Source organism: uncultured Paracoccus sp., assembly GCF_947496875.1.
GTDB lineage: Bacteria > Pseudomonadota > Alphaproteobacteria > Rhodobacterales > Rhodobacteraceae > Paracoccus.
The window spans coordinates 1-57,671 of sequence record NZ_CANMEH010000002.1 but is presented as its reverse complement, the minus strand read 5'-3'; the positions used below and the strand labels follow the sequence as shown (position 1 = coordinate 57,671).

General features: G+C 66.2%; 50 protein-coding genes, 1 tRNA gene and 1 pseudogene (1 of these 52 running past the window's edge). 22 read left to right on the top strand and 30 right to left on the bottom strand.

The annotated features are described in order from the left end of the window. The 4 genes from fghA to Q0938_RS02545 form a co-directional block, all read left to right on the top strand. Positions 1-496, top strand: partial view of an S-formylglutathione hydrolase gene (gene fghA, locus Q0938_RS02560; protein ID WP_299358833.1) — the 3' portion only. It extends 341 nt beyond the left edge of the window; the window shows 496 of its 837 coding nt (coding positions 342-837); the start codon falls outside the window, past its left edge; its stop codon occupies positions 494-496. Between the two features lie 548 nt (positions 497-1,044). After that, positions 1,045-2,856 carry a methanol/ethanol family PQQ-dependent dehydrogenase gene (locus tag Q0938_RS02555; RefSeq protein ID WP_299358831.1) on the top strand — a complete coding sequence of 604 codons (1,812 nt, stop codon included), beginning with the start codon at positions 1,045-1,047 and terminating at the stop codon, positions 2,854-2,856. A gap of 167 nt (positions 2,857-3,023) precedes the next feature. Beyond that, positions 3,024-3,533 (top strand): c-type cytochrome, methanol metabolism-related, encoded by a 510-nt coding sequence (locus Q0938_RS02550; RefSeq protein ID WP_299358829.1) that lies wholly within the window; start codon positions 3,024-3,026, stop codon positions 3,531-3,533. Further along, on the top strand, positions 3,534-4,349 hold the full coding sequence (locus tag Q0938_RS02545; RefSeq protein WP_299358827.1) for a substrate-binding domain-containing protein: 816 nt from the start codon (positions 3,534-3,536) through the stop codon (positions 4,347-4,349). It begins immediately after the preceding gene. Between the two features lie 244 nt (positions 4,350-4,593). Here Q0938_RS02545 and Q0938_RS02540 read toward each other — a convergent pair whose 3' ends face one another. The 3 genes from Q0938_RS02540 to Q0938_RS02530 form a co-directional block, all read right to left on the bottom strand. After that, positions 4,594-6,237: an acyl-CoA synthetase gene (locus tag Q0938_RS02540; protein ID WP_299358825.1), complete on the bottom strand. Its 1,644-nt coding sequence runs from the start codon at positions 6,235-6,237 to the stop codon at positions 4,594-4,596. 172 nt (positions 6,238-6,409) lie between these two features. Next, positions 6,410-9,622, bottom strand: a complete 3,213-nt coding sequence (locus Q0938_RS02535; RefSeq protein ID WP_299358823.1) for an efflux RND transporter permease subunit — start codon at positions 9,620-9,622, stop codon at positions 6,410-6,412. After that, entirely contained in the window at positions 9,615-10,667 is a 1,053-nt protein-coding gene (locus tag Q0938_RS02530; RefSeq protein ID WP_299359583.1) for an efflux RND transporter periplasmic adaptor subunit, read from the bottom strand. The genes Q0938_RS02535 and Q0938_RS02530 overlap by 8 nt, the downstream gene beginning before the upstream one ends. Positions 10,668-11,128: 461 nt before the next feature. On the opposite strand from Q0938_RS02530, the gene Q0938_RS02525 reads away from it, so the two are divergent. Beyond that, positions 11,129-11,428, top strand: coding sequence for a hypothetical protein (locus Q0938_RS02525; protein WP_299358821.1), 300 nt, complete (start codon positions 11,129-11,131; stop codon positions 11,426-11,428). A gap of 88 nt (positions 11,429-11,516) precedes the next feature. On the opposite strand, the gene Q0938_RS02520 is transcribed toward Q0938_RS02525, so the two are convergent. The 3 genes from Q0938_RS02520 to Q0938_RS02510 all read right to left on the bottom strand — a co-directional run bounded on the left by Q0938_RS02520 (position 11,517) and on the right by Q0938_RS02510 (position 13,760). Continuing rightward, positions 11,517-11,891: a hexameric tyrosine-coordinated heme protein gene (locus Q0938_RS02520; RefSeq protein WP_299358819.1), complete on the bottom strand. Its 375-nt coding sequence runs from the start codon at positions 11,889-11,891 to the stop codon at positions 11,517-11,519. Between the two features lie 115 nt (positions 11,892-12,006). Beyond that, positions 12,007-13,149, bottom strand: a complete 1,143-nt coding sequence (locus tag Q0938_RS02515; RefSeq protein WP_299358817.1) for a cytochrome c3 family protein — start codon at positions 13,147-13,149, stop codon at positions 12,007-12,009. A 140-nt stretch (positions 13,150-13,289) separates the two neighbouring features. Then, a complete protein-coding gene (locus tag Q0938_RS02510) occupies positions 13,290-13,760 on the bottom strand; it encodes a hypothetical protein (RefSeq protein ID WP_299358815.1) in 471 nt (156 codons plus the stop codon). A gap of 633 nt (positions 13,761-14,393) precedes the next feature. Between Q0938_RS02510 and Q0938_RS02505 the strand changes: the two genes are divergently transcribed. Further along, positions 14,394-14,933, top strand: coding sequence for a hypothetical protein (locus Q0938_RS02505; protein WP_299358813.1), 540 nt, complete (start codon positions 14,394-14,396; stop codon positions 14,931-14,933). Between the two features lie 111 nt (positions 14,934-15,044). On the opposite strand, the gene Q0938_RS02500 is transcribed toward Q0938_RS02505, so the two are convergent. Continuing rightward, entirely contained in the window at positions 15,045-16,001 is a 957-nt protein-coding gene (locus Q0938_RS02500) for an alpha/beta hydrolase (RefSeq protein WP_299358811.1), read from the bottom strand. Between the two features lie 416 nt (positions 16,002-16,417). On the opposite strand from Q0938_RS02500, the pseudogene Q0938_RS02495 reads away from it, so the two are divergent. Continuing rightward, positions 16,418-16,681: pseudogene (locus tag Q0938_RS02495) on the top strand (acetate--CoA ligase family protein); the annotation flags it as partial. A 38-nt stretch (positions 16,682-16,719) separates the two neighbouring features. Here Q0938_RS02495 and Q0938_RS02490 read toward each other — a convergent pair. The 5 genes from Q0938_RS02490 to Q0938_RS02470 form a co-directional block, all read right to left on the bottom strand. Further along, positions 16,720-17,679, bottom strand: a complete 960-nt coding sequence (locus Q0938_RS02490; protein WP_299358809.1) for a LysR substrate-binding domain-containing protein — start codon at positions 17,677-17,679, stop codon at positions 16,720-16,722. 90 nt (positions 17,680-17,769) lie between these two features. Beyond that, positions 17,770-19,314, bottom strand: a complete 1,545-nt coding sequence (locus Q0938_RS02485) for a tripartite tricarboxylate transporter permease (RefSeq protein WP_299358807.1) — start codon at positions 19,312-19,314, stop codon at positions 17,770-17,772. Next, positions 19,311-19,802, bottom strand: a complete 492-nt coding sequence (locus tag Q0938_RS02480) for a tripartite tricarboxylate transporter TctB family protein (protein WP_299358805.1) — start codon at positions 19,800-19,802, stop codon at positions 19,311-19,313. Before Q0938_RS02480 ends, Q0938_RS02485 begins: the two co-directional genes overlap by 4 nt. 150 nt (positions 19,803-19,952) lie before the next feature. Next, positions 19,953-20,933, bottom strand: a complete 981-nt coding sequence (locus Q0938_RS02475) for a tripartite tricarboxylate transporter substrate binding protein (RefSeq protein WP_299358803.1) — start codon at positions 20,931-20,933, stop codon at positions 19,953-19,955. Positions 20,934-21,249: 316 nt separating this feature from the next. Beyond that, positions 21,250-22,935 carry a thiamine pyrophosphate-binding protein gene (locus Q0938_RS02470; protein WP_299358801.1) on the bottom strand — a complete coding sequence of 562 codons (1,686 nt, stop codon included), beginning with the start codon at positions 22,933-22,935 and terminating at the stop codon, positions 21,250-21,252. 297 nt (positions 22,936-23,232) lie between these two features. Here Q0938_RS02470 and Q0938_RS02465 point away from each other — a divergent pair, with 297 nt between their 5' ends. From Q0938_RS02465 to Q0938_RS02440, 6 genes are read left to right on the top strand one after another with little or no spacing between them, the layout of a single operon-like run. Then, a complete protein-coding gene (locus Q0938_RS02465; protein ID WP_299358799.1) occupies positions 23,233-23,946 on the top strand; it encodes a 2Fe-2S iron-sulfur cluster-binding protein in 714 nt (237 codons plus the stop codon). Then, complete coding sequence (locus Q0938_RS02460; protein ID WP_299358797.1) at positions 23,943-24,284, top strand: succinate dehydrogenase; 342 nt, start codon at positions 23,943-23,945, stop codon at positions 24,282-24,284. The genes Q0938_RS02465 and Q0938_RS02460 overlap by 4 nt, the downstream gene beginning before the upstream one ends. Continuing rightward, positions 24,281-24,622, top strand: a complete 342-nt coding sequence (gene sdhC, locus Q0938_RS02455; protein WP_299358795.1) for a succinate dehydrogenase, cytochrome b556 subunit — start codon at positions 24,281-24,283, stop codon at positions 24,620-24,622. The genes Q0938_RS02460 and sdhC overlap by 4 nt, the downstream gene beginning before the upstream one ends. A gap of 1 nt (position 24,623) precedes the next feature. After that, positions 24,624-26,387, top strand: coding sequence for an FAD-dependent oxidoreductase (locus tag Q0938_RS02450; RefSeq protein ID WP_299358793.1), 1,764 nt, complete (start codon positions 24,624-24,626; stop codon positions 26,385-26,387). Between the two features lie 49 nt (positions 26,388-26,436). After that, positions 26,437-27,393, top strand: coding sequence for a fumarate hydratase (locus tag Q0938_RS02445; RefSeq protein ID WP_299358791.1), 957 nt, complete (start codon positions 26,437-26,439; stop codon positions 27,391-27,393). After that, entirely contained in the window at positions 27,390-28,055 is a 666-nt protein-coding gene (locus Q0938_RS02440; RefSeq protein ID WP_299358789.1) for a fumarate hydratase C-terminal domain-containing protein, read from the top strand. The genes Q0938_RS02445 and Q0938_RS02440 overlap by 4 nt, the downstream gene beginning before the upstream one ends. Before the next feature lie 427 nt (positions 28,056-28,482). Here the strand turns inward: Q0938_RS02440 and Q0938_RS02435 are convergent, their stop codons facing one another. From Q0938_RS02435 to Q0938_RS02420, 4 genes are all read right to left on the bottom strand, one after another. Further along, a complete protein-coding gene (locus tag Q0938_RS02435; RefSeq protein ID WP_299358787.1) occupies positions 28,483-29,100 on the bottom strand; it encodes a glutathione S-transferase family protein in 618 nt (205 codons plus the stop codon). Between the two features lie 22 nt (positions 29,101-29,122). After that, positions 29,123-29,866, bottom strand: a complete 744-nt coding sequence (locus Q0938_RS02430) for a sulfite exporter TauE/SafE family protein (protein ID WP_299358786.1) — start codon at positions 29,864-29,866, stop codon at positions 29,123-29,125. Then, positions 29,863-30,102 carry a hypothetical protein gene (locus Q0938_RS02425; RefSeq protein ID WP_299358784.1) on the bottom strand — a complete coding sequence of 80 codons (240 nt, stop codon included), beginning with the start codon at positions 30,100-30,102 and terminating at the stop codon, positions 29,863-29,865. The genes Q0938_RS02430 and Q0938_RS02425 overlap by 4 nt, the downstream gene beginning before the upstream one ends. 1,408 nt (positions 30,103-31,510) lie before the next feature. Next, positions 31,511-32,029: a ferritin-like domain-containing protein gene (locus Q0938_RS02420; protein ID WP_299358782.1), complete on the bottom strand. Its 519-nt coding sequence runs from the start codon at positions 32,027-32,029 to the stop codon at positions 31,511-31,513. Positions 32,030-32,459: 430 nt separating this feature from the next. Here Q0938_RS02420 and Q0938_RS02415 point away from each other — a divergent pair, with 430 nt between their 5' ends. Beyond that, on the top strand, positions 32,460-33,191 hold the full coding sequence (locus tag Q0938_RS02415) for a Crp/Fnr family transcriptional regulator (RefSeq protein WP_299358780.1): 732 nt from the start codon (positions 32,460-32,462) through the stop codon (positions 33,189-33,191). A gap of 49 nt (positions 33,192-33,240) precedes the next feature. Here Q0938_RS02415 and Q0938_RS02410 read toward each other — a convergent pair whose 3' ends face one another. The 3 genes from Q0938_RS02410 to Q0938_RS02400 form a co-directional block, all read right to left on the bottom strand. Further along, positions 33,241-33,579, bottom strand: a complete 339-nt coding sequence (locus Q0938_RS02410) for a hypothetical protein (protein ID WP_299358778.1) — start codon at positions 33,577-33,579, stop codon at positions 33,241-33,243. Between the two features lie 208 nt (positions 33,580-33,787). Further along, complete coding sequence (locus Q0938_RS02405; protein ID WP_299358776.1) at positions 33,788-34,021, bottom strand: hypothetical protein; 234 nt, start codon at positions 34,019-34,021, stop codon at positions 33,788-33,790. A 26-nt stretch (positions 34,022-34,047) separates the two neighbouring features. Then, the gene (locus Q0938_RS02400; protein WP_299358774.1) at positions 34,048-34,374 is read right to left on the bottom strand and encodes a helix-turn-helix domain-containing protein; all 327 of its coding nucleotides are present in this window, start codon (positions 34,372-34,374) and stop codon (positions 34,048-34,050) included. A gap of 423 nt (positions 34,375-34,797) precedes the next feature. On the opposite strand from Q0938_RS02400, the gene Q0938_RS02395 reads away from it, so the two are divergent. Then, the gene (locus tag Q0938_RS02395) at positions 34,798-41,208 is read left to right on the top strand and encodes a fibronectin type III domain-containing protein (protein ID WP_299358772.1); all 6,411 of its coding nucleotides are present in this window, start codon (positions 34,798-34,800) and stop codon (positions 41,206-41,208) included. A 262-nt stretch (positions 41,209-41,470) separates the two neighbouring features. Here Q0938_RS02395 and Q0938_RS02390 read toward each other — a convergent pair whose 3' ends face one another. The 6 genes from Q0938_RS02390 to Q0938_RS02365 form a co-directional block, all read right to left on the bottom strand. Further along, positions 41,471-42,400 (bottom strand): TonB C-terminal domain-containing protein, encoded by a 930-nt coding sequence (locus Q0938_RS02390; protein ID WP_299358770.1) that lies wholly within the window; start codon positions 42,398-42,400, stop codon positions 41,471-41,473. Next, a complete protein-coding gene (gene exbD / locus Q0938_RS02385; RefSeq protein ID WP_299358768.1) occupies positions 42,397-42,822 on the bottom strand; it encodes a TonB system transport protein ExbD in 426 nt (141 codons plus the stop codon). The genes Q0938_RS02390 and exbD overlap by 4 nt, the downstream gene beginning before the upstream one ends. A gap of 1 nt (position 42,823) precedes the next feature. Further along, the gene (gene exbB / locus Q0938_RS02380; RefSeq protein WP_299358766.1) at positions 42,824-43,579 is read right to left on the bottom strand and encodes a tonB-system energizer ExbB; all 756 of its coding nucleotides are present in this window, start codon (positions 43,577-43,579) and stop codon (positions 42,824-42,826) included. A gap of 864 nt (positions 43,580-44,443) precedes the next feature. Continuing rightward, entirely contained in the window at positions 44,444-44,818 is a 375-nt protein-coding gene (arsC, locus tag Q0938_RS02375; protein WP_299358764.1) for an arsenate reductase (glutaredoxin), read from the bottom strand. Continuing rightward, entirely contained in the window at positions 44,815-45,870 is a 1,056-nt protein-coding gene (arsB, locus tag Q0938_RS02370) for an ACR3 family arsenite efflux transporter (RefSeq protein WP_299358762.1), read from the bottom strand. The genes arsC and arsB overlap by 4 nt, the downstream gene beginning before the upstream one ends. A 73-nt stretch (positions 45,871-45,943) precedes the next feature. Next, positions 45,944-46,273, bottom strand: a complete 330-nt coding sequence (locus Q0938_RS02365) for a metalloregulator ArsR/SmtB family transcription factor (protein WP_299358760.1) — start codon at positions 46,271-46,273, stop codon at positions 45,944-45,946. A gap of 193 nt (positions 46,274-46,466) precedes the next feature. Here Q0938_RS02365 and Q0938_RS02360 point away from each other — a divergent pair, with 193 nt between their 5' ends. The 4 genes from Q0938_RS02360 to Q0938_RS02345 all read left to right on the top strand — a co-directional run bounded on the left by Q0938_RS02360 (position 46,467) and on the right by Q0938_RS02345 (position 49,161). After that, complete coding sequence (locus Q0938_RS02360) at positions 46,467-46,721, top strand: (2Fe-2S)-binding protein (RefSeq protein WP_299358758.1); 255 nt, start codon at positions 46,467-46,469, stop codon at positions 46,719-46,721. Between the two features lie 18 nt (positions 46,722-46,739). Then, positions 46,740-47,225 (top strand): bacterioferritin, encoded by a 486-nt coding sequence (gene bfr, locus Q0938_RS02355; RefSeq protein WP_299358756.1) that lies wholly within the window; start codon positions 46,740-46,742, stop codon positions 47,223-47,225. A 599-nt stretch (positions 47,226-47,824) separates the two neighbouring features. Further along, a complete protein-coding gene (locus tag Q0938_RS02350; RefSeq protein ID WP_299359581.1) occupies positions 47,825-48,781 on the top strand; it encodes a DnaJ C-terminal domain-containing protein in 957 nt (318 codons plus the stop codon). Next, the gene (locus tag Q0938_RS02345; protein ID WP_299358754.1) at positions 48,781-49,161 is read left to right on the top strand and encodes a hypothetical protein; all 381 of its coding nucleotides are present in this window, start codon (positions 48,781-48,783) and stop codon (positions 49,159-49,161) included. Before Q0938_RS02350 ends, Q0938_RS02345 begins: the two co-directional genes overlap by 1 nt. Positions 49,162-49,181: 20 nt before the next feature. On the opposite strand, the gene Q0938_RS02340 is transcribed toward Q0938_RS02345, so the two are convergent. Then, positions 49,182-50,204, bottom strand: a complete 1,023-nt coding sequence (locus Q0938_RS02340) for a LacI family DNA-binding transcriptional regulator (RefSeq protein ID WP_299358752.1) — start codon at positions 50,202-50,204, stop codon at positions 49,182-49,184. A 101-nt stretch (positions 50,205-50,305) separates the two neighbouring features. Here Q0938_RS02340 and Q0938_RS02335 point away from each other — a divergent pair. Next, a tRNA-Arg gene (locus tag Q0938_RS02335) sits at positions 50,306-50,382 on the top strand. A 401-nt stretch (positions 50,383-50,783) separates the two neighbouring features. Here the strand turns inward: Q0938_RS02335 and Q0938_RS02330 are convergent. After that, positions 50,784-51,968, bottom strand: coding sequence for a heparan-alpha-glucosaminide N-acetyltransferase domain-containing protein (locus Q0938_RS02330; protein ID WP_299358750.1), 1,185 nt, complete (start codon positions 51,966-51,968; stop codon positions 50,784-50,786). A gap of 224 nt (positions 51,969-52,192) precedes the next feature. Here Q0938_RS02330 and Q0938_RS02325 point away from each other — a divergent pair, with 224 nt between their 5' ends. Further along, a complete protein-coding gene (locus tag Q0938_RS02325) occupies positions 52,193-53,830 on the top strand; it encodes a bifunctional UDP-sugar hydrolase/5'-nucleotidase (RefSeq protein ID WP_299358748.1) in 1,638 nt (545 codons plus the stop codon). 723 nt (positions 53,831-54,553) lie between these two features. On the opposite strand, the gene Q0938_RS02320 is transcribed toward Q0938_RS02325, so the two are convergent. Together Q0938_RS02320 and Q0938_RS02315 are read right to left on the bottom strand one after the other, a co-directional pair. Beyond that, on the bottom strand, positions 54,554-55,015 hold the full coding sequence (locus Q0938_RS02320; RefSeq protein ID WP_299358746.1) for a sulfur transferase domain-containing protein: 462 nt from the start codon (positions 55,013-55,015) through the stop codon (positions 54,554-54,556). A 10-nt stretch (positions 55,016-55,025) separates the two neighbouring features. Beyond that, on the bottom strand, positions 55,026-56,417 hold the full coding sequence (locus Q0938_RS02315; protein WP_299358744.1) for an MBL fold metallo-hydrolase: 1,392 nt from the start codon (positions 56,415-56,417) through the stop codon (positions 55,026-55,028). Between the two features lie 111 nt (positions 56,418-56,528). On the opposite strand from Q0938_RS02315, the gene Q0938_RS02310 reads away from it, so the two are divergent. Continuing rightward, positions 56,529-57,095, top strand: coding sequence for a hypothetical protein (locus Q0938_RS02310; protein WP_299358742.1), 567 nt, complete (start codon positions 56,529-56,531; stop codon positions 57,093-57,095). 127 nt (positions 57,096-57,222) lie between these two features. Here Q0938_RS02310 and Q0938_RS02305 read toward each other — a convergent pair. Next, positions 57,223-57,671: MFS transporter (locus Q0938_RS02305; RefSeq protein ID WP_299358740.1), on the bottom strand; the 449-nt coding region annotated here is incomplete at its 5' end.

Genomic DNA, 57,671 nt, shown 5'->3' with positions numbered 1-57,671 from the left:
TTTCCGGATGTGGGATTACATCGTCAACGAGCTTCCGGATCTGGTGTTCGAAACCCTTCCGCTGGACCGGACGCGGCAGGGCATTACCGGCCATTCCATGGGCGGGCACGGTGCGCTGACGATCGCGATGACCCATCCCGAGACCTATCGCTCGGTCTCCGCCATCTCGCCCATCGCGAACCCGACGAAGAGCGACTGGGGGCGCAAGCAGCTTGGCGCTTATCTGGGCACGGATGAAGGGAAATGGCAGGCCCATGACGCAAGCGTGCTGATGGCGGAACGGGGTTATCCCGGCCCGATGCTGATCGATCAGGGTGCCAGTGACCAGTTCCTGGACCTGCTGAAGCCCGAGGCCCTGGTCGCGGCGGCGGCGGCGCGCCGTCAGCCGATCGAGTTCCGGATGATCCAGTCCTACGATCACAGCTACTTCTATGTTGCGAGCGTGATGGAGGACCACATCCGCTTTCACGCGGCGCGCCTCGCCGAGGTCGGCTGAGCCGCATCAGAAGTCCGCCCAGTCGGTAGCCGCGATCAGATCTGAGAAGGTGGTCGACAGCGCGCAGGGCCCGATCACGTGAGAGTCGTAAGCGACGTCCCCGGGCTGGGCAACATACTTGCAGGCTGGCCGTATCTAGGAGCAGGCGAGGGCCCGCTTCGCGACGTCTTGCTGGCCCGGTGCGGCGATTATGCGTCCGTGCAGTCGCAAGGTTTTCGTCACCCTCGCTGACGGGACAGGCACGCCCGGCGGAGCGTGAGGGCGCATCGTAGACGCCATCGGCGGCAAGGGCCTGCTCCGCGCCCTCGCCGTGCGAGGGCTGCCCTTTATCACTGGGACCGCCCTCATCTGCCGTTCCATCCGACCCGTCCATTTCCGGCCCCGCCCGCCCTCATACTTTGGGGTGAACAGGCGGCGCGCGCGTTGACAGCGGCCTCCTCGGCTCGCTTCATAAGAATGGAATAAGAGCCGGCAGGCGTGGTGGATCCGGTGGAGCGGATCGGTACCGACGGGCTTGCCGGTGTCAGGATCGCATCAGGGAGGTGACGATGAAGAAGTGTGTGATAGGGCTCATTGCCGGGCTAATGACGACGGCGGCAGTGCCAGCGCTCGCAAACGAGTCCGTGACGGCCGGGGCCGAGGATCCCAAGCAGTGGACCATGCAGCTTAGCAACTATGCCGGCACCAGCTATTCGGAACTGGACGAGATCAACAAGGAGAACGTCGGCGATCTGCAGGTCGACTGGACCTTCTCGACAGGGGTCCTGCGCGGGCATGAAGGCTCGCCGCTGGTGATCGACGACGTGATGTATGTCCACACGCCGTTCCCGAACATGGTCTATGCGCTCGACCTGAACGACGAGGGCAGGATCCTGTGGCGCTATACCCCCGAGCAGAACCCGGACGTCATCGGGGTGATGTGCTGCGACACCGTCAATCGCGGGGTGGCCGCTGCCGATGGCATGATCTTCCTCAACCAGGCCGACACGACGCTGGTCGCGCTGGATGCCAAGACCGGCGAGGTGAAATGGTCGGTGAAGAACGGCGATCCGACCAAGGGTGAAACAGCCACCGCCACCCCTCTGGTTGTCGGCGACAAGATCTTCGTCGGTATCTCGGGCGGTGAATACGGGGTGCGCGGTCACATGACCGCCTACAACATCGCGGATGGCAGCCTGGCCTGGAGAGCCTATTCGACGGGCCCGGACGAGGACATGCTGGTCGATCCGGAAAAGACCACGGTGCTGGGCAAGCCGATCGGCGCAGACAGCTCGCTGAATTCCTGGGAAGGTGATCAGTGGCAGATCGGCGGCGGCACCACCTGGGGCTGGACCACCTACGATCCGGAGCTGAACCTGATCTATTACGGGACCGGCAACCCCTCGACCTGGAACCCGAGCCAGCGCCCGGGCGACAACAAGTGGTCGATGACCATCATGGCACGGGACCCTGACACGGGCATGGCCAAGTGGTTCTATCAGAAGACCCCGCATGACGAATGGGACTACGACGGCGTCAACGAGAACATCCTTGTCGATCAGGAGATCGACGGGGAGATGCGCAAGCTGCTCGTGAACATGGACCGGAACGGCTTCGGCTATACGCTCGACCGGGAAACGGGCGAGCTGCTGGTGGCCGAGAAGTATGACCCGAAGGTCAACTGGGCGACACATGTCGAGATGGACCCGAATTCGGACCAGTACGGACGTCCCCAGGTCGTGGCGGAGTTCTCGACCGAGCAGAACGGCGAGGACACCAACTCGACCGGCATCTGTCCCGCGGCGCTCGGCTCGAAGGACCAGCAGCCGGCAGCCTACTCGCCGAAGACCGGCCTGTTCTACGTCCCGACCAACCACGTCTGCATGGACTACGAGCCGTTCCGGGTCAGCTACACCGCGGGCCAGCCCTACGTGGGTGCCACCCTGTCGATGTTCCCCGCCCCCGACAGTCATGGCGGCATGGGCAACTTCATCGCCTGGGACGCCACGAAGGGCGAGATCAAGTGGTCGCTGCCCGAGCAGTTCTCGGTGTGGTCGGGCGCCTTGGCCACCGCGGGTGACGTGGTCTTCTACGGCACGCTCGAGGGCTACCTGAAGGCCATCGACTCGGAAACCGGGGAGGAGCTCTACAAGTTCAAGACCCCCTCGGGCATCATCGGCAACGTCTTCACCTACGAGCATGACGGCAAGCAGTATGTCGGGGTGCTCTCTGGCGTCGGCGGCTGGGCTGGCATCGGCCTCGCGGCCGGCCTGACGAATGCCAATGACGGTCTTGGCGCAGTGGGGGGCTATGCGGCGCTGTCCGACTACACCGCCCTGGGTGGCCAGCTGACTGTCTTCACGCTGCCCAGCAGCACCTGAGCGGCGGAGAAAAAGCACTGAACTGATGGGCCGTCCCCGAATACATCGGGGGCGGCCTTTCCATGCGTGCGACCTGCAAGGCGGTAATTGCGGCCAGACTAAAGGTTGATTGCCTGCGGGGCCAATCCGCTTAGGGTCGGACGAAGCTTTCTGGGAGGAGAGACAACATGAGACGAGCTGCGCCGCTTCTGGCCCTGGGCCTTTTCATTGCAGGTGCCGCGCACGCACAAACCGAGGTCAATGTCGACCCGGTGAGCGAAGACGGCGTTCGCTGGTTCAATTCCGATGAGATCCCGACGTTCAAGATCGCCGAGGACGGAACCGTGGACTGGCCGACCTTCTCGGGTTACCGCCGCTACCATGCTGAATGCCACGTCTGCCACGGCCCCGATGGCGAAGGCTCGACCTATGCACCGGCACTGAAGAAGTCCGCGCTCAACTTGGACTATTACGATTTCATCGCAGCCGTCACGGGTGGCAAGCAGGCGATCAACGCGGCGCAGAACCAGGTCATGCCCGCGTTCGGCACCAATCCGAACGTTATGTGCTATGTTGACGACATCTACACCTATCTGCGGGCTCGCGGAGTCGAGGCGTTGCCGCGTGGCCGTCCGGCAAAGCGCGCCGAGAAATCCGAGGCTTTCGCAGAGGCCGAAAAGGCCTGCATGGAGGGCTGAGTGCGCCTGCTGCTGCCGATCGTCGCCGCGACGCTGACCTGGGCCGACACCGCCACCGCACAGGTGGCCGATCTGGTCGACCGGTCGGCCTTTCGGGTCTGCGCCGATCCCGCCAACCTGCCGCTGTCGAGCCAGGACGGCAGCGGGTTCGAGAACCGCCTGGCCGAGCTGATGGCGGACAAGCTCGGGGTGCCCGTTCAGTACACGTGGTTCCCGCAGGTGATCGGGTTCGTGCGCCAGACCCTGACGGCGGGGGAGTGTGACGTCGTGATGGGCTTTGCCCAGGGTGACGAACTGGTCCTCAACACCAACCACTACTACACCTCCACCCATGTCCTGGTGGTTCGGGCCGATGGCGATTTGGCCGACGTCGACCATCTTGCCGATCCCCGGCTGGCGGGGCGCAAGCTGGGCGTGGTCGCAGGGGCGCCACCCACGACCCATGTGGCGCGGCTGGGCCTGATCAAGGATGCCAAGCCCTACAACCTGATGACCGATCGGCGGATCGAGAACCCGGCCGGCGACATGCTGCGCGACCTGGAAGCCGGCGTGATCGACGGTGCTCTGCTGTGGGGTCCCATTGGCGGGCCGCTGGCGAAGGGCAACGACAAGCTCAAGGTCATTCCGCTGGTCAAGGAAACCGAGACGCCTCGGCTGTTCTTCCGGATCACCATGGGCGTGCGGGCGGGCGAGGATGTGTGGAAACGCGAGCTCAACAGTCTGATCCGGCGCCACCAGGACGAGATCGACGCGATCTTGCGTGAGGCCGGCGTGCCGCTGGTAGACGACTACGGCAAGGTGATGAAGGGCTCCTGAGCGTCCGTCGATCTCGTGAACGGGCTGAACGAGCAGCCTTTCCAATTAATTCAGGCCGCCGTCCAGGTGGAGGGCACTTCGGGCGGCAAGTGGGGGCGGACGCCTTAAGCCGTTCCATCAGCGCGACCCGCCGGCGGCATGACAGGCGGAAGGCAAGTCGGCGTTGAGCCGTTGACATGCACGACGTCTGCCAGGGAACGCCTCGGGAGAGGGTGCCGTCCCTTTCCTGTCGCCCGCCAAGCTCTCAGCCCTGCTGGTCCAGCGCCCTCGCGCGGTCGCGAAGTGCGAATTTCTGGATCTTGCCGGTCGAGGTCTTGGGAAGCTCGCCGAACACGAACGCCTTCGGCACCTTGAACCGCGCCATGTTGTCGCGACAGAACGCCATCAGGTCGTCTTCCGTGACCGCGTGTCCCGGCTTGAGCGTGACGAAGGCGCAGGGAGTTTCACCCCATTTGCCGTCGGGACGGGCCACCACCGCGGCTTCCATCACGGCCGGGTGGCGGTAAAGAACATCCTCGACCTCGACCGACGAGATGTTCTCGCCGCCCGAGATGATGATGTCCTTGGACCGATCCTTGATCTCCACATAGCCGTCCGGGTGCATGACACCGAGGTCGCCCGAGGCGAACCAGCCCCCGTCGAAGGCCTTTTCCGTCGCCCCGGGGTTCTTGAGGTAGCCCTTCATCACGTTGTTCCCGCGCATGAAGATCTCCCCGATGGTCTTGCCGTCCGACGGCACCCGCTGCAGCGTCCCGGGCTCGGCGACCATCAGTTCGGAAAGCGCGATGTTCGGGACGCCTTGGCGCGACTTCAGCCGGGACCGAGTATCCGCGTCTTCGTCGTCCCACTTCCTCTGCCAGGCGCTCACCACCGAGGGGCCATAGGTTTCCGTCAGACCGTAGACATGGGTGACCTCGACCCCCATCGCTTCCATGTTCGCGATGACCGCCGCCGGGGGCGGGGCGCCGGCCGTCATCACCTTCACCTCGTGGGTGAAGTCCTTCAGCTCGTCGGGCGCGTTGACCAGCATGTTCAGCACGATGGGTGCGCCACAGAAATGGGTCACCTTCTCGTCGCGCAGCAGCTGGAAGATCGGCTCGGCGCGCACCGCGCGCAGGCAGACGCAGAGCCCCGCGTTGGCCGCAATCGTCCAGGGAAAGCACCAGCCGTTGCAGTGGAACATCGGCAGCGTCCACAGATACCGGGAATGGTGCGGCATGCCCCAGGTCACGATGTTCGACAGCGCGTTCAGCATCGCGCCGCGGTGGTGATAGACCACCCCCTTGGGATCGCCTGTCGTGCCCGATGTGTAGTTCAGGCTGATGGCGTCCCATTCGTTGTCGGGCAGCGACCAGGCGAAGTCTGGGTCGCCTTCGGCCAGCAGGTCCTCGTAAGTGAGGTGACCCACGCGGCTGCCGCCGTCGAAGCTGGGATCCTCGATGTCGACGACCAGTAGCTCGGGCCGGTGGGCCATCTTCACGGCGCGATCGACCACGTCGCTGAATTCGGGGTCGACGATCAGCACCTTTGCCTCGGCATGGGCGAGGATGAAGGCGATCGTCTCGGCATCAAGCCGAGTGTTGATGGTGTTCAGCACCGCGCCTGCCATCGGCACGCCGAAATGCGCCTCGAACATCTCGGGAATATTGGCGGCGACGATCGACACGGTGTCTCCCTTGCCGAAACCGCGCTTTGCCAACGCACTCGCCAGCCGGCGGGTGCGCGCATAGGTTTCCGCCCAGTTCCGGCGCACGTTGCCATAGCTGACAGCCTCCAGATCGGGGTAGACGGCCGCGGTCCGCTCGATGAAGGACAGCGGGGACAGCTGCACGAAATTCGCCGCATTCCTGTCGAGGCCAAGTTCATATGCGTTCATGGCGTGTGTCATCTCCCCACCGGCAAGGCGCGCCCGGCGGACTGTGCCCGCAGACGATCCCGTGATCATGTGTGCGGAGTTTGCGCAGTTCTCTCCCGGTCTGACAAGACGGGCCGGGGGTGCGATGCGGCCGGCTGGGAATGTTCGCCGGGAAAGAACCGCGCCAGCATGCAGGCACGAGGTCCTAGGTTCGGAAGACCCGATAGATCGCCGGGATCACCAGAACCGTCAGCAGGGTCGAGCTGAGCAGGCCGAACAGCAACGAGATCGCCAGGCCCTGGAAGATCGGATCCGTCAGGATCACCGCCGCCCCGATCATTGCCGCCAGTGCGGTCAGGGTGATGGGCTTGAAGCGGATCGCGCCCGCCTCGATCAGGATGTCCAGCTTTGTCTTGCCGGCCGGATCGGCGTGGCGGATGAAGTCGACCAGCAGGATTGAGTTGCGCACGATGATCCCCGCCAGTGCGATGAACCCGATCATCGAGGTGGCCGAGAACGGCGCCCCGAACAGCCAGTGGCCGGCCATGATCCCGAGGAACGTCAGCGGCACCGGTGTCAGGACCACCAGCGGCAGCTTGAAACTGCCGAACTGCGCGACGACCAGGATATAGATGCCCAGCAGCGCCACGCCGAAGGCGGCGCCCATGTCGCGGAAGGTGACCCAGGTCACCTCCCATTCGCCGTCCCACAGGACGACCGGGTGGCTCTCGTCCTGCGGCTGTCCGTTCAGGCGGATCTCGGGCTGGGTGCCCGGGGCCCAGTCCCGGGCCTCCAGCAGATCGCCGACGGCGAGCATTCCGTAGAGCGGCGCCTCGAACGCCCCGGCCAGTTCGCCGGTGACCATCTCGGTCTCGCGACCGTTGTGGCGGAAGACCGGAAAGCTCGCCCTGTCGGCGGTGACGTCGATCACGTCACCCAACTCGACCACGCCGCGGGCGCCGGGCAGCACGTTGGCGGGGATCGGCGTCGTCAACGCTGCCTCGTCCAGCCGGTTCGCCCCCTTCTCGCGCTCCAGCGTGATCGGGATCGGCTGGCGGCCGTCGCCGCGGTGCGAATAGCCCACCGTGGTGGTGCCGGTCAGCGTCGCCAGCGTGTCGAACACGTCGCCTTCCTGTACCTGGAAGAAATCCAGGTCCTGCGTATCAATCGTCGCCCGCAGGCGTGGGGGCTGGATGCCGAAACTGTCGTCCACGTCGACGATGAACGGGACCTCGTCGAAGGCGCGGCGGACCTCGGCCGCGACGGCGCGGCGAGTGTCGGCGTCGGGCCCGTAGACCTCCGCGAGCAGGGTCGAGATGACCGGCGGGCCGGGCGGCGGCTCGACCACCTTCAGCACCGTACCCTCAGGCAGATCGAGCGTGTCGAGCCGCCGGCGCAGGTCCAGTGCGACCTCGTGGCTTTCACGGTCGCGCTCGGCCTTGGCGGTCAGGTTCAGCTGCACGTCGCCCAGCTGCGGCTCGGCGCGCAGGTAGTAGTGGCGCACCAGGCCGTTAAAGTTGAAGGGGGCGGCCGTGCCGGCATGGGTCTGCACGGTCAGCACCTCGGGCAGCGCCATTGCCACCGCCGCCACGTCCTGGGCCACGCGGTCGGTCGCCTCGACGCTGGCACCCTCGGGCAGGTCGATCACCACCGCGAGCTCGGACTTGTTGTCGAAGGGCAGGAGCTTGACGGTCACGTCACGGGTATAAAGCAGCGCCAGCGAGCCGAAGCTGAGGACGATGGCCGCGACCAGGAACAGCCCCGCACCCCCCTTGGTCCGCAGGATCGGGCGGGCGACGGCGGCATAGAGGCGACCCAGCGTCCCGCCCTGTGCGCCCTCGTGGCCGTGGGAGGGCGCGCGGCCAGCGATCCGCGCCATCAGCCAGGGGGTGACCATGACCGCGACGAAGAACGACAGGATCATCGCCGCCGAGGCGTTCGCGGGGATCGGGCTCATGTAGGGTCCCATCAGCCCGGACACGAAGAGCATCGGCAGCAGGGCCGCGACGACCGTCAACGTGGCGACGATGGTGGGGTTGCCGACCTCGGCCACCGCATCGATGGCCGCGGTGATGCGGTTGCGGCCGTCGTGCATCGCCCAGTGGCGGGCGATGTTCTCGATCACCACGATGGCGTCGTCGACCAGGATACCGATGGAAAAGATCAGCGCGAACAGGCTGACCCGGTTCAGCGTGTAGCCCATGATCCAGCTGGCAAACAGCGTCATCAGGATCGTCACCGGGATGACGATGGCGACGACGATCGCCTCGCGCCAGCCGATCGCGAGCCAGACCAGCGCGATGATCGACAATGTGGCAAGGCCCAGGTGGAACAGCAGTTCGTTGGCCTTCTCGTTCGCCGTCTCGCCATAGTCCCGGGTGACGGTGACCTCGATCTCGTTCGGGATCAGCGTGCCCTTCAGCCGCGCAACGTCGTGCAGGATCGCCTCGGCCACGGTGACGGCGTTGGCCCCGGCGCGCTTTGCGACGGCCAGCGTCACCGCAGGGGTGCGGGTCAGTGTGCCGTCCTCCGCCCGGGCGACATGGGCGACGTGGTGGTCGGAGGCGTCCGGAACGTACGCGACATCGGCCACGTCAGCGACATAGACGGCGCGGCCGTCCCGCGCGGTCAGGAGCAGGCCGGCGATCTCGGCCGGCGCGGTCAGCGTTTCCCCGGCGACCAGTCCCACGGTTCCTTCGCCTTGCCGCACCATGCCCGTCGCGAACGCGCGGTTCGCCTGCGCGACCTTGCCGGCAAGCTGCTGCAAGGTGATGCCATAGAGCGCCAACCGCTCCGGGTCCGGCGCGATGCGGATCGTCTCGGACGCCTCGCCGACGAGATAGGTCAGGCCCACATCCGGGGTCTTGGTGATCTCGGTGCGCAATTCGCGGGCGACGCGGGTCAGGTCGGCGGCGGTCAGCGCGGCGCCTGGCCGCGCGGACAGCGTCAGCGCCACGATCGCCACGTCGTCGATGCCGCGGCCGACGACCAGCGGCTCGGGGATGCCGACGGGAATACGGTCGGCATTTGCGCGCAGCTTGTCATGCACCCGCAGCACGGCCGCGTCCGAGGACGTGCCCACGACGAAACGCGCGGTCACCATCGTCGCGTCGTCGCGGGTCTGGGAATAGACATGCTCGACATCGGCGATCGATTGCACGATCGCCTCAAGCGGTTCGGTGACCAGTTTCACCGCATCCTCGGCCTTCAGTCCCGGCGCCTGCACATGGATGTCGACCAGTGGCACGCTGATCTGCGGCTCCTCCTCGCGCGGCAGCGACACAAGGGCGAGCAGGCCTGCGGCCAGCGCCGCAAGGATGATCAGCGGCGTCAGGGGTGAGGTGATGAAGGCCCGCGTCAGCCGTCCGGCGATCCCCAAGCCGTGGCCGGGTTCCCCCTGTGCTTGCCGATCACTCATGGGGGGGCGCCGACACGACGGAGGGTTCGGGCGCAGGGGCCTGGGCGAAGTCGGGATAGACGAGGTCTCCCTCGCGCAGGCCGGAGACGACCTCGACCAGATCGCCCCCGGCGCCCGGGATGCTTTCGCCCCGCAACACCAGCCTGCGGACCGGGCCGTCATCGGTGGCGACAGTCACCATGTCCAGCCCCGAGACATTCATCACCGCCGCTTCCGGCACGGCGAGCACGCGGCGCTCGCCCACCGGCACGCGGACCAGCATCCGCGCGTCCACGAAGCGCGCGTCCAGATCCGGCACCTCGACATCGGCGACCACGCGGCCGTTCTCGATCTGCGGGTAGATCTTGGCCAGCCGCCCCTCGGCCTCGCCGTCCGCGGTCTCCAGCCGGATGGCGGCACCGGGCGTCAGCGCCCCGGCGTGCCGTTCCGGCACCGCGAGGCGCAGGAAGAACCCGCCGCCGCCGATGGTTGCCACCGGCTCGCCCGGCATCACGATGGCGCCCACGGCCTGGGGCACGGTCACGACCGTTCCGTCGACGGGCGAAAGCACCGCGCCTTCGTCGCGCTGCTGTTCGATCAGTCTGATCTGGGCCTCCTGGGCGGCGATCTGGTCCTGCAACACCTGCACCTGCGTCGCCAGCGCATCGCGCTGCTGACGCGTGGCGACGCCCCGTTCGACAAGCGCGGCATTGCGTTCCTGTTCGGTCTGGGCGTTCGCCAGCTGGCTGGCCAGCGCGGCGCGCTGCGACTGTGCCGCGGCGATCTGAATGTCGATCTTGTCATCGACGATCTGGGCGATTTCCTGGCCGACCGTGACGCGGTCACCTTCCTGCACGGTCAGTTCGGTCAGCGTGCCGCCGATCCGCGCCCGGGCGGGCAGCGACACGCGCGGCTCGACGCGGCCATACACTGCTTTCCAATCGGTCACCGATCGGGCTTCGACCGCCTGCTGCGCCGTGCTTGCCGCGGGAGGCAGAGCGATCGCGGCAATCAGCAAACCGATGCGTCCCTGATTGCACGCCCTCACGAGGAGGCTCTTCCACATCTCGCCCATTCAGCAACCCCATAGAACCTGCTGGCCATGCGCACCGACCCGGCCTTTCGACCACGGGTCACACAGCCCACGCAATCACAGATAGCCGCCTCCGCGGCCGCTGTCTTGGACAGGTTCGCCGCGGCGGCGCGTCCGCTCAAGGGACTTGCGGTATTTTCTGAATATCAGCGCACCCATATCGCCGTGCGGCAACATGTCGGGTGCCGGTCGAGTCGCGCGTTTTCTACCTCAGCACACGCGCAACCGTTGGGTGCCGGTGGGCATGGCGGTTGACGGCATGTCTCCGCCAGAACAGAAGTGCCGCCGCACCTGCGGCCGATCCGCGGGGCCGTCATCACGCTCGACGCCCGACGGACACGGGACCGGCACACAGGCCGTGCACGCGGCGGTCTGCCGTTAGCCCGGCAAAAAGCGCCGTGGCGAACTGTGTGGAACGCACCTAATCTCGGGCCATGAAGAAACTTCACGCCCTGTGGCGGGGCGAGCTTCCTCTCGCGGATGCGTTCTGGACGTGGGCCATCCTCGGCGGTCTGTTGGTCAACGTCACGACCACCGCCCTGTTCCTGGCGATGATCACGCTCGATAGGCCGTGGGCAGCGCTCGTGCTCGGCTATGTCTGCTCCATACCCTACAGTGTGGCGGCGGTCGTCGGGGTGTGGCGGTCAGCGTCACGTCATCAGGGGTCAGACAGCCATGCGGATCTTGCGCGGGCCGCAACTCTCCTCCTGATGGCCGTCCTCAGCCTGACCTGAACGCAACGGCTCGGAACGCGCCCGCAGCGCCTCGCCCTCTCGGCGGTGCGCTGGCGCCGGGCACCGCCACATCGTCAGGTTTTCCGCGTCAGTCGCGCCAGTAGTCGTTTGCGGCCGCCACGGTCCCGAACCAGTGGGCCGCTACCCCCGAGACGTCGATGAGACTGTTGGCGTCAGCCGCATAGACCGGCCGCAGTTCCTTGAGCATCGCGGTGTCCGACTGCGTGGTCTTGACCGCCCGCCGGGCCAGGGTGATGGCCAACTCGAAGCCCTGCTGCGGGGTTTCGGTCTGCAGTGTTTCCAGCCAGACCTCCTGTGTCGCCGTCTCGGCGGCCTGGCCGGTAGGCGCGGCCATTCCGGTATCGGCCATCCCGGCGTCGGGCATCTCGCCCGCGGTCTGCGCAAAGCCGGCAGCCGGCATCACGATCAGTGCCAGTGCAAGGATTGAGTTGCGTCGGAACATGACGTTTCCTTCCATGTCGAAGATTGCCTCAGGGTTCGATCGAATGCGATGCGCAGAAAAATCTTCCGTTGTCAGATCCGCCGATCTTCGCTGGGGTTGATTGCGACGTGACCACTCAGGGGCGACTGGCGCCGCCGAGGTCAGTGCCGGGCAGGTCGGTGAGCGAGTCATGCAGCAGTTGCAGGACGTACGGTGCGTTGTGGGCATAGGCGCCCGGATCCTTGGCCGCGAACTGATAGTTGTATGCCGCCCGCAACAGCCGCGGCGTCCAGGACGCGTATTTGTTCGGCACCTTCGCCTCGTCCTCTTCGGCCGTGCCGTTGCCGTTCAGGTCGATGAAGAAATACGGGTAGGCGTGGGCGTCATAGACGATCGGCGTACCGGCTATGTCGCGTCCGTAGGCCTGGATCGCGGCCAGAAGGCGCTGGTGCAGATGCTCGATCTCAGCGGCGATCCCCTCGGTGACGTCGCCGTCGCCGTCATGATCGGCCTTGCTCTTGCGGATCAGCGCGAGTGACTCGCGCCCGCTCACGCCCTCGTGGCAGGCGGCACATGGCGTCACCTTTGGCGCCACCGTGTGCAACTCGTGACACGAGATGCAGGTGTTGAAGGGGGCGGGGTGACGGCGCTGCGAGGTATAGGACTTGCTTGCGTATTCATAGCCGCCCCCGGCCAGCGTTCCCATCAGCGTCGCGCCGGCCGCGCGATAGTGGATGTTGATGAATTCGAGTTCCGGACCAACGGTATCGTCGCCGATCCCGATTGTGGCGTCGTCGACGTCGAAGGTCGAGCTGCGTCCCTGGTGGCAGGTCATGCAGCGGGCCTCGGAGCCCAAGCCCTCCACCCTCAGGCCCGACGGAAATGTCACCGCGGTGATCGCGCGGGCGGTTTCGCTGTGGCAGGCGGCGCAGGTGATCAGCGTACCGGTCGGGGCCTTTCTGTCCACGACCCCGGCCGTGCTGCCGTCAGCGCCGATATAGTCCACGAATCCGGGCGTGGAGTGGCACCGCGCACAGTCCTCCGGAATCTCACCCTCTTCGTACCAGTTGGTGAAGGCCCGCGCATCCGCCTTGGCGTGCGGCGACTGCGCCCAGTCGTGATAGAAGGGGATCTGCCCCGCCGGGATCATCTCGCCCGGTTGCAATGTGCCGTCGCCCTGTCCGGCACCGTCCTGCGCGTGTCCGGGCAGGGCGCCAACGATCAGCAGGCTCGCCAGAGCGATTGTCGTGGCTCGCAGGATGCGGAAACGTGCGCGCATGGCTTTCCTCCGCTGCATCGACGAAAACACCCGCGCCAGACTTTCGCGCAGTTCCCCGATGCTGCGCCCGATGGATGATTCCCGCAAGTGTTGGAAATCGTTGTTCTTGCGCGGGCGACAAACTGCCGCGGCGGCATGCCTCAGTCGAGCGGCTGCCAGTCCGGGTGCTGGAAGTGGTCGCCATAGGCATTGACGGCCTGCACGATCCTGACGGCGCCTTCCTCGGTCTCGCCGGCTTCAAGGAGCCCGGTGCCGTCGGTGATCTGGGCGAGTACCAGGTGGAACTGTTCGTCGACCTCGGGGGCGAGCACGCAGTTCTCGATCATGAAATCGACCTGAGATCCGACGGTTTCGGTGATCTCTCTGGCAGTGTCGTCGGACAGCGTGCCGGTGTGAATCGCGTCGAGATTTGTGGCCATAGTGTCCCGAATCGCCGTCATGCCCGCGATCATGTTCTGGTCACCTTGCCACTTGGCGCCGTCATTCAGCACCAACGCGGCCACCGCGGCGTCGTGCCCCTCGTGACTCTGTGCCGCAGCGATTTCGGGGCTCATGCCGGATCCCATGGCCAAGGTCAGGGCGAGGACGGCAAGGGGTCTGAGGGTCTGCATGGTGATCTCCTTTGGTCGGGATGAGTTGATTTCTGGCCGGGTGACCGCCGGTGGTCGCAGCCTGACCGGCTGGACCGGGCAAGTCGACGGCGCGAAGCGCAGCCGAACGGCCTCGGTCTGTCGACAGGACAAAGCAGCAGCGCGATTGCTGCGGAAGGTCCTAGAGTACCGCCCGAGCGGCTGGGCAGAAGCGGGTTGTCTCCGTGTCGAGGCGGCCTGCAGCTGACCCGGACTCTCTGCATGGCTTCCTCCCTTGTCTCGCGTTCCGGTCTGAACACAGCGCGCGAGGAGTTGATCAAACGATGATGTGCGTAGCTGACAACAACCTGAAGCAGCGGCGCCAGCATCGTCAGCGCGGCGTCAGCCATCGTGTCGGACATGCGGGCGGCCGCCGTCCCGCATCCGGCCGATCCGCACGACGGCGCGAAGAAGCCCCCGTGCTACCCCGCGGCTCGGCACCGGACGGTCAGGGGTGCAACGGAGCAAGCTGAAGCCTTGGGCAGACTCACCATCGAGTGACGCATCCCCCCGTCAACGTCAGGCAATCGTCAGCTTCGCAGCCTAAGGATCAGAGAGACACCCCTTGCGTGCTCAACTCGTGCGTGAGCGGTGCCGTAGAGAGGGAGGGTTATCATGCGATCCATTCTGCTTGCAGCCACCGCGCTCGCCGTTTCGGTGCTTGGGACCGCCGGGTTCGCCAGAGATATCGCCGGCACGCCCGACGTCGATCTGTTGCGCGGCACGCCCGATGCCGACCACATCACCGGGCTTGGCGGCCATGACGATCTCATGGGCTTCGGGGGCGACGATGTAATGGAGGGCGGCGACGGCAGCGACGAACTCTTTGGCGGCGCGGGCAACGACACGCTGCAGGGGGGCGGGGGCGACGATTATCTGGACGGACGCAGCGGCGACGACTCGTTGACCGGCGGACCCGGCCGGGACATCTTCGCCTTCTATGCGCGGGATGCCAACAGGCCGCTGGACAACGGCAGCGACACCATCACGGATTTCGCGCCCGGCGAGGATGCCATCCTGCTGGTCGGGCTCGGCGTCGACGACATCGAGATGCGGACCGAGGGCGCCGACATGGTGATCGCGGCGCCGGGGCTGGTCCTGGTCACGCTGCGCGGCGTCGCCGAGCTGAGGCCGAACGATCTGATCTTCAGGTGAGGCCGAAAGCCCGTTGTGCCGACGGGTTTTTGGTTCCGCCCGATATGGGAGAGGGTTGGTGGCGCGTCTGGTTCGGCAAGCGTCAAACATCCGACTCATGCCGCGAGCCCGTTATCCGGACATGCGTGTTTCAGTCGGGCTCATACCCCCGGCCAGCTGGCCCCGATCGCGATCCGCTGACGCAACTGCTGCGTTGATTGCATCGAGGAGCGCCGCCGTCGCGGTCTGGTGGATCATGTGGCCGGCTCCTGGAATGCGATGATAGCTGCTGTGCGGGATCTCCGCGTGAAGCCTTGCAGACTGGGCCTCCGGTTCGATCAGCCGATCGTCGGTACCGGCGATGATTGCGACAGGCATCTTGAGATCCGCGTAGCTGCCGCGAGCCTTCATGGCATCGGGGATCATCAGCGCGGACTCCGCCGCGCTGGCCCTGATCTGCGACGGGCGAAGGGCCATCGCCCGGGGAAATCCGGCGAACTTGTGCGGTACAGGTTCCGGTCCGAAGACCTTCCTCAACACCAGCGGCCAGGTGAGCCGAACCAGGATCGGTGAGATCGCGTAGCGCATGATGTCACCGACCAGGGGTACGGCAGGACCCGACAGGGCCAGGGCATCAGCGCGGCTGGTCGGGTAATAATAGCCGGACGCCAGGACCAGGCCGGCCACGACGTCGGGATACTTCAGGGCAAGTGCCACGGCGACGGAGCATCCCCAGGAATGGCCCAGAACCGCGGCACGTTCGACCCCCAGTTGCGTCAGCACGGCATGGACGAGATCCGCCTGCGCCTCGGCTGTCCAGACGGTACGTCTCGGACGGCTGCTGTGCCCGTAACCCGGTCGGTCGATGGCGATGACCCGGTACTGCCTGGCGGCCAGGTCGATCAGGCCGCTCGCCTCGAAGTCCTGGATCATGCTGCCATTGCCGTGCAGCAGCACCAGCGGGAGGCCTTCTCCGCGTTCGACGTAGTGAATCCGGGCACCCTGGACATGCACGAAGCTGCCGGCGGGCGGGTTGTCGCGCTCGGCGCGCCGCGCCAGCCGGTGGTTCACGACGGCCGACGACGCCAAGGCTGCAACTGCAACTCCGAGAGCGGCTCGTGTGGAAGGGACCCGCCGCTTCGAGCCGTTGCGCAGAGGTTCTTGTGCAGGGCGAGCAGGAACCCCGTCCATCGGAGCTGTCATCTGGTCAGCCTCGACGTACTCGCCGGTGGGCACCGCTTCCTTGTTCCGGCGTGCGCCTTCGTGGCGGAGTCCCTGGCCCGGTGCGGCGGCAGGTTTGGCGTGGTCATCGTGGGTGGCTCCATCAGTGCGTCATCCGTTGGATGCAGGGCCGCGCGGACGGCTGCTGCCGTCCAGTCGGATCCGAGACATATAAGCGCATCGAACGACAGAAAGGGATTATCAAAACATCCGACGGCCCGTACCTATAGCGGGTCACCACGAAGCTCCTAGATCTTGCGGAGCGCCGCGCGCGTGCGCCCGTCACCCCCGGGCAGGCGATGGCCATGCTGGAGCGGCTGCGCGGCCGAGCGCTGCTACGGGGTGTTCGCGGCGCGCCTCCGGTGGACCGCACCGCACTGGCCGCGCTGATCTCGTCGGTGTCAAAATTCGCTGCCGCAAACGCTAGCCGGATCGCGTCGCTCGACCTCAACCCGGTCTTGGCCGGGCCGGAGGCTGCAGTGGCGGTGGATTGGCTTCTGGTGCCGCGGCCTCCGACTGACGTCGTCAAGGAAGGCGCGCCGACGTGATCCGAAGGGGGCAGAAACCGCCGTTGCCGGAACACTCCTCAGGGCGGGCTGCGCCTGCCCTCGTTCTGGTCAGGGCGCGACCGTGGCGCCTGCGGCGTCGCGCTCAGGGGAAGCCCCCCTTGGGAAAGCAGCCCAGGATCGGCGGTGACGGCCCGCAATTCGCTTTCCAACAGGTCGCAGAAGCGTCGTCTGGGCGAAGCAGGATCGAACATCAGCCCGAGCCGCCGGATTGTGGGCGGGTCTCCAAGGATTTCGACCCGAAACCGCGAAGTTCGCAGGCCCGGGTACTCGGGCACGACCGAAGCGCCAAGTCCTGCAGCGACGAGAGCCAACACGCCGTCCTGGGTATCCACCTCCATGGACGACTGCACCCGGATGCCGTTAGCCAGCAGGGCGCGCTCGACCAGCTCCCCAACTCGGGCATGCCGGGAAAACCGCACGTAAGGGTTGCGGCGCAGGATGTCGCGAAAGTTGTCGCCCGCCGCCCCCGCGTGCGCTAGCACGACCAGCCGCTGCTCGCTGATCGTCCGAAATACATAGCCGGGGGTGAGTTCCGCCGCTGCTGTCGTCAACGCGACGTCGATCGAACCGGCGCGCAGCGCGGCGTCCAGATCGTGTGCAAGCCCGGTGGTGAGGCGCATCTCGAGATTTGGATGCGCCTCCTGCAGCCTGCGCAGTGCCGCGGGCAGAATCGACGATACAGCTGTGTGCACCGCGCCGATCCGCAGCTTCCCGGAGTTGCTGTCGCGTCGCAGGCTGTCCGAGAGGTCTTCCCAGATCGCGATGACCTCGCGGGCGCGCTGAACGAAGTCCAGTCCCTCTGGCGTGACGACCGGAGGGCGGCGGCTTCGATCGAAGAGGCGCAAGGAAACGTCGGATTCGAGACCGCGCATCTGGACGCTGACCGCCGAGGCGGACAGCTGCAGTGCTTTGGCTGCCGTGGCGAAACTTCCGTGATCGACGACGGCGATGAACGTATAAAGCGATTTCACATCCATGGTCGCCCGCTTCGTTCGCCGCCCGACCGGTAGCCAGACAAGGTCAATCGACTCAAGGCAGGGGGCCGCAGCGCGGCAAGGTCGATCCTGTCATTCCTGTCCAAGTGCTGACGCGGCCGAGGGCCCGGCTTCTGCCGCTGCAAGCTCGCGCTTCGTCCGGGCCGCGTTGAGCGTCGAGCGGATGATCAGGATGATCGAGACCACCGTCAGACACAGGAAGACGATGGTGATCGGGCCCCGGGCGAAGATATCGAAGCTGCCGCGCGACATCAGGAGGGCCTGCCGAAAGTTGTTCTCCAGCATCGGACCGAGAATGAACGCGATCAGGAAGGGGGCGGCCGGAAACTGCAACAGCAACATGGCATAGCCGATGAACCCCATCACCAGCATCACCGCGACATCGAACGTGGAGTTGTTGACGGCGAAGACGCCGAAGATGCACAGCACGAGGACGCCCGGGAAGAGCAGGTTTGGCGGGATGTCCGCGATATAGCGAAAGGCGCGAATCGCAACAGCACCGATCACGAGAAGCAGGAGCGAACTGGCGATCAGGCCGATGAACAGCGCGTAGACGATGTCCGCGTTGTTCTGGAACAGCAGCGGTCCCGGCGTCAGGTCATGGACCATGAACGCTCCGATGATGATCGCGGTGATCACATCCCCTGGAATTCCGAGGGACAGGAGGGGGATGAGAGTGGCGCCGGCGACGCCGTTGTTGCCGGCCTCTGCGGCGGCGACCCCCTCGATCTCGCCCTTGCCGAAATTGTCCCGGCGCGGAGAAGCGCGCCGCGCCTCGGAGTAGGACAGGAACGCCGAGGGCGCCGCACCGATGCCGGGGATTGCGCCCATGAAGACACCGATGGCGCTGCCGCGGAAGATCGACTTGAGGCACCGCCGAAAATCGACCCATTTGACGCCCCGGCTTCCCAGGGAGCGCACCCTGGAGTCGCGTTCTGCGGGATTGCGAATATAGGTGATGATCTCGGGAAGCGCGAAAAGCCCGATGAGGACGGCGATGAAATTCAGTCCGCCGCGCATGTTGACCGAGCCGAAGGTGAACCGCTCGGTTCCGCCGATGAAGTCCAGACCGACGGTGGCCAGAAGCAGTCCCAGCGTTGCGGCGACGACGCCCTTCAACAGGCTGTCGCCGGACACGCCCGCGATGATCGTGAGCGAGAAGACGATCAGCGTGAACATTTCGGGCGGCCCGAAATTCAACGCGAATGAGGCGAGCCAGGCCGCGAAGACTATCAGCGCGATGTTGGAAAAGAAGTCGGCGATGCAGGAGGCGTAGAGAGCCATGCTGAGCGCCTCGCCGGCGCGTCCCTGTTCGGCCATGGGATAGCCATCGAGAACGGTGGCGGAAGAGGCTGGGGTTCCGGGCGTCTTGATGAGGATCGCCGGTATGGACCCGCCGAAGATGCCGCCCTTGTAGACGCCGAGCAGAAGCAGGATGCCGAAGATCGGGGGCATTGCGAAGGTGAAGGGAAGCGTCAGGGCAACGGCCATTGTCGCCGACATCCCCGGAATCGCCCCCGCTACGACGCCGACGGTGACGCCAAGCGCCAGGAAGAACAGGCTCTCCCACTGCGCCACCAGAAGGAAGCCGGCGCTAAGAGCTTCGAAAAATGTCACGGGAGCCTCACGATCTGGCCCTGCGGGATGGCGACCCCGGCGACCTTGGCGAAGAACAGGTAGAGGAGAAGCGGCAGAAGCACGGCCGAAACGATGCCCCATCCGAGGCGTCTGCGGCCGGTCAGCAGGACCAGCAGCAGGAAAACCACCATGCTCGTCCAGACCATCCCGAAGACCGGAAGTGCGAGATAGCTCGCAAGCAGAATCAGCGCCAGCCCGCCGATGCGCAGGAGTTCGCCGCGGTCGATGTTGGGTGTGACGGCGATGGCGGCCGGCGTCGGCGGGGCCAGCACCGCCTTCAACGCCAGGCCGGCGCCGGTGATCAGCATGGTCCAGCCGATGATCTTCGGAAAGAAACTGGGGGCAAGTGCCCTGAGAGGTGGGCGCCGGGGGAGCGTCACATAAGCGGGAATGAGCCACCAGAGCACGATCGCGGCGAACGCCACAACACCGAGACCGATCAGGATTTCATGACGTCGCGAGAGCATGCGGGCTCCTTGTTGGACGATGGGGCGCCGAATGGCGCCGTGCACAGGCGGCCCGGACGGGTGTTCGCCGGCGGCGTCCCTTCGGTTCGTTGCGACGTTTTCACGGCGTGTCGCCGCCGTGAAAACGCCAGACCCTGACGGATCATGCCGTCACTGGATCTCCAGATCGAGTTCGACGACGAGCTTCCTGAAGCTTTCGTAAGCGCCCTGCACGAATGCTTCTGAATCCGCAGCCGACATCAGTTCGACGATGGACCCTCCGGCAGCCATGAACCGCTGGAACTCCTCGTCCTCGACTGCGGTCGCCAACCACTCTTCCCACTTTCCGACCGCTTCGTCTGTCAGATCCGCGGGGCCGGCGATTCCCGTCCATCCGACCAGCGCCTTGAGCTCTGGCTTGCCCAGTTCTTCGGCCGTCGGTGCGTCGAAGCCCTCGATCCGTTCGGACGAGGTGACGAGCAGAGGCCGCATCTGACCGCTTTCGATGAACGGCGCCGCCGGCGATGTGCTGCCGCAGTAGAGGTCCGAAGTGCCCTGCAGCACCGCGGTCAGCGCCTGTCCGTCGCCTTCGGTGGGGATGTGGATGACATTCTGATCGAGGTCCGTGATTCCGAAGCTGTTCAGCACCATCAATGCCCCGAAATGCGGCAGGGATCCGACGCCGGCCGAACTGAAGCTCACCTGGCCCGGGTTGTCGTTCACCTTTGTAATCAGGTCCTCGATGGTCTGGATGTCGGAATTGCTGTTGACCACGCAGGCCACGGGATTGATTTCGTAAACCGCCACAAACCGGAACTCGTCCAGCGTGTAGGGCAGGCTCGGGTTCATAGCCGGGTTCACGGTGTGTGAGCCGACGCGCGCGAAGAGCAGGGTGTGTCCGTCTCCCTCCGCATCCCGGACGGCCACAGAGCCGACGGCGCCGCCCGCGCCGGTCCGGTTGGAAACGACCACCGGCTGAGGTACGATATCCGTCAACGCGGCGGCGAGCGCTCGAGCGGACAGGTCCGTCGCGCCGCCGGGTCCGAAGGGGATGATCATCTGGATCGCGCGGTCAGGATACTCCGCCGCAACGGGCGTCGCGAGCGTTGCCGCAGCGGCCGTGATGCCTGCTGCAATTAGGGTCGTCTTCATAGTCTCTCCTCCGAGTTGAATGTGTTGGGAATCCGCCGTGCTGCCGGGGAATTCCGTGGCGTTGCGCGGCGTGCTTCGGTCGCGATATCGCGCCATGCCCCGGTCTTTCGCCGAGGTTGCGGCTCCAGGGACGATTGTCCCGGCAGCCGTGTCTCGCCGGCGCCTCCCTTCACCGGTGTCGCGGCATAGTTCGCGACTATGCTGTCTCATGCAAGACGGTGGCGCGCCAAGAATTCGGGCGCGCCGGTGCGGTCGCGCGCGACCCGGCGCGGAACGCACCGTCCGACCGTGGCAATTATCTTGCTCGACAATGGCATCAATGCGCCGCCGCAGGCGGGGGTCCGCGGCTCGGCACGACAGGAGCAGGAATCGAGCGGATTCGCACGTCGACGCAGGCAGGCTTGCCCGAGGCGAGCGCCCGGTCGAGCGCCGCATTCAGCGCGGCGGTCCCGCCATGCGGGACATGTTCGCCACTGGCGCCAAGTCCCGCGGCAGCGATATCGTAGCGGGCGACGGGGGACAGGTCACAGCTGTGCGTGCGCTCCTCGCCGAAGTCGCGGAGCTGGATCTGGTGTTCAGCGTTCCATCTGGTGTCATTGCCGATGACCGCGACAAATCTCGCTCCCGCTCGGGCTGCGGTTTCGTATTCGGCAAGAAGGAACCCGGCGGTTCCGTCGCCCATCAGGGCGAAAACCGGGACCTCGGGACGGGCCAGGCTCGCCGCGATGGCATATGCCGGTCCAGCACCGATAGCGCCGGAGACGCCATTGATGATGCGAGGTCCGTCGTGCGCGATGCTCTGCGCCCACTGCCCGAATTCCCCCCCGTCCACGACCAGCACCGAACCTTCGACCTGCCCCAGTCTCAACGACACCAGTTCGGCGACCCTTGCGGGGTGCATTCCGCGGCTCTCCCCGGTCTCGGTCTCGGTCTCGGTCTCGGTCTCGCCGATCGCGACGCGTCGGCTCAACGCGTCGGCTGCGTCCGCGAGCCACTGGTGGCGGTCCGGACCTCTCGTGCCCCTGGCAAGCAAAGCCTGCAAGGCCGACGCGACATCTGCCTGAAGCGCGATCCGCAGGCGTTCGCCGACCCGAGCCCGTGCGCGGGCGATCTCAGTGCCGTCCGGGTCGATCATCGCGAATTGTGCATCCGGGGCACCCATGTCCGGCCCCAGAAAGCCCGTGGTGAAATCGGCCGACTTGCCAAGCAGGAGGATCCGGTCGGCTTGTCGCGTGAGCTCAATGACGGCGCCGAGCGAGGGGTCCCGCAGCCCTCGCGGGCTTTCCATGCAGATCGCCGGGGCAGCGAACGCCTTGCCGATCTGGGCAAGCCTGTTGGAAATGCGCGTCGGTGATGAGGCTGGTCCTGCCAGGATCAGCGGATATCGCGCGCCGTGCAGGAACTCGGTGACGGCAGAGGCGTCCGCTGCCGACAGGGTCTGCACCTCTGGTAGCAGGTCGTTCGCATCCGGTTTCGTCACGTCGGTTCGCGGGCCGGCCAGGACATCCACCGGCAAGGCAAGATGCACCGGACCGGGACGCCCGGCACGAGCGGTGCGAATGGCTTCGGCGAGTTCGTCCCCTACGGTGTTGGACGCGGTCGCACGCCGTGCCGACTTCGCAACCGACGCCGCCATGGCGACCTGGTCGAGTTCCTGGAAAGCGCCCATGCCATCCTGCGAACGTGGCGAGTCGCCGCTCAGCAGTATCAGCGGTGTCTCGGAAGCGCGGGCCGATATCAGCGCGCCAAGAGCGTTGCCAAAACCGGCGCCGGCCGTCACCAGCGCGACGCCCGGTTCTCCTGTCAGCTGCGCCCAAGCTTCAGCCATGTAGACAGCAGCGGCTTCGTGCCGAACGTGAACGAGACGGATGCCGCTGTCCAACAGAGCATCATAGAGGGGCATGATCTGATTGCCGGACAGCGAAAAGATGCACCGGACGCCCGCCGCCTTCAGAACGTCCACAATGGCATCCGCGCCGTTCGAGATCGAGTTGTCGGCCAAGATGAATTTCCCCTGACTCGATGATGCGGTTTGAATGAAGATGTTTCAAGTTATGTTTTGGAAGCGTAAAAAAAAGTTTAGCTCTATGGCTTCCGGTGAAGCTTCTGTTGCTGTATCACCGGCTGAGCGCAGAGCATTGCTACGGCCAGTTCTGCCAAGATCTCGCATGGCTGCGTGAGTATCGCCTGTGTGGGTTGGAATTTTCTACGCTGGCGAGTGTTCGTGAGCCAATCTTGCGATCTGCCAGTAGATGCCGCGGGGAGTGGGCATTTGGCTGAGGTTCTGCAGCAAGACCCGATGAGGGTGACGGTTCTGCGCGGCGGGCCGGGGGCGCCGATGCGTCCGGAGACGTTCGAGGTGCCGCTTTACGAGAGCCAGACCGTGCTGGATGTCGTCTCCTGGATTCAGCAGAATTCAGACCCGACGCTCTCTTATCGCTTCGCCTGCCGCGTCGGCATGTGCGGATCCTGCGCGATGATGGTGAACGGCGTGCCCCGCTGGACCTGCCGGACCCATGTGCAGAAGGTGCTCGTGGGCGGCGCGATCGAGGTGGGCCCCTTGCGCAATCTGCCGGTCATCAAGGATCTGGCGGTCGACATGGACCCGTTCTTCGACAAGTGGGTCGAGGCGGAAGGACGGCACCATCCGACGCGAACCCGCGACGACGGAATCGCGCCCATCGATCCCGAGAGCGCCGACCGCCAGCAGGCGACCGCGGGGATCGAGTGCATCAACTGCTCGGTCTGCTACGCGGCCTGTGATACCGTGGCGGGAAATCCGGACTATCTTGGACCGGCTGCGCTGCAACGGGCCTGGACGCTCTACAACGACGAAAAAAATGCCGACAGGGGATCGATCCTCGATGCGGTGTCGGGGAAGGGGGGCTGTCACTTTTGTCATTCGATGGGGTCCTGCACGATCTACTGTCCCAACGAACTCAATCCGCTGGCGGCGATTGCGGGGCTGAAAAGCGCGACGGCGCGGCGCTTCTTCGGACGGCGGGACAGATGACCGAATTCCGCCTTTACATGCTTCAGAGGCTTAGCGCGCTCGTGATGGCGCCATTCGTGCTCCTGCACATCGGTGTCATGATCTATGCGATCCGGGACGGGATCTCGGCGGCTGAGATCCTGGGGCGTACGCAGGGGTCGGTTCTGTGGTTTACCTTCTACGCGACCTTCGTCGTCGCGGTGTCTATTCATGCGGCGCTGGGACTGCGGATCGTGCTGTCAGAATGGGCAGGGCTTCGCGGCCCGACGCGCGAGATCACGAGCCTGGCGATCGGGCTCGGGCTTTTCGCGCTCGGGGCGAACGCGGTCTGGTCCGTCACCGCCGGAGGGACGTCGTGAAAGCCTTCCCACGCTCACATCCGCTCTGGCTGGCCTATATCCTGCATCGACTATCCGGCATCGCCCTGGCGTTGTTCCTGCCGTTCCACTTCTGGGTCCTTTCCCTGGCGCTGACCCGCGCGGCGGCACTCGACGGGCTGCTGGGCGTTACGGAGATGCCACTGGTCAAGGCGGCGGAGTTCGGTCTCGTGTTCCTCCTTGCCGTTCACATGTTTGGTGGGCTGCGGCTCATCGCGCTGGAGTGGCTGCCCTGGTCTGCCCCACAGAAGACCTGGGCGGCTGCGGCGGCTGGCGGGGCGTTCCTGGTTTCGACAGCATTCCTTCTGCGGGCCATTTGACATGATCTCGACACAGCACATCGACCGGCACGACACTGATGTCCTGATCCTCGGCGCAGGTGGCGCCGGGCTCTTCTCGGCACTTCACGCGCTACAGGGCGCCCCCGAAGGCACCAAGGTCACGCTTGCCGTGAAGGGCCTGATCGGCAAAAGCGGCTGCACGCGCATGGTCCAGGGCGGCTACAACGTGGCGCTTGGCCCCGGTGACAGCGTCGAACGGCACTTCATGGACACGATCCTGGGCGGCAAGTGGCTGCCTGATCAGGACATGGCGTGGCGGCTGTGTGAGCAGGCCGTAGTCCGGGTCCGCGAGTTGGAAAACGAGATCGGCTGCTTCTTCGACCGCAACCCGGACGGCACGCTGCACCACAAGGCCTTCGCCGGGCAGACGGCGGATCGGACCGTGCACAAGGGAGATCTTACCGGGATCGAGATCATCAATCGCTTGATGGAGCAGGTGCTCGCCCGCCCCGTCGAGAAGCTGCAGGAACATCGTGCGATCGGACTCATCCCGACAGCCGACGGCGCAGCGCTGGCGGGCGTTCTGATGATCGACATGCGGACGGGACGCTTCCGTTTCGTGCGCGCGAAGACGGTGCTGATGGCGACGGGCGGCGGGCCGACGATGTACAAGTACCACACGCCGAGCGGCGACAAGAGCATGGACGGTCTGGCGATGGCGCTGCGCGCCGGGCTGCCGCTCCGCGATATGGAGATGGTCCAGTTCCATCCCACGGGGCTTCTGGCAGGCGATCACACGCGCATGACGGGCACGGTTCTGGAGGAGGGCCTGCGCGGCGCCGGCGGGCGGCTTCTCAACCATTCCGGCCAGCGTTTCATGTTCGATTATGATCCGAAGGGAGAGCGGGCAACTCGCGACGTGGTGAGCCGCGGCATCTATGCCGAGATGCGCAAGAACAACAATCCCGAGCAGGAGGGTGTCTTCATCTCGATGGCACATCTGGGCCCTGCAAATGTTGCGCAAAAGTTCAAAGGCATGGTCAAGCGCTGCGCGGATTGCGGGTTCGACCTGGCGGGTGGCCTCGTCGAAGTGGTGCCGACCGCGCATTACTTCATGGGCGGCGTGGTCGTCGATGTCGACACGCGGACCGCCATGGAGGGGCTCTACGTTGCCGGCGAGGATGCCGGCGGCGCGCATGGCTCGAATCGCTTGGGCGGCAACGGTGTGGCGAATTCGACCGTGTTCGGCGGCATCGCGGGAGACACGATGGCTGCTGACATCCGCGGGATGGGCGCACTGCGCGATCCGGACGAGGCGGTGCTCGAGGCGGAACTCGCGCGGGCCTGCCATCCGCTCAGCCGCCCACCGGCGCTGGTGCTACCTCTGCGCAAAGCTCTGCAGGAGGCGATGTGGGATGAGGTCGGTGTGATGCGTTCGGAAGCGGGCCTCAAGCGGGGCCTCGCGCGGATCGCCGGCATCTCGGAGGCGCTGATGGATGTCGGGGTCGCCGCCGACAATCTGGCGTTCAACTTGACTTGGCACGACTGGTTGAACCTGCGGTCGCTTTGCGAGATTTCCGACGTCATAGCCCGAGCGGCCCTGGCCCGCGACAACTCACGCGGCGCGCATTTCCGCGAGGACTTCCCCAGTGCCGGCGACCTCGCTGAAAGCTACTTCACCGTTTCGCGGCGCAGGGGCGGCGACGTGGACGTGGTGCGGGAACCGGTGCGGTTCACGATCGTCCGACCGGGCGAGACTATCCTGCCTGAAGGCGAGCCCGATACGCTGGTCGCCGCACTATGACGCCCGGGGTATCATGCCTCGACAAAGGTGAAGCGGAACGGAGTTCAACATGATCTCAATCGACCTGATCCAGCGGACCGCCGAGACCCTGATGAACAAGGCGGCAATCGAAATTCCGCAAGATTATCTCGACGGACTGAAAGAAGCGGCGAACACGGAGGACGGCGAACTGTCGTCGTTCGTCCTTCGGGCAATGCTCGAGAATTACGAGGCCGCGAAGGAGGACCGCCGTGCAATGTGCGGCGACACGGGCGTACCGCGCTGGTTCGTCAAGCTGGGTAACGGCGCCTCTGTCGAAGGGGGTATGGTGGCGCTGGAAGCCGCCCTGCGCCGGGCGACGGCGAGCGCCACGAACAGCGTGCCGCTTCGGCCAAACCGCGTGCATCCACTCTGGCGCACGGACCACAACAACAACGTGGGCATCGGCGCGCCGGAGATCGAGTACGCCTTCGAGCCCGAGGGCGACTGGATCGACCTGATCACGGTCCACAAGGGCGGACTCTTCGGCACCGACTACCGGATGCTTTTCCCCTCTGACGGCATCCAGGGGATCAAGCGGTTCTACCTGGACAGCCTCATGGCCTTCGGCAAGCGGGGTCTGGCCTGCCAGCCTGCCATCATCGGGATCGGGCTGGGCGGGTCAAAGGACATCTGCATGACGCTCGGCAAGCGGGCGTCGGTCCTGCGGGTGGTGGGCAGCAGCAATCCCGATCCGCGGATCGCCGAACTGGAGGCGGAGTTCAAGGAACTCGGCAATTCGATCGGCATGGGCGCAATGGGCTTCGTGGGAAAGAACATGGTGATCTCCTGCAACATCGAGGTCGGCTACTGTCACACCGGCGGAATGCCAATGTCGGTGCATGCCTTCTGCCTGTCGTCGCGGCGGGCCGTTGCGCGGCTCTGGCCGGACGGCCGGGTCGAGCATCGCACCGATCCTGACTGGTTCACTCCCTACCAGCGCCGCGAGACCGTCGAGTGGGAACCGGCACTGGAGGCCGCAGAATGAGCACACGCGAGATCCGGCTTTCAACGACGCCGACTCCCGAGGCCCTAGCCGAGTTGCGGCTGGGCGACATCGTCTATCTTGACGGTCTCATGTATACGGCGCGCGAGGGTGTCTACATCAGGGCGCTCGAGGACAAGGCAAACATTCCCATGGAGTTGCCGTCCGAAAGCGCGGCGAACTTCCACTGCTCGCCGGCTGCCCGGATCAATTCCGACGGCTCCTTCGACATGGGGGCGGTGACAGCAACGGCGTCGTTCCGGTTCGCCAAGTGGCTTCCGGAGTGGATGGAGAAGACCGGTGCCAAGCTGATCATCGGCAAGGGCGGCATGTCATCAAAGGATTACAAGTCCTACTTCGTCCCCAACGGGGCCATCTATCTCTCAACCGTAGGGTACGGTACCGGGGCGCTCCTTGGGCGGGGCGTGGAGAATGTCGAGGCCGTGCACTGGAACGACGAGCTTGGGCTGGCGCAGGCGATGTGGGTCATCCGGTGCAATAGGATGGGCCCGTTCATCGTCGCCTCTGACCTTAACGGCGATTGTCTTTTCGAGCGCGAGAACGCCAAGATCGCGGAGAACATTGCCCGCGCCTACGAAGGCACGAAGCCAGCTGTCCTCAAGCGCTACGGTGAGACCGACGACCGCTCGGAAGAGGTGATCTGAGCGATGCGCGGTCACGGGGTCCGGCCCAAGGTGACGGAACGGGCAACGCGGCTATTTCTTGCGGAATGAAGCCCGTCTGGACGATACTGGTCAGGATGTTTCTGCGCGGCCCGCGCCGACCTCCGCGTCGATGCCCGACCTACTCAGCCGTTCTGCCTGCCGACCCCTGGGAACCCATAGGCAGGTGATGCTTGTTGACGGCCGTTTGGCGAGCCGTTTGCTCTTAGCGTGAGCGCATCAGGTTATCCCGCCGGAGGAGCGGACCAGGACCGTCGAATGCGCCGGCGACGGGCGGTGCGGCTTCGCAGCATCCCGCTGGAGGCGGGGCATTCACGACGCGGCCTGACGAGCCAGTTCGGCAAAGCCGTCGCGACGTCGAGTTTCGGGGTCTCTTCTCAAGTGAGTGGGACCGTCCGGTGCGCCGCTGCTAGAGGCCGTGCGCGGCAAGTACCCGCTGCACGGCGGGACGTTTCTGCATCGCTTCCCAGTGCGCGGCCAGTTTCGGGTAGCGATCGAGATCGAGGCCCACGGCCGACAGCCAGCGCGGAACGAGCGCGAGGTAGGCGTCGCTATGCGAGAAACTGTCGCCCATCGCCCAGGGGCCCTTTAGATAGTGCGTCTCGATCAGGGCGGCGCAATCGGCGAGATTGGAGGGAACCTTGGCCTGCATCGCGGCCAGGGCGGCCTCGTCGTCGGCCCATCGCGCGCCGCGGAGCTTGTGCGCGTAGGCCACATGGACCGTCGCGCAGAGATAGGCGTTGAGCGCGTCAGCTTCCGCGCGCGCGAAGTGCGTGTCGGGCAGCATGCCTGCTTCGGGATGGGTCGCGGCCACATAGTTCAGGATAGCTGGGTTCTCCGTGATGACGCCCTCGGGGGTCATCAACGCAGGTACGCGCGCCTTGGGATTGATCGCGAGATACGTCTTCTCCCGGTGCGCACCTTTAGAGATCGGTACTTCCTGGACGGTATAGTTGGCTCCCACCTCTTCGAGAAGGATGTGAGACGCCAGCGCGGAGGTTCCCTGGGCGAAATAGAGCACGAGCATCAAGGTTTCCTTACATGAGCTTTCAGGTCAGCGCGTTCACCAGGGTGCCCAGTCCCAGAAGCAGCGATAGGCCAATCAGCAGGCGCCTGAACGTATTGTCGCTGATGCGCCTGAAAACGAACAGCCCGGACTGCGCCGCCAGGAGGGACGCGGGCAGCGCAATCGAGAAGGCCGTGAGCGTGGCGGCACTGTAAGCGCCTCCCCACCAGAGCATCGCTGACGTTGCCGAGAGCACGCTCACGTTGAACGGCTGCAGGACCGCCCGGGTCTCCGCCTTCGGCCAAGGGCGCATGGAACACCAGATCACGACGAGCGCACCAGAAAGCGCGGCCATCCCCCCAAGGATACCTCCCAGTAGTCCAACGCTCAAATCCAGAACCGGCGTGCGTCGTTCGAACCTCGGCAGGTTCTTCCGAAAGCTGAAGAACCCGCCGTACAGGATCAGCAAGGCTGCGATGACCAGCTTCAAGGTTGCTGCATCGATATGCGACAAAAGCAGGATGCCAACTGGAACGCCGGCGAGTGCCGGCAAGACGAAGCGGGCGAGACGCGGGACGTTCTGGCCGAGCGCCTCGCGGACTTCCCACAGCCCTTGTACCCCGGTCAGCACCGACATGAGCGAGACGACTGCAACGGCGCTGACCGGTTCGAGCGCCACGAGGAAGAAGCCGATGGCGAAGAGTGCCGTGCCCGTGCCGGCCAGTCCGTTGATGAAGCCGCCGGCGAGCCCACCCGCCAGGACAAACAGGATGTCCGCCCAACTCACGCGCGCACCATGGCCTCCGCGGCGGCGTAGGGCTTGTGGATCACCTCTACCACAGGGCTCCTCGGGCTCTCCACCGGAGAGGATTGTCCGCGCTGCGGCAGACGTACGTCCGCGCCGTCCCACCGCCCACTCAGCAGCAGCGCGTCGGCCGTGTCCACGCAGGTCGTGAGCACGGCCGACGCGCCGCAGTTATTTTTTATCATTCTTGAGATCGCCTCGAGCTTCTTCTGTCCCAAGCCTCGTTGCCGCGAATTCCGGTCTTGTGCAACCAGCCCTGGATGAATGATCGACCACGGCGCGACGGTGGGACCGAGAGGAAGGAGTGACTCGCCATCCAGTTGGCTGGAGTTCGAGCTTGACGGGGCAGTGCGCGAGAAATGGTGTATGGACCGGGGCTGCACGACGTGCGGGCCCTTCCATATGGTTGAGTTGCTGACAGGAAGGACAGTATCAGCAGTCCCCGAACATCAGCAGGCACTTGGGGAATTGTCGTGGGGGCGTTCCAGAGAAGTGGTGAGTGGCCTCCGTCACTGCAGTCTTCATACCAGTCCCGAAGCCATCATGTGGATGCTACACAGGCTTTGGCTCAGGTGCGGAAATTAAGCCGACGAGGAGCGATTTGCTGAACTGGACACGTTTGCCGGCGGCATACTAACGCGGATGCGAGAGCATTACGCTAAAGTCCTGGAAAGAAGGTGACAGCATGAGCTCAGACAGGGCGTGAAAATCGTTGTCGGCACGGAACACAGCGACTTGCCTCAGTTTCTCACCAGCCGCCGTCTGTTCCTGCAAGCACTGCTTGGCATGAGGTGCGTCGCTCGGCTCGGCCTACCGGTCGGAGGGTACACTTCTGGATCCGACGCATCTGAACTCCTGCGGGTGAGCGAGACTGTGAAAAATGAACCATTGGAGTTCGCTGTAATCGGCGGCGGCGAACTGGTGCTGAAGGACTACAACACGCTAACCGGTCGTTGGAGCGTGTACGACGTGGCCAAGGACGATCTCCAGACCGTCGACGGCCTCTGCGGTCTGATAGATCCTATCGAAACCCTCAGCTACCCAGTTGCAGGCGCAGTTGGTATCTCGAGGGTGGCGCCGGGGTGGCAGAACTTCGCTCCTGATCTATCCCACCAACGCGCGGCATCGATCATTCTCGTGACCCGGAGTTGCATGTCCACCCCGAGCGGAGGGGTGCTGACGTCCCTCGCTCCGCTGCAAATCAACTGGGGTCGTCGTCAGAGCGCTCTGTCCCGAATCCGCAAGCCCGGTGCGTTCACGAGCTTTCACCAGGACCTCGTGGAACTCGCCCCGCCGCTTCGCAGCCGAATCTCTGGTGCCAGCGCTCGGCCGCCTCCCGCGCCGATCCGCCGCCTGATCCGGCGCGAGGAGGGCGAGCACCGCCGAAGGAAAGCGCGCCGCGATCCGCGCCAGCAGCGCCGCTGCCTGGCGTTCGTCCGCGGCCGAGCCCGGTTCGTCCCCGATCAGCAACTCGCCGCCTCGGTAGACGGCGCGGGCAGGCGCGGTGCTGGTTCTGCGCGCCCAAGAGACCCTCGGCCGGGCGCTTGGCCTCGGGTTCCAGACCTACATCCGCCAAGAGCGGCAGGATCGCGGCGAGGTTCGCCCCCCGATCGTGTCAGTGATCTTTCAGGTCGAGGCCTGCGCAGCGTCACCTGATGTCGTCAGCGACAGATACTTCGTCGTGATCGCGTCCGCCATCGACCGGATACGGGCGGCCATCGCCTCCTCCTCGGCCAGCGACTGGCGGAAGGCGGGGATGGAGGCGTGATCGCCTGCGGCCTCCGCGATCGTCAGAAGCGACGTGTAGGCGGCGATCTCGTAGGCCTCGATGGCGCTGTTGGCGAAGGTGTTCTTCAGGATCTCGTCCTGCGCCGGCATGTGCGCCATCGCCGCCATGCTGCCCATGAGGCCCATCACCGCCTCCTTCACCGAGGAAACGCTTTCGCCGAGGCCGGAAAGTGCCGTCTCGAGCCGCTCCTGCTGCCTCTTGGTCTCCTCGATATGCTGAGTCAGCGCCTGCTTCACCTCGGGATAGTCCGTCAGCCGCTCCACCTGCCGCTCCATGGCCTGAAGCGCCTCCTGTTCCAGGGCGTGGGTGTTTCGCAACGCGGTCGCGTAGACGGATTGGATCGACTCTGAAGCCATGACATTTCCCCCTTTGAGTTTCGACAAACGCCGGTTGGGACGCCGAGTTCCGGGGGTGATCCCTCAACCAGACGGAAGCACCCGCGAGCCCCGTTCGGGCGGACAGTCGCGCAGGACGCGGGTGATCACATCCTCGGCTCTCGGAAGAGTCTGGCCCTCCACCGTCCCCGGGTCGCCGGCCGTCCTTCGGCCTCGACAGATCGCCGCAGCCCTGAATGCCTATGCCGTCGAGGCGCCCTCGCCGACGGAATAAACATGCGCACAGCCCGTTCAACTCGACTGTGCACAGCTGAAATCGACATCGCGGAAACTCGATCCGCACTGTCCTTCCCGTCGTTTTGTGTTACGATTACCCATCGTCTGCCGGCTTCCGGGCGCGGGCGGCTGAGAGACACCATCGTGCTCCCGCCCCAAGTGGACAGGCAGCACGATGCATCAGACCGTCAACCCGCTCTCGCGGAACCTGCTCTTGCGCGGGATGTCTTCCGAGGATCTGAGGCTGATCGCGCCGGATCTAGAATCCATCGAACTCGAACGCCGCTTCGTGCTGAAGCGCCGCCGCGCACCCATCGACCACGTCTACTTTCCGACCTTCGGTATCGCCTCCTCGGTTGCCTATGCGGGGCGCGACCGGCGGCTCGAGGTCGGGCTGTTCGGCTGGGACGGGATGTCGGGAGGGGAGGTCGTGATGGGCGACAACCGCGCCGTCCACGAATGCTTCATGCAGATCGCGGGATATGGTCACCGCATCTCCAGCGAGTCGCTGTGCGAGGCGATGGATGTCAGCCCGACATTGCGCCTGTTCCTGCTGCGTTTCGTGCTGTCCCAGCAGGTCCAGACCGAACACACGGCGCTGGCGAACGCGCAGGCGCAGCTGGAAGAGCGTCTGTGCCGGTGGCTGCTCATGTGCCATGACCGGGTCGACGGGGATGTCCTGGAACTCACCCACGAGTTCATCTCGACGATGCTGGGGGTTCGGCGGGCCGGGGTGACCCTGGCGATCCACATGCTCGAGGGGCGCGGCCTGATCCAGGCTGAGCGCGGCCGGATCAGGGTCATCGATCGGGAGGGGCTCGAAGCGGGGGCCGGGGGCATCTACGGCAAGCCCGAAGCCGAGTTCGAACGCCTGGTCGGCATCAGCCTCACCCGATCAACGCCCTGAGCCGCGGTCGGAGGCAACGGGATAGTCGCGCAGGAAGCGGGCGATCGCGTCATCGACAGCGGGCATGTCCGGGCACGACATGCCCGCACAGCAGGTCCCAGCTGAGCCAGCGGCGGTCGTTCTCGAACGCCGCGTCGTGGGCCAGATCCGGCGTCGCGTGACAGACGCCGAGATCCTCGGTCTGGACCAGCCGCGCGGACGGGTTGGCCTGGCGGATGGCGCGCATCGCCCCCCGGGTCGCGTCGATCTGGTTCAGCAGCGCCAGCCAGCAGGCATCCTCGTCCTGCGTGTGCGGAAACCAGTGGCCGTAGAGGCAGGCGAAGCGCGCGGTGGTGAGCGGTTCGTTGACCGGCGTCCAGTCCTCGATCCACGGGTAGCGCTCGGCCACGCGCGCGGCGTGGACGGCCAGTCGCGTGTGATCCGTTCTCCTGATGTGTGCTGTGTGCTGTGTGCTGTGTGCTGTCGTCGCTGCTCGTCGTCTCCGGACATCGGCCGAGACGAACCGACATCCGCCGCCACCGGGGGGCAGAAGCGGTGGTCCGAACGCCAACGCCGTTGAGGCCGCTTACTCTGGAGCGGTCAGGCACTTTATTCTGTTACTGATTTTCTGCGTCGCGTTCGACGGCGCGACAGTACTCCCGCCAATTCGCCATCATCTCGTCCGCGATGCCCCGGAACCCCCAGAGCTGGAGGGCGGTCGCCGTCCACCGCTCCGAGGCTTTCGAGCCCCGAAGTCGCGCGCCGCTCAGGTAACGCACCTGGCGTTCGGACCGTCTCAAGATGTTGCCGGCCTCGGCAACGCTGTAGGATTCATCGGGTGAGACGATCATGACAGCGCCTCGGCTCGAGCCGTCTCCTAGATCTCGATCGGCGACCATCGCGATGAACCACCGATGAGAACGGACCTGAGGAGGCCGCTGGCAGTTCGCTCCCGGACGTCACGCGGCGAGCAGCCGAGCCGCGCCGCGGCTTCGTGCAGGGTGAGCAATGCCTGAGGCTGCCCGGCATCGAAGCATCGCCGAAGAGGCGTTGGCAGCGCGTCCACGGGGACCGCCAGCGTCGGGCCGATGCGGACGGCGCTCAGTTCGCCTGTGTCGATGAGCCGCCGGATCGTGCGTGGCGAGACCGCCAGCAGCCGCGCCGCCTCGCCGAGTGAGAGGGGCATGGTGTTCCTGTTTTTCATAGCTTCGTCCCTGTTCCGTGAGGCCTCGGGACGGACATAGGGGTAGTCCTCTCCCAGGTAGAGTGATGCGAACGTAGGATTTCTCGGCAAACTGGACGAGGCCGGAGGCAGAGGCGGCGGAAAAACACTTGGTCCGGCGGATGCGAAAGGCGCGCGTCGGCCTACGACGGTGGGGCGCGACACATCATTACACTCTCCTCCCACGCTGACCGTCGAACGACGGGCGGCAGCGCCGAGCGTTGCTCGGCGCGGCGGGGCAACGCCGGCACTGCCGTGATAGCAGGGCCCTTCCGGAACCCCGGTGAGCGATCGGCGGCGGCCTAGGTCAGGTGAAAGCCGGAGCCTGGGTCGGTCCTCCGGTGGTGGCACGGCGGCACCGCAGCCGCCGCCCGCGATGGAATCTGAAGAACAGGAGCATCCGCAATGACTATCCAAACAAGCGACTTCGAAGCCGCGGACCCGGCGGGCCTGCCCGCGGATCAGACCGCGCCCTTGGTTGAGGACCCGGCACCGGCCGGCGACGGGCCCGACGGGGCGGACGCGTTCGCGGCGAGGGTGATCGAGGACAGCGGGTTGATCCTGCGCACGATCGAAAGCCTGCTGGCAAGCTTCAGCAGCCACGCGGCGGCGTATGTCGATGAGGCGCGCGGCCACGCCGCAGCGGCCCGCGACGTGCTTGCCGGCCTCGCCGAGGATCGCGCCGTCGTCGAAGCGGCTGCGGAACGGATCGAGGCGCTCGAGAAGCTGCCCCGCGTCACCGGGCTGCGCGTGGTTGGCGATCAGCTCTTCGTCGACCTGAGCGACGGGTCTTCGCTGCAGGTCAGCCTGCCGGCCGCCGAGGGTGGCGTTCCCCAGCCGCAGCCGCTCGCGCCGACATTCGCGACGCTGCCGAGCCTGACCGGGTCCACCGAGTTGGGCGGCACGGTGACGGTCGGCTTCGGCGATGTTGAGGGTGTCCCGGCACCGACGGTGACGGGTACGCTGGTCTGGCCGGAGCGGCCGCCTGAAAGCGTTGCGGATGGCGCGACCTTCACGATCACGCCCCAGGATCTGGGCAAGTCCGTTCAGCTGTTGGTGACCGCCAGCAGCCCCGCAGGGTCCGCGACCCGGACGGTCGATCTGCTGGTTCCCGCCGTCGCCCCTGCCCAGGTCTCCGACCTGAAGGTCGAGGTTGCCGGCACCGCCGCGGCGCTGTTCTGGGCCGAGCCCGCAAGCGGCGGCGCGCCGATCAGCGGCTACGTCGTCATTCTGGACGGCGAGGAGATCCCCGGCGTCGACGGGGCGGACCCGCGGATCGTCCTGAACGATCTGTCGGCGGGTCCGCATTCCGTAACGGTGGCCGCAGTCAACCAGGTGGGCAGGGGCGATGCGTCGGCAGTCGTCGCGTTCGAGATTGCCGACCTCGATGCCGGGACAGCCTGGGTTTACGCGATCGATGAGGGTGCCGGTCCGACGACATCTGCCGAGTCGGGCACCGATGCCGAGATCGTTGGCGCCGCCTGGCACGCCGACCCGGCCCGCCTGAGCTTCGACGGGATCGCCAGCCACATGGTCGTGCCTGTCCCCGCCGCGCGCATGGCAGGTGACTTCGTGTGTGGAGCGATCGTCCGGTTCGATGACGTGACCGGTACGCGGCAGATCATGTCGATGGCGCAGGGCAGCAGCACCAACAAGGTGTTTCAGCTGCGGGTCCACGACGGCAGTCTGTCCTTCGTGTCGTTCCATGGCTCGGCCGGCAGCGCCCATTCCGATCCCGCTGTGGTCGTGCCGCGGGACACATGGGTGATGACGACGGTCCATGTCACGGACACCAGCGCCACGCTGCGCCTGAACGGCGAGGACATCGGAACCTTCGACTTTGCGTCGCCGCGCAACAAGCCGGACGCCGACACCCCTCTGATCGTGGGGGCACGCGCCCATCCGGAAGGGAGGATGGCCGATTTCCTGGTCGGGGACATCGCCAGCCTAGGCATCACGTTCGATGCCGTTGGCACGGATATCGCCGACCTCGAAGCACGGTTGATGTCGGTTGCCGAGGACAAGGGCGTCGTGCCCGGTGCGCCACCCGCGCCCGCACAGGCGGCCCCGGTCGTCGTCGAGGCGCCGACTATCACGGGCACTGCCGGAGAGGGTCAGACCCTGGCCGCCACCTATGGAACGGCGGAGGGCAGCCCCGCGCCGGTCCCCGCCGGTCAATGGTACTGGGGCGATCAGGCCATCGAGGGGGCCACGGGCTTGTCCCGTGTCCTGACAGCAGAGGACATGCAGGCGGCCGACCTGCGTTTCGTCGTGGTCTGGACGAATGGGGTCGGCGAGCCCGCCGAGGCGGCGAGCGTGCCGTTCGCCATGCCGGAACCGGACCTAGAACCCCAGCCCGATACTGACCCAGAGCCCGAGCCAGAGCCTCAGCCCGAAATTGAGCCGTCGCCGGGCCCTACCGAGGGGCGCATCGCGACCCTGACCGAGAACTACGGGGGGCGCAAAGCCGTGACACCGTCGAGCTACTTCGAGTTGGGCAGCAACGAGCTGGACAACCCCGACAGCCATCCGCACATCATGGGCTACACCCATGTCTCGGTGAAGGACGGCAACTGGTCCGACCCGACCGTGTGGGACACCGGCACGGTTCCGGGCACCGGCGCGGTGGTGCGCGTCTATGGCGGGCACACCGTCACCTACGACCAGAAGTCCGACGTGATCCTGAAGGACCTGCTGGTCGATTTCGGAGCCACCCTGAAGATCGCCACCATCATGCGGACCCGGATGCGTGTCGACACGATCATGGTGATGGGCACTTTCGACTACCGCGACCCCACCGACAGCGGCGAGCCCGGCAAGCCGAAGCACGAGATCGTCTTCCATCCACAGGTGGCGCCTGGCGCGACCACCCGGCTGGGCATCATGTGGATGGGCCCGACCCGGATCCACGGCGCAAGGAAGGAAGGTCACCTGCGCGCGGCGTGGCTGTCCGGTCAGACCACGCCGTCCATTCCACAGGGCGCGACGACGATCACCCTGCCGGATCTCGCCAGCTCCGGCTGGAAGGTCGGCGACACGGTCGTGGTGCTCGGCACCAACTACGTCCCGACGGTGACCAGCGACCCGCAGTATCGCGGCCCGACCTCCTACTGGTGGGAAGGCGACGAGAAGGTCACGCTGAACGAATACCAGTTCGGCGAGGACGAGCAGCGCACCATCACGGCGATCAACGGCGACGTGGTGACGCTGAACAGCGCCCTGACCTACGACCACACCGGCATGGCGGGCACCCTGCATGACGGCAAGGCTGTCACGGTGGCGCCGGTCGTCGCGAACGTCAGCCGCTCGATCCGCTTCCGCTCGGCCTCGGCCGAGGAGGACGGGCACCTGGACCCGAACGCCGACATCACCGATCTCCAGAAGCGCGCCCACTCGATGTTCATGTATGTCGACGACGGCGATGCACGCTATTTCGAGACCAAGAACATGGCGCGGACCAGCACTGATCCGAGCCTGTGGGTGGTCGAGGGTGGCGCGCTGAAGGGCGCCGACAGCTACCCGCTGGCGAGCCAGGGCGGGGCGCGTCTGGCCGCCCCGAACAACGTGCGCGGGCGCTATTCGATCCACCTGCACTGGTGCGGCGGGCCCTACCGCTCGGCGCCCCAGTTCAACGTGATCGGCGCCACCGCCTGGGCGCCGGTGGGCGACGAACCGATCCCTGGCTGGGCGATCACCCATCACTCGACGCGGGCCGCGATCGAGGATTGCGTCGTGTCCAACGTCCGTGGCGGCGGCATGGTGTCCGAGGTCGGAAACGAGATCGGCCAGTGGGTCGGCAACGTGGTCACCGGCTGCCGGGGCGACGGCGAGCAGTTCAAGTGGGGCAACCGTCCCGAACGGGTCTCGAACCACAACGACAGCGGCGGGGTGGCGTACGGCAACCAGTCGCGCGCCGTGCTGCTGCACAACAACATCGCCGGCTCCTCGAAGGCCGCCTATTTCTGGCAGCACCAGAAAACCGAAAAGTGGCTGCGCTCGCCGCGCGCCACCGACCTGCGGATGGCGGACGGACTGTCGGCGGGCAGCGCCAACCACGCCCAGCACTATCTCGACGAGGATTATGGCGCCATCAACGTCCAGATCCCGCCCTTCAAGCACAATCAGGCGTTCGCCTGCACGAGCGGCTTCCTCGTCATCCACCGGATGAACGACAATACCATCAACGGGCACGACAAGACTCCGATGCTGATCCAAGACTTTCACTGCGTGAACGTCAAGGAGCCCTGGACGGTCGACCAGTATTCGAACGCCTACTACTCTAGGGACTGCATGTTCCAGGGTCCGATCGAGCTGGCAGAAAGCGGCGGGGCGGTGGGTCTGGGCAGCGTCACCTGGGACTGGTCGTTCTCGAACTGCCTGATCCGGAACTTCAACCTGGCGTTCAAGGACAATGGCGCCGGGCTGAACTACGAAGGGTTCCTGATCGACATCAAGACCGAGAACGTCAACACCTTCGCGAACGCGCCCTACCGCAAGGCGACCGGCATCAACAGCCACCCGATCCGCAACGTGATGGGCGATTGGGAACCGCACCCGACCGACGCGACCCAGGCGATCATCCGCCGCTGGAAGTCGATCCCCAGCAGCTCGCTGCCGCAGCCCTATCCGCTGGAGCCCTACGGCCGGAAACTGCCGGCGGGTCACCCTGCGGTCGCGATCGGCGACACGCCCTACTTCGTGCTCGGCGATGGCACCAACGGCGCCAACTCGTCCGGCCTGTCGCTGACGCTGAAGGCTGGGGCCGGCGAGAACAGCGGCTCGGTCCATGGCATCATTCGTGACAGCGTGGGCGACCGCCGCTGGCCCGACTACCAGTCCTCGGAAACCTTCCCGTCGAACACGACGATCAAGGGGCCGCGCAACCTGGGCCGGCAGAAGCCGGAGCAGCTCGTGCAGCGGTATGGTTGCTGGAACGACAACGGCACCTGGAAATGCCGCGCCTGGTTCTTCGGGGCCGACCGCTTCACCCATGTGATGTTCAACTTCCACATCGACTACACCCTGGAAGGGTTCGAGCCGGCCTTCCTGGCGAAGCACGACCTGGGCGCCACTCCGGTTGCGCCGGAATGGCCCGACAAGCTGGAGACGGTTCCGTCCACTCAGCAGGATCTGACCGCGCTGGTGAAGCCGGTCCGATTCCTGTCGCGGACCTACGCGGAAGCCGTGGAAGGCAAGAAGCTGGCGCACCGGCTGATTGTCGACCGGATCGGCAAGCAGTTCTCGATCGTCGGCGGCGCCGACGCGGACAAGTTCACGATCAGCAAGCAGACGCTTCGCTGGGCGGCGGACGGCACCCGCAGCCGCGCCACGGCGGGCGATGCGAATGGCGACCACACCTACGAGGTCATCGTCCGCGCCACCGACTTCTGGGGCAACAGCGAGGATCAGGCGCACCAGATCGTCCTGGTTCCGAGTGCGCGCGTTTCCGACGCGATCGTCGACAGCTTCGACCGGGCCAACGGTAACCTGATCGGATCCGCCTACGCCCGTCTCTCCGGTGCCGACAACACGTTCACGATCAGCAGCAATTCGCTCGCGATTGCCAACAGCACCGACACGGTGGTGGACATGGGGTCGCTCGGCACCAGCGAGCAGGAGATCACCGTGAAGTTCCGGGGCAGCTCCGCCGCGCTGGTGCTGATGCGGATGGCGGACGCGAACAACTGGCTGGGCTTCCGTCGCGTCGACGGCTCGACCAACGCGCTCCAGGTCATCATGTGCGTGGGCGGCACCCAGACCGAGCTGGCCCGCTACAACAACCACGGCCAGTCGCCGGTCACGGTGCGGGTCGAAGGCAACAGGTTGGTCGCAATGCGGGCACCGGGTGCGACCTACCACCCGATGATCATGTATCCGAAGAACCAGACCACCATGCAGGTCTCGATCCTCGATCAGGACCCGCTGACGGAACCTGGCGCGGTGCTGCTGCCGGCCAATGCGCCGAAGGGGCACAAGGTTGGCCTCAAGTCGAGCGGATCGACCAGCAGCGCGTGGCTCGACGACTTCAGCGCGAAGGCGGTGAAGCCGTGGACGCCGCCGCATCCGCGGATGGACGACCCGGTCGCCCCGCCTCTGCCGCCGGTCAACCCGACGCCCGAGGGCTACAAGGCGATCCAGGACTTCACCATCGACAAGGCGCTGACCTACAACTGGGGCAGCTCCACCATCGACTTCTTCCTGCCCAGCTGGGTCGGTGGCGATCAGGGCAATGGGCTCGGCGGCTCTTATGGCGACCCGTCCAAGCTGGACTACAACAGCGACAAGTCGATCACGGTGAACGCCGCGATGGACCCGGCCGACGGCAAGTGGAAGACCGGCTGGATGCAGTCGGCCAGCCGGATCAACAAGACCAAGGGCAAGTGGGGTGCCATCGTCAGTGCCACCGAAGCGCATGCGGTGCACGCCTTCTTCGTCTTCGCCAGCAACGCAAAGGAGCTTGATTTCGAGCTGACCAAGAAGAACGGCGTGATCGGCTGGTCGCCGGCGGTGCACATGCCGAAGACGGGCGGCGGTGCGGCGCACAGTAACAAGCGGGTCATGAACCACGGCACCTTCAAACCGGGCGTGCAACAGCGGCTGGAGGTCGAGCTGTTCGATGACCGGGCCGAGTTCCGCATCGACGGGGTGCTGTTCGAGACAATCACCCCTGCCGACATGAGCGACGGGTCGATCTGGGACGTGTCCACCAAGGCGGGCGTGTTCCTGACGAACGAACGCCACGCGAGCTGGGCCGGGTGGACCGCATCCGACTATGCGCAGGGCAGCGCCATGACGGTCCACTCACTGCTGATGTAAGGCCGCCTGTCCCGGCAATCCACGTCACCCGCCCGGCGCTTGCGCCGGGCGGGTTTTTCGTGATGACGTGGGGTGCAGCTATCGATCGCCGCACCCCGTCCGACTGCCTGCAAGACCACTCGGCCAGCATCGGCGCGGCGGCCCGCAATCAGGGGCGGTCCTCACAGTTCACAGTGTCGGCATGGAAGAGTACTGGCCCCGAGAGCCGGCCAGGTGTTCAGGTGGATGGCACCGACCGCTCCGAGGAGCGCCACCGGCTAGGTCAGCGGGTGATCCGGATCGGCAGGACGAAGGACTCGGCACGGCCGCTGGGGGGCGGTTGCATCCGGGGCAGGCGGCCGGCCTGGCGCGACAGGGCGGCGTCGATGCGGGGATCGCCGCTCGACGCCGCCAGCCGGCCTGCGGCGGCGCCGTTCGGGGACACGGTCACGGCGATCCGGACCTGCGCCTGGCCGCCATTCACCCGGGTCCGCGACATGTGGCGGGTGATCTGCGCACCGACCCGCGCATGCCATCTCTGCAGGGCCTGCGGGCTGGCCGCGCCCGTTGGCGCTGCGCCGGGCGCCGACTGGGCGGTCCCGCTCGCGTCATTTGCCGCGCGTCGGACGGACTCGGTCGGCTTGTCCGCGCCGGCGGCGGCTTTGGCAGTAGTCTGGCGGGACTCGCGTCGGGATATGGCCGCGGGTTCGGACGCGGCGGGCCGGGCCTCGCGGGCCGGGTCGGCCTGGCGGCGTGCGGGACGCGGCACCGGGGGCGCGGACGCGGTGAGGGCAGGGGCGGGGGCAATCAGCGCCGCGAAATCCCCGACCGGCGGCAGGATGGCCGGCGCCGGCAGTTTGATCGCGGTGGGCGGCGCCACGAAAGCGGCGAGGTCTGTCAGGGGCTCCAGGCGCTGAAACGCGGGCACAACCAGCGGGGCGGCGCTGTCCTGCGGCGTGGTCTCCGGCTCGGGTACGGGGGCGGGTTCAGGGGGAGACGGGTCCGCCGGGGCATCCGCAGCCTGGGGCTGCGTCGGTTGCGGCGGGACCGGCGCCGGCTCGGTGGGTGCCGCGACCAAGTCCACCATGACCGCCGCCGGGGCAGGCATCGACGGCGGCGACCCGCTCAGCGCCCAGTGGGCCACCCCGACATGGGCCGCCGCGGTCAGACCGGCGGCCAACGTCCAGCCGGCGGTTTCCCGCAGGAAGCTCACCGGTCCGCCCCGGCCTGATCCAGCCCGACAAGCGCGATCCGGGTCCAGCCCGCATCGCTCAGCCGGTTCATCACCGTCATCACGTCGCCATAGGACACGCTGCGGTCCGCGCGCAGGAAGATGCGGGCCTGCCGATCCCCGCCAGTCGCGGTTTCCAGCGCCGCCGGCAAGGCGTCGGGCGCGACCGGCACGTCGCCCAGGCTCAGCGTCAGGTCCGGCGCCAGGGTCAGCCACACCGGCTGGTCCGGCCGGGTCGAGGCCGCGCCGCGCGATGCGGGCAGGTCCACGTTGATGTCCACCGTCGCTAGCGGCGCGGCGACCATGAAGATGATCAGCAGCACCAGCATCACGTCGATGAAAGGGGTCACGTTGATCTCGTGGCTTTCCACCAGATCGTCATCCTCGTGCAGACCGCCCCCCATCTCACAGGGCCTGTTCGGCATGGCGGTCCAGATCGCGGCTGACCAGCCGCTGCACCGCCTGCGCGGCATCGTTCAGCCGCAGCCGGTATCCGGCGATCGCGCGCGCAAAGACGTTGTAGATCACGACGGCCGGGATCGCGGCTACCAGGCCGAGCGCGGTCGCCAGCAGCGCCTCAGCAATGCCGGGTGCCACCACGGCCAAGTTCGTGGTCTGGGCCTGCGAGATCCCGATGAAGCTGTTCATGATCCCCCAGACGGTTCCGAACAGCCCCACGAAGGGCGCCGTCGACCCGATCGTGGCCAGCACCCCAGTGCCCATCGCGGTGCGGCGCCCGGCGCGGACGACGACGCCGCTTAGCTGCGACACGATGCGGTCCATCAGCCGCGGCCCGGTCGCGCGTGCGCGCTCGTATCGCGCGAGCCGCAACATGTGGCTGGCCGGATCGTGGCGTCCGGCGGCGGCCGCGACCGCCTCGTCCAGGCTGCGCGCGCGCATCAGCCCCGCCAGGCTGCGGGCCGCGCGCCGGTTTGCCCGCGCCAGTTCCAGCGACTTCACCAGCAGGATCGTCCAGGTCACCACCGATGCCGCCACCAGCAGCAGCATCACCGCCTGGACCACGATGTCGGCCTGCCTGAACATGCCCACCGGCGACAGGTCGTGCGGCAGAACGCTGGCCGGCAGCGGCACCGGCTGTGCCGCCGCGGCGGAGGCACCGAGGATGAGGGTGCCGGCGACGATGGTGGCAAGACGGGTCATCGGGGATCTTTCGTGCTCGGGCCGGTCAGGTCGGCCGCGACATGGGCGCGCAGTCCGCGAACCGCAAGCCGCGCGGCAAAACGCGCCGGACGCCCGCTCGCGTGCCTTTCAACGCGGGGCATGGCTGCCCCGAGCGATGCCAGCCGTCGTGCCATCAGGACCACCGTCGGCCGCGATGTTTACACATGCGTATCCTCGCAAGAGCAAAATCGCCGATCCCCCCGGCCTGCTCTGCCGCGCCAGGCCCGTCAGAAAGGGGGCGACGAACCGGTGGGTAATGGAACGACAGCGGTTCATGCGCGAAAAGGCGGAGAGATGCTGGCGGCAATGCTGGCGCGACGAGTGGCACCTAACGGGACCTACGAAATAGGTCAATAAAGCGCATCGGGAAATGCGTCGCGGGGTGCACTGTCACGCCGACCCGGATGCAAGCAGGCAGCGACGGAGGGGCGTATCAGCGCTTGCTGAAAAGGGAGCGGTGCAGCGGAGCGCATGGTGACGAAAGCCACGGCCGCCCGCGCTGAGCTGGGGGTTTGGGCTAACACTCATCCCGCGCCTGCAAGGCCGCGAGCAGGGCCCGGGTCTGTCCCTTCACCGGGGGGGGCATCTGCTGGATGAAACGCAAGATCTCCAAGTCATCCTGCGAGGCCTTGATCCCTGTCAGGACGTAGAGCGCAGTCGGTCCGTCCAGCACGTCCGGCAGGGGCGCCAGACGATCTGCCCCGGGCTCCCGTTCCTGATCATCTGCTGCACGTAATTCTCGCCGCATCCCGCCGCGCGGCTGATGTCGCGCTTGGATCGGCTGTCCTTCTGGGCCGCCTCGATGAACCGCGCGAACCATTGCTGCCTGTCCACGACGCCGGCCTAGCTCGCCGGCTCCCCAGGCGGATTGTCCATGATCTGCAGCACCACGTCGGAGGGGCGGCACAGGCGGGTGCCCTTGTCGGTCACGACGAAAGGGCGGTTGAGCAGGATCGGGTGCGCCTCGATCGCGTCCAGCAATTGCTCGTCGCTCAGCGACGGATCGTCCAGGCCGAGTTCGGCGTAGGGCGTGCCCTTCTGCCGCATCGCCTCGCGCAGCGGCAGGCCGGCATCTGCGGCCAGGCGGCGGATCTCGTCCCGGGTGGGCGGGGTCTTCAGGTACTCGATGACCCGCGGCGCCTCGCCGGCCTGTCGCAGCAGCGCCAGCACGTTGCGCGAGGTGCCGCAGTTCGGGTTGTGGTAGATCGTGGCCGTCATCTCGGGACCTCGCTGAACCGGTCGCGGGTGCGATTGGCAAAGGCGACCAGCGACAGCATCACCGGCACCTCGACCAGCACCCCCACCACCGTCGCCAGCGCCGCGCCCGAATTCAAGCCGAACAGGCTGATCGCGACCGCGACGGCGAGTTCGAAGAAGTTCGACGTGCCGATCATCGCGCAGGGCGCGGCGATGCGGTGCGGCACCTTCATCGCCCAGGCGGTCCCGTATGCCAGCGCGAAGATGCCGTAGGACTGGATCAGGATCGGGATGGCGATCAGCACGATCACCGTCGGCCGGTCCAGGATGACCCGGCCTTGCAGGGCGAACAGGATGACCACCGTGGCGATCAGGCCGATCATCGACCAGGGCTTGATGCGTGTGGTGAACGACTCGATGGCGGCGTCGCTGCCCAGCCGGCGGCGGGTGATCCATCCCGCGACCAGCGGCAGGACGATGAAGAGGACCGTGGACAGGACCAGCACCTCCCACGGGACGGCGATGTCGGTGACCCCCAGCAGCAGCACCACGATCGGCGCGAACAGCGCGACCATGATCAGGTCGTTCACCGATACCTGCACCAGCGTATAGGCCGCGTCGCCGCGGACCAGCTGGCTCCACACGAACACCATCGCCGTGCAGGGCGCCGCCCCCAGCAGGATCAGCCCGGCGACGTATTGCTGGGCGTCCGCCGGCGGAATCCAGGCGGCGAAGACGTGGTCGAAGAACAGCACCGCCAGCAGCGCCATCGTGAACGGCTTGATGGCCCAGTTGACGGCGAGGGTGATCAGCAGGCCGCGCGGCTGGCGCGCGACGCCGCGCACCGAGGCGAAGTCGACGCCCACCATCATCGGATAGACCATCGCCCAGATCAGCGCTGCCACGACCAGGTTGATCCCGGCCAGTTCGGCGGCGGCGATGGCGCGCACGAGTCCGGGGGCGACGACGCCGATCAGGATGCCGGCGGCGATCGCCAGCGCGATCCACAGGGACAGCCAGCGTTCGAAACGGCCAAGCGCGGGGCGGGGAGGGGCGAGCGCGGCGTCGGTCATGCTGCGTTCCCCCGCCGGGCACGGGCAGGGGCTTTGCGGGGGCGAGGCGCTTCGATCATCTGGAACCTCGTCATCACGGGCGGGCTATCTGGTCCAGCATCGGCTGGCAGAGTTCGGGCCGCCCGCCGCAGCAATCCTCGACGAGGAAGGCGATCAGGGCGCGGACTCCGTCCATGTCCGCCCTGTAGCGGACCGAGCGGCCCTGGCGTTCGGCCCGGATCAGCCCCGCGTGGCGCAGGATCGTCAGGTTGGCCGACAGGGTGTTCGGTCGGACCTGCAGCGCCCCGGCGATGTCACCGGCCGCCACGCCCTCGGCCCCCGCCCGGATCAGCAGGCTCAGCACGGCGAGGCGGTTAGGCTGACCCAGGGCCGCAAAGGCGGCAGGGGCGCGGCGTTCATCCATGTTTCACCGATAATCGAAACGATGGCATCCGCAAGGCCCGGCAGGACCCCGGCCTTGCGTGAAGAACAGGCTTGACCATATCTGACCATAAGTGTCAGAGAAAAGAGAACGGCCTGGGGTGCCGATCGGAATCGGTCGGTGCGACATCGGCACGCTGGACAATTCGCACGCGGTCTTTCATCAGGGAAGCGCCATGATCGTTTGCCACTGCAACCAGATCAGTGATCACGAGATCCGGGCCGCCGTCGGATGGATGCGCGCCTCGGACCCGGACACGATCGTCACGCCGGGCAAGATCTATCACGCCCTTGGCAAGCGCGCCGATTGCGGCGGATGTCTGAAACTGTTTGTCGCCACCATGCGCCGGGCGGATGGATTCGCGGTCGAGGCCGGGCCCGCGCCCGTGCCGGCGGCGTTGCGGGGCCTGCGGCAGCGGACGGCGACCTGAAACAAGAAAGGTCCCACCATGAAGGGTGATCCCAAGGTCATCGAGTATCTGAATGCCGCGCTGCGGTCCGAACTGACCGCGGTCAGCCAGTACTGGCTGCATTACCGCCTGCAGGAGGACTGGGGCTATGGTCGCATTGCCGAGAAGTCGCGCGCGGAATCCGTCGAGGAGATGCACCACGCCGATCGGCTGATCGAGCGGATCATCTTTCTGGAAGGCCACCCGAACCTGCAGAAGCTGGATGCCCTGCGCATCGGGCAGACCATCCGCGAGACGATGGAGGCCGACCTCGCCGCCGAGCACGACGCCCGCACCCTGTATATCGAGGCACGCGACCACTGCGAATCGGTTCGGGACTATGTGACCAAGCAGCTGTTCGAGGACCTGATCCAGGACGAGGAAGGTCACATCGACTATCTGGAAACGCAGTTGTCCCTGCATGACGAGATCGGCGCCCAGAATTTCGGCCTGCTGAACGCCAAGCCGGCCGACAAGGTCGAGTGATCCGGACCACGTGATCCCGGCCGCCTGATCCCTGGCGGCTGACGCGATTGATTTCCGGCGGCGGCAGCCTGTCTGCCGCCGCCTTGATTACGGCACGCCACTTTCTTGGCGGATTCTGTCAATCCATGTGGCAGAGGCCCGTGGGTTTCGCTTGTCTGCAATGTCGGGGATACGCCGTCGATGGACGAGGCATGGCGAACACGGCTCACCGAGGCTCTTGCGCAGCGGAAGATGTCCAACGGGCGGCGTCACTGGCAGCCGGCTTGGCCCCCGGATATGTACATTCGCTGCTTGTCGAGGGGGAGGACCCGTCCGTTTCCAATCTGGAAGCCGTCTGCAAGGCCGTTGGCGTCAGTCTCCAGTATCTACTCTACGGATATCACGTTTCGCCCGCTACGGCGCGGCTGCTCCAGTTGATGGAGGAGCACCCCGACCGGCGGGACGCGGTTCTGGCGATTTTCGGCGCTCGCGATCAGGACTAGCTGCAGGGAAAATCCTGTCCTTGCCGCCTCTGGAAGCTGGCCAGCGCGCCTCGGGTCGCGCTTGAAAACAGCGGCATGTTCTTTACGTTCGGCAGGAACCTGAAGATGAGGATGACGATGGCGGATGATCCCTATGCCGCGCTGGGCGTTTCCAAGACGGCCACCGAGGCTGAGATCAAGAAGGCCTATCGGCGCATCGCCAAGACCGATCACCCGGACCTCAACGACGACGCGGCCGCCCATGAGCGGTTCAAGGCGGCCTCGTCGGCCTATGACCTGCTGAAGGATCCCGAGCAGCGGGCCCGTTTCGACCGCGGCGAGATCGACGCGCAGGGGCAGGAGCGCCCGCAACGCCGCTATTACCGCGACTATGCGCAGGCTGGCGACAATCCGTATCGCGGAGAGGCGAATTTCGGCGATTTCTCGGACGTGTTCGAGGATCTGTTCGGCAATCGCGGCCGGGCCCGGGGCGCCGCCGCCGGCAGTGCCGGCGCCGGTGGGCGGAGCTGGGGCGCGGGTGCCGGGGCGCAGAGCTTTGACATGCGGGGCGCGGACCACCGCTATACGCTCGAGGTCGACTTCCTGACCGCGGCGCGGGGCGGCACGACGCGGATCACCCTGCCGGACGGCAACGCGCTGGACGTCCGGATTCCGCCCGGCACCCGCGACGGCCAGACGATCCGCCTGCGCGGCAAGGGCGGTCCGGGCATGGGCAGCGGCGGCCCGGGCGATGCGCTGCTGACCATGACGGTGGCAGAGGATGCGGACTGGCGCCTGAATGGGGACGACGTGATCACGACCCTGCCGATCTCGCTGGACGAGGCGGTGCTGGGGGGCAAGGTCGAGGCGCAGACGATCGACGGGCCGGTCAAGCTGACGGTTCCGCCGGGCGCCACCACCGGACAGCGGCTGCGGCTGCGCGGACGGGGGCTCAAGCGCGCCGGCGGAGCCCGCGGCGACCAGCATGTCGAGCTGAAGGTGGTGATGCCGCCGCGTATCGATGACGAACTGGCGCAGTTCATTGCAAAATGGCGCGAGACCAACGGCTATGATCCGCGCAGGGGGGGAACGTGATGGCAGGCTCGACCGACCAGGCGATGACCCGCGCCGAGATTCTGGAGGCATTGCCCGAGCTGACCGACAGCGAACTGGCGGCGCTGATTCGCAGCGGCGTGGTCCGCCCGGTCCAGTCCGCGCGTGGGCCGCTGTTCCGCGACCTCGACATCGCGCGGCTGCAGCTGATCCTGGAGCTGGAGGATTGCTATGACCTGGACCGCGACGGGCTGGCGCTTGTCATGTCGCTGATCGATCAGCTGAATGGGCTGCGCGGCGACATGCGCGCGATGCTGCAGGCCGTGGCGTCCGAGGCTCCGGAAACCCGCGCCCGGCTGCGGCAGGTCATTCGCGAAACCCGGGTGACGATCGTGACCGAGGACGAGACGACACCGGGGTAGCCCGGCGGCCCCCGGGCTGGTCAGCGCGGGCGCCGGATGGTGTCACCGGGCAGGAAGGTCGGGGACAGGGCGATGACGCCGCCTTCGGGCCGGGGATCCTTGCCGGCCACGATCCGCGCGGCCCGCCGTCCGATGTCCAGACGCCGCGCGTCGGTGGTGGCCAGCCGCACCGGCAGCCCGTCCAGCAGGTCGACTCCATTGAAGCCCGCAAGCCCCAACCGTCCCGGGATGTCGATCCCCTGGTCGCGCGCCCAGATCAGCCCGCCCGCCCCGATCAGATCGTTGGAGTAGTAGAGGAAATCGAGGTCAGGCTCGCGCGCCAGGATCCGCTCGGTCAGCTCGCGCCCCTTGGCCAGCGACGAGCCGCCCTGGTAGAACTCGCGCGCCGCCAGCGCCACCCCCGCCTCGGCAAGGGCGCCTTCGAAACCGGTCAAGCGTTTGCGGGCGCGATGATCCTCGGGCATGTGGGTGCCGATGAAGCCGATCCGCCGATAGCCCGCGCGCAGGATCTCGGCCGCCATCTCGCGCCCGGCGCGGTCATGGCTGACGCCGACCGCCGTGTCGATCGGCGTGCCGTCCACATCCATGATCTGCACGATCGGGATGCCGGCGTTCTGCAGCATCGCCCGCGACCCGCGGCTGTGTTCCAGACCCGCCAGGATCACCCCGGACGGCCGCCAGCTGAGCATGTCGTGCAGCACCGTCTCCTCGCGCGCCGGTGCGTAGTTGGTCACCCCGACGACCGGCTGCAGGCCGGTGTCGTCCAGCTCGGCGGAAATCCCGCCCAGGACGTCGGGGAAGACCAGGTTCGACAGCGACGGGATGACCACGGCGACAAGGTTCACCCGCTGGCTGGCCAGCCCCCCCGCGATCTTGTTGGGGACATAGCCGAGCGATCGCGCCGCGGTCTGCACCTTTTCGCGGGTGGCCGGGGACACGTCGCCCCGGTTGCGCAGCACCCGGCTGACGGTCATCTCGCTGACGCCGGCCGCCTCGGACACGTCGCGCAGGGTCAGGGACCGTCGAGGTTTCTGCGGCGTCATCGGGCGCGATCTCTCCTGATCCCCACCCTTGTCCGTTAGCGCATGACAGCCCGACCGGCAAGCTTGCCAAAGCACGCGTCTGCAGGCATGACGAGGGGTGCGGCCCCGTGGCTCAACTGGATAGAGCAGCCCCCTCCTAAGGGGCAGGTTGCAGGTTCAAATCCTGCCGGGGTCACCAATTATCAGTGCTTACGATTTCTGAGCCGGGACGACGATCCGGGATCGGAACGAAACCCGGAACGAAACTCGCCAGATGGACGGAACCTGGGCCGCGACGAATGGGGTGGATGGCGATGGTTCGGACCAGCAACCATCCGGAACTCCCGTGGCGTGGGGAAGCTCGCTGGAGCAGAGATCTGGCTTTAGGTTGTTTAACCGCCGTTGGCGCCAAAAGCGCGCGGGCCGAGTGGTCGAAAGCCACAGCAATGTCGGCAATTAAGACACGGATCTGAAAATCCGCAATGCAATACGACGCCCCTGGTAGGTTCCACCCGCTGACGTAGAGTCTTCCCAACCTGAAGGAGCTGACGGGTTGAGGAAGAGTCGTTTCACCGAGGCGTGTTGCCGACGTGACCTCGCCTACAGGTACCGGCTCCACCAAGTTCGGCGCCGGGTCTTAAACTCGGCGAACCATCGCGTCGGCGGATAGAGCGCAGTCATTGCGATAATCCAGACGAGCCAGACAGCCCATAGCGGCCCGCCCGGCGCCGAGTGCAGAGGCGGCGGTCCGAATTGCTCGACCCCCCAGACGGCAACCGCGGTGGCGAGTCCGACGATCCTCAGCGCGTAGAGGTGCAGGACGTAGAAGAACAACGGCGCCTGCCCGAGAGGGCGCAGGAACCACTCCGCATGCCCGGCGCCGAACCGTTCGAAAAGCGCGAGAAGCAGCAAAAGCGGCCCGAGCGTCATCATCAGGAACAGCGGCGATGGCGGGTATTTCTCGCAGTTCAGGAACGACATCGCCGACCGCAACGTGGAAAGGTCCGTCCGCCAGGGCTCCGGATCAAGACCAAGGCGGCTGGCGCGCAGGACCACAAAGCCCGCCAGCAGGGCAAGGCCGAGTCGGGTGATCCGCGCTGCCCAGTCATCGGGACGGCGAAGGACCAGGTCGCCGAGCGCGTATCCCGCGGCCATCACGCCGAACCAGGGCAGGATGGGATAGGACACGATCACCCGGGTCATGCCGCCAATCTCAAGGACCGTGTTGGCATCAAAGAGGATCGCGCCCGCCCAGGTTGGTGCGCCGGAGCCCGCCAGGCCCGCCGATAGCATGGGGTGCAGCACGGATAGCGCAACGCCGATTGCTCCGGCTCCCCACGCCGGCAGGAAGACCAGCGGCGCCAGAAGCAGCATCGACCACCCGATCGCCCAGATCACCTGCAGGAGCATGAGGCTGCGGCTCGGGTCCGGAATCCAGGCGAACCCGATGATCGTCAGTTCGAGCGCGATCAGGAAGGCGCCTCGGGTGGCGAGGAGCAAGGCGAGCGATCCGGCGTCACGTCGCTCACGCTGCAGCCGCGCCGCCACGCCCGCCAGCAGCAGGAAGCCCGGCGCGCAAAGATGGGTGATCCAGCGCGTCGCGAACAGCGGAACGGTTGTTGTGTCGATGTCGGTGGGATCGGGCGTGAAGCCGAGGATGAAGGCGCGCGTGTGATCCAGCGCCATCAGCGCCATGATCAACCCCCGCAGCAGGTCGATCGAGGCGACCCGCGCGCCGGTATAGCGATGCGGAACGCCTGCAACGATGCCCGGGTCGTTGGTCATCCACCCTCCGCTTCGGCTCCGAGGCAGAGCATAGCATGAACTTCGAAGTCATTTTGTTGAACAGCCGCACTCACGCCGTCAGTGCGCGGATGTCTCGCCCCGAAGCTGAATTGCGGCCCAACTGGCACACCCATCCACCTCGGTGGAACTCTGCCCATGGCGGCACGTTGGCGCCGCGTCATCTGCCACCACCGGCATTATTCTGGCTCGACACGGAGCATGCGATGTCCCGGACGCCCCTCGACGACGCGACCGCCAGCATCCGGGCAGGGCTCCGCTCCGATGCCTCCCGCCGCGCCTTCCTCACGGGGGCGGCGGCGGTCCTTGCCGGGCCTGCCGTGGCGCGCTCGGGCACGCCGGCCGCGGGCACCGTCACGATCCTGCACACCAACGATTTTCACGGGCGTCACTCGGCCTTCGAGGTAGCTCCGGGAAACGCGCTGGCGCAGACCGGGCAATCATCCGAGTTCGACTTCCCGAGGGCCGGATCGATCGGCGGGATGCCGCGCCTGGCCAGGGCGGTCCGGGACCGGCGTGAGGCGCTGGGTAGTGGCAACGTGCTGCTGGTCGATGGCGGCGACAGCTTCTCGGACGATCTGCTCGGCAATCTGACAAGGGGCGAGGCGATGATCCGGCTGATGAACGCGGTCGGATACGACTTCATGGCGCTCGGCAACCACGATTTCGACTATGGGCTCGACCGCACCCGCGAACTGGCGAACATCGCGAAGTTCCCGATCCGCGGCGCGAACGTACGCGACGAGGCCTCCGGGCAGCCGTTGCTGGGCGACCCGGCGTTGGTGCGCGAGATCGGCGGTATCTCCGTCGGGCTGCTGGCGGTCGGCTATCACAACACGCCGTTGACCACGAACGCGGACAACATCCGGGGATTGCGGTTCACGAACGGCATCGAGGAGGCGCGCCGGTTGGTCCCCGACCTGCGGCGCCGCGCCGATCTGGTGGTCGTCGTCTCGCACCAGGGGTCGGCGGTGGACCGCAAGATGCTGCACGAGGTCGACGGCATCGACCTGGTGATTGCCGCCCATTCCCACGACCTGATCTCGCCGCCCGAGCGCATCGGCAATGGCTGGCTCGTGCAGGCGCTCTCGGACGGCACGATGCTGGGCGAGGTGACGCTTTCCCTGCAGGGCGGCACCGTCGCTTCGGTCGAGGGAGCGGTCCACACCCTCTGGGCCGACGAGGTGGAGGAGGACACGGAAGTCGCGGCGCTGCTTGAGGAGCTGCGCGCCCCGCACGAGGAAGTGCTGCAGGAACGGATTGCCGACGCCGCCGAGCGGATCGGCCGGAGCTACGAGGTCGAGAGCCCGTTCGACAAGCTGATCGGCCGTATCCTGCGCGAGGAGACCGGTGCCGAGATCGCGTTGTTGCCCGGCGTCGGCTACGGCGTCGCGCTGACTTCGGGGCCCATCACCGCCGAGGCACTTCGCCGGCTGCTGCCGCATGAGGCGAGGATCGCAACCGTGACGCTTACCGGCGAGCAGCTGCATGCCGTCCTTGAGCAGAGCGCCAGCAATCTGGCGCCCGACGATCCCATCGAAAAGGTCGGCGGCCTGATCCAGACCGACGGCCTTACCTGGACCGCCGACCTGCGCCGGCCGATCGGCGAACGGGTGTCCGCCGTCTCCGTTGGCGGCAGCTCGCTCGAACCCGGGCGTCGTTACGCGGTCGTCGCCAATGCAGGCATGCTGAACGGGCTGCATCGCTATGACGTGGTAGGCCAAGGCCAGAAAATCCAGCGTCTCGAGCAGGGTGTTTATGATCTGGTCGAAGCAGCCTTTCGCCGGGGTGGACGCGTGGAAGCGCCCGCGCTGGGGGATGTTACGGTCGTCCAGCGCGCGTGAAGACAGACCCGGCGACGCTCCTGTAGGGGACCTGCGAGGGTATCTCTGATCCTGTCTCACTCGAATTGGGTGTCGGGACAGCTCGTTCATGAACGGTAATGAGATAGCGTCAGTTCGCCAGAAAAAGATCAGCTTTCCATCACCGGTCAGCATCTGGATCATACAAATATCCCAGCGTGTACGTGATCGAATATCGGACCTGTCGGTAATGGCAGGCGGGTGGTCCGTCGCAATAAGCTCAGTTGACAGGAAGCATGGTGATCGCTTTGAAACGTGGATCGACTGCGGAAAACTCAAAGCGACGAGGGCTGGCCTCGAAGTGCCGTATTCCGCGCAGTAACCGTTCGACCATAACGCGACATTGTCGTCGAAGATTCTGCCTGACTGCGCGGGGCGAAGGCGACCTGGTGGGGGTCCCGGGCGTGCTTGTCCACGTTTACGACCAGGCGGCGGAAGTTGGGCCACCTTGCTGTCGTGCTATGACATCGGGGCCGCCGCCAGCGACATCATCCGGATTGAGCCGATCGATGTGTCCCGACCCGCGGCCTGACATGACCTCGGCTCCTGGCCTTCAGGACACGGGATTGCGGCGGGGCCTTCCGACCCTTCTGGTGTCCTGTGCGGCGAGTACCCTGCGCTCAAGTCAGCCATCGCGCAGAGGGAAACTCACGCGCCTCCGTGCCGGGGATGGTCGGCACGGAGGCGCGTCGGCCCGGCTGCGTTTCAGCCCTTGCCAGTCTGGCTGTCGACGTAGTCCCTGACGAACTTCTCGAGCTCCGGCGTGTCGCACTCGAAGCCCATCTCCTCCGCCTTCTCGATGGCCTCTTCGCCGCTCATCCCCTGTTCGGAGGCAATGTGCATCATGACGAAGGCGCCGGAGCGCTTGCCCGAGGCACAATGAACAAGCACTGGCGCCGGCAGCTCGGTGGCCTTGCGGCGGAAGGCGTCGACCACGTCGTGGGAGAGTTCTTCGCCGTCGACCGGATGATGGAGATAGGCCAGGCCTGCCTCCTCGGCCTCGCGGCCCTCTTCGTCCGGCTGCATTTCCAGCTTCTCATCCTCGCCGTCGGTCTGCATGTTGACGAGCGAGCGGAAGCCTTCCCGTGCGGCCTGCCTGATCTGTTCGGCCTCGGGTGCAAACTTCGCGACGGTGAAGCGGTCGTTCATGCGGACGGTGTCTTGCATCGTGCTCTCCTCAGTTCGGTTTCTCGATCTCGAAGCCAGCGGCTTCCCACGCTTTCCAGCTTCCGGGCACGTTGCGCACCCGCTCGAAGCCGCTCTTCTTGAGCAGGCTCGCCGCGATGGACGCGCGGAAGCCGCTGGCGCAATAGGTGGCGTAGGGGGCAGAGCGGTCGAGATCGGACAGCGTTTCGGGCAGCTCTCCCAGGAACGCGTGCTGCGCGCCCGGCACGTGCCCCGCGTCCCACTCGTCAGGCTTGCGGACGTCAAGCGGCGTCAGTTCCTTCGCGTCCCTCAGCTCGTGCACGGAGACCTGCGGGATCTGCGCAAATTCCTGTCCTGCTTCGCGCCACGCGGCCATGCCGCCGGCAAGATAGCCGCCGAAATCGGTGAAGCCGGTGCGCCAGAGCAGGCGCAGAACCTCGGGCAAGTCGTTGTCGTCATGCAGGACCAGGTGGATCGGCTTCTCCGGATCGAGCAGCCAGCCGGCCCAGACCGACAGCTCGGGCCGGGCGCCGATGTTGAGGCTGCCGGGCACGTGGCCGGCGCCGAAATCCATCATGTCCCGCACGTCGAGGATCTGGGCTCCGTCTGCGGCGGCCGCGGCGAAGCGTTCGACGGTCATCGGCGCGATCCGCGGCAGGTTGCGCAGCACCTCCGGCCCGCGCGCGTTGACCTTTTTCAGCCGCGGATAATGGGTCGGCACCGGCGGCGCGTTCTCCGTCATCGCCTTCTTGAACTCTTCGAGGTCTGTGATCCTCGCGTAGTCGTTGAAGCGGCGCTCATAGCCGATGGTCGATGACATCCTGTCGCCGATGTCGGGCCCGCAGGCAGAGCCAGCCCCGTGGCAGGGATAGATGATGACGTCATCGGGCAGCGCCATGAACACGTCCCGCACGGTGTGGAAGAGCTTCTCCGTCAGCGCCTCGGTCTGGTCATCGCCCAGCAGGTCGGGCCGGCCGACGCTGTCGACGAAGAAGGCGTCGCCCGAAAGCACGCCCCACGGCGTGTCCTTGTCGCCGTCGAACAGCAGGTAGGACATGTGCTCGGGCGTATGGCCGGGGGTGAAGCGGGCCTTCATCCGCAGACCGCCGAAGGTGAACTCGTCCCCGTCCCGCAGGGGCTCGTGATCGAAGCCGTACTCGGCGCCACCCTCGGCGCTGACATGGAGCTTCGCCTGCCCGCCAAGCCGGTCCACCAGCTCGCGCGCGCCGCTCAGGAAATCGGCATGGATGTGGGTCTCGAAGACATCGGTGATGACGAGGCCGAAGCGGCGGGCGGTCTCGAGATAGATCTCCACATCGGGTCGCGGATCGACAACGGCACAGACATGCGCGGCATCATCCCCCAGCAGGTAGGAGCATTCGGCGACACCATCGGCCAGGATCTGTTCAAAGCGCAGCGTCATGGGCGGGCCCTCCTCCCCGGCGGAACGGATCACCGGGGAATCCGTTCCCGAAGACGCAGTGGCTGTGGGGCCAGTGCCGGTTGAAGGACCTTGCCATGAGGGAGCCGGGGCATGGCGGATGATGCGAAACATCCTGGCGGACGACCGCGGAGTCGCTGGAGACTGGCGGCCTGGAGCATTGCAGCGGCGCTCATCTTGCTGCCTCTGGTGGGGATGCGGTTCACTGACGAGGTCGACTGGACCCCGGCTGATTTCGCTTGTGCCAGCGCTCTCGTCCTCGGTGTCGGCCTCACCTATGAACTGACCGTCAGGACGACGGTCAATCGGGCGTATCGAGCCGCCGTCGCGGTCGGGCTCACGGCGGCGTTCATCCTGATCTGGATCAACGGTGCCGTTGGCATCATCGGGTCAGAGGATCACCCTGCCAACCGGATGTATGGCGGCGTGCTCGCGGTCGGGATCATCGGGGCCGTCATTGTCCGATTCCGGGCGTACGGAATGGCCCGCGTCCTGGTCGCGGTGGCGCTCGCTCAGCTGCTGGTGGCCGTGATCGCACTGGTTGCCGGCTTGGGTTTCACGGGACCCATCACCGTGTTCTTCGCGGGGCTGTGGCTCGCATCGGCCTGGCTTTTCGAGAAGGCCGCGAAAGAGCAGCGTCCCACTGGCGAGACGCTGTAAGAAGCCACCGCGAAAGTTGCATCTCGTCCTCCAGGTTCAGGATGACCAGATCCGCCCGGGCGGGAGCAAGGCGATCATGAACCGTCCGAGGCACGAACGGTTAGATCGAACCATGCATCTCCTCGGATCAGCTGGTGGCAAGGCGGGGACGCGTGAGGCCCAGGAATGCGGCGACCGTCAGCGTCACCAGGCCCACGACCGCGAAGGCAGCTGCAAAGCTCCCGGTCGCACCGATGATCGCCGCTATCGCGGGCGGGCCCACCACCACGCCGAAGAAGGTGAAGAACAGCGTCCCGCCGGTCATCATCCCGGCCATGCCGGGCGGAGAGAGCCGGGCGACCTCGGCGAGAAAGACACCGTTCCAGCCGATGGCGGTTGCGCCGGACGCGACCGCGACCAGGATGACAATCCACAGCGCCCAGTCGGGGCCGGTCAGAGCCATGCCCCCCATGCAGGCGGCCATGATGATGCCAAGCAGGCTGAGCATGATCCGCGGACTCACATGGCGGTCTGCCAGCCAGCCCCAGAGCAGGCGCCCGAGCACCCCCGCACCCTGCGCGACCGCCATGACGATGC

Coding starts and splice junctions, on each gene's coding strand:
- Q0938_RS02555 (WP_299358831.1), top strand. CDS start 1,045: ATGAAGAAGTGTGTGATAGGGCTCATTGCCGGGCTAATGACGACGGCG.
- Q0938_RS02550 (WP_299358829.1), top strand. CDS start 3,024: ATGAGACGAGCTGCGCCGCTTCTGGCCCTGGGCCTTTTCATTGCAGGT.
- Q0938_RS02540 (WP_299358825.1), bottom strand. CDS start 6,237: ATGACACACGCCATGAACGCATATGAACTTGGCCTCGACAGGAATGCG.
- Q0938_RS02535 (WP_299358823.1), bottom strand. CDS start 9,622: ATGAGTGATCGGCAAGCACAGGGGGAACCCGGCCACGGCTTGGGGATC.
- Q0938_RS02530 (WP_299359583.1), bottom strand. CDS start 10,667: ATGTGGAAGAGCCTCCTCGTGAGGGCGTGCAATCAGGGACGCATCGGT.
- Q0938_RS02525 (WP_299358821.1), top strand. CDS start 11,129: ATGAAGAAACTTCACGCCCTGTGGCGGGGCGAGCTTCCTCTCGCGGAT.
- Q0938_RS02520 (WP_299358819.1), bottom strand. CDS start 11,891: ATGTTCCGACGCAACTCAATCCTTGCACTGGCACTGATCGTGATGCCG.
- Q0938_RS02515 (WP_299358817.1), bottom strand. CDS start 13,149: ATGCGCGCACGTTTCCGCATCCTGCGAGCCACGACAATCGCTCTGGCG.
- Q0938_RS02510 (WP_299358815.1), bottom strand. CDS start 13,760: ATGCAGACCCTCAGACCCCTTGCCGTCCTCGCCCTGACCTTGGCCATG.
- Q0938_RS02505 (WP_299358813.1), top strand. CDS start 14,394: ATGCGATCCATTCTGCTTGCAGCCACCGCGCTCGCCGTTTCGGTGCTT.
- Q0938_RS02490 (WP_299358809.1), bottom strand. CDS start 17,679: ATGGATGTGAAATCGCTTTATACGTTCATCGCCGTCGTCGATCACGGA.
- Q0938_RS02480 (WP_299358805.1), bottom strand. CDS start 19,802: ATGCTCTCGCGACGTCATGAAATCCTGATCGGTCTCGGTGTTGTGGCG.
- Q0938_RS02475 (WP_299358803.1), bottom strand. CDS start 20,933: ATGAAGACGACCCTAATTGCAGCAGGCATCACGGCCGCTGCGGCAACG.
- Q0938_RS02465 (WP_299358799.1), top strand. CDS start 23,233: ATGAGGGTGACGGTTCTGCGCGGCGGGCCGGGGGCGCCGATGCGTCCG.
- Q0938_RS02460 (WP_299358797.1), top strand. CDS start 23,943: ATGACCGAATTCCGCCTTTACATGCTTCAGAGGCTTAGCGCGCTCGTG.
- Q0938_RS02450 (WP_299358793.1), top strand. CDS start 24,624: ATGATCTCGACACAGCACATCGACCGGCACGACACTGATGTCCTGATC.
- Q0938_RS02445 (WP_299358791.1), top strand. CDS start 26,437: ATGATCTCAATCGACCTGATCCAGCGGACCGCCGAGACCCTGATGAAC.
- Q0938_RS02440 (WP_299358789.1), top strand. CDS start 27,390: ATGAGCACACGCGAGATCCGGCTTTCAACGACGCCGACTCCCGAGGCC.
- Q0938_RS02435 (WP_299358787.1), bottom strand. CDS start 29,100: ATGCTCGTGCTCTATTTCGCCCAGGGAACCTCCGCGCTGGCGTCTCAC.
- Q0938_RS02420 (WP_299358782.1), bottom strand. CDS start 32,029: ATGGCTTCAGAGTCGATCCAATCCGTCTACGCGACCGCGTTGCGAAAC.
- Q0938_RS02415 (WP_299358780.1), top strand. CDS start 32,460: ATGCATCAGACCGTCAACCCGCTCTCGCGGAACCTGCTCTTGCGCGGG.
- Q0938_RS02405 (WP_299358776.1), bottom strand. CDS start 34,021: ATGATCGTCTCACCCGATGAATCCTACAGCGTTGCCGAGGCCGGCAAC.
- Q0938_RS02400 (WP_299358774.1), bottom strand. CDS start 34,374: ATGAAAAACAGGAACACCATGCCCCTCTCACTCGGCGAGGCGGCGCGG.
- Q0938_RS02395 (WP_299358772.1), top strand. CDS start 34,798: ATGACTATCCAAACAAGCGACTTCGAAGCCGCGGACCCGGCGGGCCTG.
- exbD (WP_299358768.1), bottom strand. CDS start 42,822: ATGGGGGGCGGTCTGCACGAGGATGACGATCTGGTGGAAAGCCACGAG.
- exbB (WP_299358766.1), bottom strand. CDS start 43,579: ATGACCCGTCTTGCCACCATCGTCGCCGGCACCCTCATCCTCGGTGCC.
- arsC (WP_299358764.1), bottom strand. CDS start 44,818: ATGACGGCCACGATCTACCACAACCCGAACTGCGGCACCTCGCGCAAC.
- arsB (WP_299358762.1), bottom strand. CDS start 45,870: ATGACCGACGCCGCGCTCGCCCCTCCCCGCCCCGCGCTTGGCCGTTTC.
- Q0938_RS02365 (WP_299358760.1), bottom strand. CDS start 46,273: ATGGATGAACGCCGCGCCCCTGCCGCCTTTGCGGCCCTGGGTCAGCCT.
- Q0938_RS02360 (WP_299358758.1), top strand. CDS start 46,467: ATGATCGTTTGCCACTGCAACCAGATCAGTGATCACGAGATCCGGGCC.
- bfr (WP_299358756.1), top strand. CDS start 46,740: ATGAAGGGTGATCCCAAGGTCATCGAGTATCTGAATGCCGCGCTGCGG.
- Q0938_RS02350 (WP_299359581.1), top strand. CDS start 47,825: ATGGCGGATGATCCCTATGCCGCGCTGGGCGTTTCCAAGACGGCCACC.
- Q0938_RS02345 (WP_299358754.1), top strand. CDS start 48,781: ATGGCAGGCTCGACCGACCAGGCGATGACCCGCGCCGAGATTCTGGAG.
- Q0938_RS02340 (WP_299358752.1), bottom strand. CDS start 50,204: ATGACGCCGCAGAAACCTCGACGGTCCCTGACCCTGCGCGACGTGTCC.
- Q0938_RS02330 (WP_299358750.1), bottom strand. CDS start 51,968: ATGACCAACGACCCGGGCATCGTTGCAGGCGTTCCGCATCGCTATACC.
- Q0938_RS02325 (WP_299358748.1), top strand. CDS start 52,193: ATGTCCCGGACGCCCCTCGACGACGCGACCGCCAGCATCCGGGCAGGG.
- Q0938_RS02320 (WP_299358746.1), bottom strand. CDS start 55,015: ATGCAAGACACCGTCCGCATGAACGACCGCTTCACCGTCGCGAAGTTT.
- Q0938_RS02315 (WP_299358744.1), bottom strand. CDS start 56,417: ATGACGCTGCGCTTTGAACAGATCCTGGCCGATGGTGTCGCCGAATGC.
- Q0938_RS02310 (WP_299358742.1), top strand. CDS start 56,529: ATGGCGGATGATGCGAAACATCCTGGCGGACGACCGCGGAGTCGCTGG.